This window comes from Enterococcus pseudoavium NBRC 100491 (genome assembly GCF_001544295.1).
Classification (GTDB): Bacteria; Bacillota; Bacilli; order Lactobacillales; family Enterococcaceae; genus Enterococcus_A; species Enterococcus_A pseudoavium.
In genome coordinates, this window is record NZ_BCQF01000020.1 from 1 (window position 1) to 51,475 (window position 51,475).

Below are 51,475 nucleotides of genomic sequence, written 5' to 3' on the forward strand. Positions count from 1 at the left end.
AGGTTTAAGGAAAAACGTGGGCTAGCTATGAGTATTGCGATGGCAGGGATCGGTCTAGGTGGAACGATCTTTTCTTAAGTCATAACTATGTTTTTGAATAATTATGGTTGGCGAACAACGTATCAGTTAATGGCGGGAATCGCGTTAATATGTGCATTACCAATCGTATTATTTGTTTTTAAAAGCTCCCCTGAAGAAAAGGGACTGGTTGCTTTTGGTACTGACATTGCGCCTGTGAATCAATCAGAAGGCGCGATTGAGGAAAGTAAAAATTCTTCAATCACAGTCAAAGAATCCTACAGTAAACTTTTTTTCTTATTAGCAATGATGGGGATGTTCTTAAATGGTCTAATCAACACCGGTGCACTATCCAACTTCCCGGCAGCTATCCAAGAGATGCATGATCCAGCAACTTCTGCTAATATCATTTCCATCTACTCATTTGTCGGAATCTTCGGGAAGTTGATTTTAGGATGGGTAAATGATCGATTTGGTATCGTTGCCAGCAGTATTTTCGGTTGTGGCTCATTTCTGCTGGCGTTTATTTTGATGCTGTTCGGGGATCGTTTGGCGATTATGTATTTGATGGCTTTTGCATTTGGTCTTGGAACGCCAATCGGAACTGTTTCTCCACCACTGATTACTGCCGGCGTTTTTGGACAAAAGAATTATCCTGAGGCATATGGTTTAGTTAGTAGTGTGGGAACAATCGGTACAGCATTAGGTTCTGTTTTTGTAGCGAGCATTTTAGATGCCTCGGGCTCGTATCAGACAGCTTGGTTATTTATGATCGTCTTTACGGGATTAACCTTGTTTGGTTGGGTGGGTTCTTATGTCACTTCCCGGAAATATTTTAATGGTAATATGGAACTTTCCGAGACGATTGATTAGAAAATTAGTTTGCAATATGGAATCAAAAAAAAGTTTTACCAAATAAAGGAGGAATTTAATTTGAATTTGAAGGAACAGCTTTTTGCGGAACTTCGTAAAAAAGAGGAGAGAATGATTGAGATTCGTCGCTATTTGCACGAACACCCTGAATTGTCTTTTCATGAGACAGAAACGGCAAAATACATTGTTGATTTTTATAAGAATAAAGACTTAGATGTGACGGTGGAAAGTCATATCAATGGAGAAAATGGAGTCATTGTAACGATTGATTCAGGAAAACCGGGAAAAACATTGGCCATTCGTGCTGATTTTGATGCTTTACCCATCGAGGAAGCAACTGATTTGCCGTTTGCTTCCAAAAATGAAGGTGTCATGCATTCTTGCGGTCACGATGCCCATACTGCTTATATGCTAGTTTTAGCGGAAACGTTAGCGGAGATGAAAGAGCAGCTTCATGGGAAAATCAAAGTTTTCCATCAGCCGGCTGAAGAAACACCTCCCGGAGGAGCTATCGGAATGATCAAGGCAGGCTGTCTAGAAGGGGTAGATAATGTTGCCGGAATTCATGTAATGAGCACCTTCCCTTTCGGCAAAGTATTTTATCGTGAAGGTGAAGTCCAAACAGCACGTTCTTTCTTCAAGCTGACGATCAAAGGCAAGGGCGGTCACGGTTCTTCTCCTCATGAAGCCAATGATGCAATTGTTGCGGGAAGTTATTTTGTGACCATGCTTCAAACGGTGATCAGCCGTCGAATCAATCCTTTTGATATGGGTGTGGTTACGATTGGTTCCTTTGATGCAAAAGGGCAGTTTAATATTATTAAGGATCAGGTAGTATTAGAAGGTGACATTCGTTCTATGAGTGCTAAGGCGCGGGAAGTCATTGACGGAGAAATAAAGAAAGTCTGCAAAGGTGTGGAAGCGGCCTTCAGTGTTACGTGTGAATTGGATTATACGACAGATTATCCGGTCTTGTACAATGATCCGGCATTCACTCGACAAGTAGCTGAAATTTTGAAAAATACAAAATTGGATCGTGTAGAATCGGTTGAGATAACCGCACCGATTCCACCCTCCGAAGATTTTTCTTATTTCGCAGAAAAGGTGCCAAGTACTTTCATTTATGTTGGAGCTGAAGTGGAAGACAAAGCCGTCTATCCACATCACCACCCTAAATTTGACATCAATGAAAAAACACTTTTGATCTGTGCCGAGGTTATGGGAAGTATCGTAGTCGATTATTTGAATCAAGCTTAGTTTATTGAGTTACTGGAGCCGCGGACAGCTATTTGTCTGCGGCTTTTTTGTATATCTGTATAAAATTGAGTAATTGGATCAATTTTGGAATTATTCAATTTTTATTTTTTACTGGAATCAGCACTTCAAATATCTGATCTTCAGGATTTTGAGAAGTTGTTTCATCCTGCCATAGTAATTCCCAAATATCCCCATTTAATTCTAGGTCATTTTCCTTCAGATATTTTCTAAAACGATTGTTGAAAGTATTGATATGATGGATCTCATCTTTGATAAATCCTGAGACATAGTAACCAGCTGGACGCTTGATCACACGTTGTTGGTTATAAATGGCTAATCTTTCTTCAGGTATTTTAACTAGAGAACGATAGGGGGCCGCATGGAAATTTGCTTCATAAAAAGCAGAACCGTCGACTAAAAAGCCGATAGGATAGCCGCTGAATAGATCAATACTTTCGACAGATGAATAGAAGCGTCCGTAAATTTGAACGGAATCAATGTCATCGTAATTTTCAATTATATCTGAAATTACAAAAGATTCAGCTTCACGATAGGAATACGTAATAGACTCTAAATTGAAATGCTTTAAAGTAGTATAGCGTTCAATATAACCATCCAAGGAACTACGAATGCCCTTCAATTTATTTATTTGCTCATCGACTTTTTGTCTTTGACGCATGAATCCTTCCAATACATAATCCACGTTACGGTTATGCAAGAATGTTTGAATTTCATCTAAGGGAACATCGAGATTTTTTAGTATCAGAATCACGTCTAATTCAAAATATTGATCGATTCCGTAATAACGGTAGCCGTTTTCACCGATTTTGGCCGGTTTAAATAAATCGATTTGGTCATAATAGATCAAGGTGCGGCGGCTGATACCGGCATATTTTGCCATCTCACTAATTGTCAAAAATTTTTTCATTAAAATCACCATTTCCCGCTTGACCGTAACGTTACGTTACACTTTATCCTAACATAGGAAAAGGAGGGGGAAAAGATGAAATTATTCAAAATGTTTTTCAAGGACTATCAAAGAATGTTCGTATTGATCTTCATCTTAATGATCGTACAGGCAGTTGGAACGTTAATGATTCCCTACTATGTTGCTAAAATTATTGATGAAGGTATTTTAACTCAGGATCAAGGAGCCATTTGGCGAAATGGTGCTTTTATGCTAGGAGTTGCAGTTCTAACAGGTGTCATTTCAATTATTGCCAGTTATTATTCGGCCATTTTAGCCGGTCGATTTGGCTATTTTTTGCGAAAACGCTTAGTTGATAAAACGCAAAAATTATCTATAGCTGATATGGATGATTTTGGAACGCCGACGTTACTTGCTCGGACGACTAGTGATATTACTAATATCCAACAAATTTTAATGATGGTCTTTCAAATGATTCTTCCTGCGCCTTTAATTTGTTTAGCTTCAATTATTTTAACCGGTGCGATTTCATGGCGTCTTATTTGGATTCCGCTAGTCACCATTCTGTTGTTTTCACTTGTAGCACTACTTGTGATCAAGAAGGCCATGCCATTAGCTGATGTAATGCAACAACGAATGGATAAAATGATGCAGCTTTTAAGAGAATTTTACAGTGGTGTTCGAGTTATTCGGGCATTCAATAAAACGAGCTTTGAAAAAAAACGGACGGATAACACCTTCAGCAGTTACGCCGATGTGATGATTCGAGTGAATAAATTATTTGCTGTATTGAATCCGACGGTGAATTTAGTCATGGGACTAGGCCTGACCGTAGTATTAGTCTTTGGTGGCGCGCTAGTGCTTCAAGGAAATGTAGCAATCGGTAGTTTAACGGCTATTAGCGAATACACGATCTTAAGTCTTTGGTTTTTAACGATGGCTGCGATGGTTATTGTAATGATCCCAAAAGCCATGGCATCATTGGAACGAATTGGTGAAGTCTTAGAGAAAGAAGAAGAAATTGAAGATGGTGCCAAATTGTCTTTTGAGTTGAATGAAAAGGAACCAATTGTAGTATTTGATCATATTGATTTTGCTTATAGTGGTGCAGAGGAGGCGGTTTTATCCGATCTTCATTTTGAAATACCTAGAGGAGTAACAGCGATTGTTGGTGGTACTGGATCAGGAAAAAGTACGATTGCCAAAGCTCTTTTACGTCTGCGGGATACGACAGAAGGAGAGATTCGTTTCTTAGGCGAGCCGATTCAAAATGTTACTCAAGAGGTGTTACGAGAACAAATCAGTTATGTTCCTCAGAAAGCTTTTTTATTTAGTGGAACAATCAGAGATAATTTTCTCTTCGGCAATCCTCAAGCAACAGAAGAGGAAATAGAACAAGCAGCAAAGGTGGCGCAAGCTGAAGCATTTATTTCGAATTTACCTGATCAGTATGATGCTTTTGTCGCACAAAAGGGCAATAACTTTTCTGGGGGGCAAAAACAGCGTTTAAGTATTGCGCGGGCCTTGATCAAACCTGCTAAGCTGTATTTTTTTGACGATAGTTTTTCAGCTTTAGATTATCAAACAGATGCGAAATTACGAAAAGCACTAAAACATTATTTGACGGATGCGGCAATCGTGATCGTTGCTCAACGGCTTTCAACGATTAAGGATGCAGATCAGATCATTGTGTTGGAAGAAGGTAAGATCGTGGGGAAGGGGACTCACGAACAGTTACTCAGAACTTGCCGTGTTTACCAAGAGTTCGCTAAGTCACAAGGAATGGAGGGGGAAAAGCATGAGCATCAAGCAAGTTGATGAAAAAGAAGTAATGACAGAAAAACCAAAGGAATTCAAAAAGACCGGTATACGTTTGTTTAAACTGCTGCTGGAGCAAAAAAGACGTTTCTTCATTATTATTGCTTCAGCCGTGTGTTTTGCTACTTTGATGACGATCGCTCCTTTGATTCTAGGCTGGGGATTAGATGCAATAATTACTTTGATTCGGACAAACCAAGTAACTTCAGCACATCTTTTTACGGCATTGCTGCGTCCAGTGATCTTTCTCCTCCTAGTTTGGGGCGGAGTCTCCCTATTTTCATTGTTGCAGGAGTATACGATGGCAAGTATCGCTGAAACGTTAACTTTGCGTCTAAGGAAAAGCTTGACCGAGAAGTTAAATCGTTTGCCAATGAAGTTCTTTGATGACTATCAAACAGGGGATATCTTAACAAGAACTACCTTGGATTTAGACAAAGTATCAGAAGTTTTGCAAGTCGGATTAATGCAGATGATTTCAGCTGTTTTATCGATTGTTATGGGATTAGGTTTGATGATTTATTTGAGTCCAATACTAACGTTAGGGATTGTGGGGATCCTATTACTCAGTCTCTTTTTAACCAATTACTTGGCTCATAAAAATCAGGAGTATTTTTCCGAAAATCAAGCAGCTTTAGGGGCTGTAGGAACCAAAGCTGAAGAAAACTATTCGGGCAATCTGGTGATCAAAGCTTACAATCGTCAAAAAGAGACTGCTGAAGAGCTAGACAAATTGAATGAAGCTCAATTTCAAGCTTTTAAAAAAGCCCAATTTGTCAGCTTTACAATCAATCCCCTAATCCGCTTAATTAACCAGTTGGGCTTTGTGACCAGTGCGGTTGTCGGCGGGATCATGGTTATCAATGGGCAATTGTCAATCGGGTTGGTTCAGGCCTATTTACAATATGTCAACCAAGTCTCTGAACCGATTACGCAGGTTTCTTATGTAATCAATAGTTTACAAAGTGCGTTTGCTGCATTAGAACGGATCTTTGAAATTTTAGATCAAGCAGAAGAAGTAGAAGATCACTTGAATGTCTCAGTTCCTGAGAAACTTCGAGGGGAAGTTTCTTTTAAGCATGTTGCTTTTGGGTATACACCTGAGAATTTATTGATGGAAGATGTTAATTTTAAAGTAAAACCCAAACAGACGGTCGCGATTGTTGGTCCGACTGGCGCGGGTAAAACAACAATGATCAATTTATTGATACGCTTTTACGAATTAAACGGTCGCCAAATTGAAGTGGACGGTAAGAATATCAGTCATTTCTCGCGGTCTGCAATTCGTCAAAAGTTCGGTATGGTATTGCAAGATACGTGGTTGTTCGAAGGAAGTGTAGCCGCTAATATCGCTTATGGTAGACCGGATGCGACAAGAAAGGAAATTATTCAAGCTGCAAAAGATGCCCAATGTCATCATTTTATTCGCACCTTGCCAAATGGTTATGACACGATCATTTCTTCAGATGACAGTCAAATTTCACAAGGCCAGCAACAATTGCTGACAATTGCCCGGGTGATCTTAGCAAATCCGCAATTGTTGATTCTAGACGAAGCTACTTCCAGTGTGGATACTCGAACTGAAGAAGTGATTCAAAAAGCAATGGATCGTCTCACTACCCAACGCACAAGCTTCGTCATCGCCCATCGTCTTTCAACAATTAAAAACGCTGATCTAATTTTAGTGATGAAAGATGGTGCAATTATTGAACAAGGAAGTCATCGTAGTTTAATGGAAAAAGGCGATTTTTACGCAAAGCTTTATAACAGTCAATTTGCTAGTTAAGTTCGACAAACTTGTCGAGCTTTTTTTTATAATGAAATCATATTGGCCGGAAAGGTTCGAGTGATTTTTAAAAATAAAGTTAATTGACAGCGGGCAACAATATTTATTTAAAATCTTAAATAGCAGAAAATAAATAGAAAAATATAATTAGAGAATATTCTAAAAATTCATTGACTTTTAATCTTGTGAACTGTATAGTATAAAAAAATGATTAAGATAGCATTAGAAAAAGGAGCCGATTTTTATGCGCAAGAGTAAATACAATAATTTTAATGGCATCGTCTTATTAATTATTGAGTCCAGGACTTAGAACGCGGAAGAAGTTACAACCGTTAGTTTGAGTCCTATTTGCGTTAGAAATGGGATTCTTGCAAGAGCATCCCATTCATGAATGGGATGCTCTTTTTTCGAAGGTAGGGAGATGGACATATGAGAAGTGATCAGATAAAAAAAGGAATCGATGCAGCACCGGCTAGAAGTTTGTTATATGCGACGGGTCAAGTAAAAAATATCCAAGATATGGACAAACCTTTTATTGCGATTTGTAATTCGTATATTGATATTGTACCGGGACATGTCCATTTACGTGAATTAGCAGATGTGGCGAAGGAAGCTATCCGAGAAGCAGGTGGAATTCCTTTTGAGTTCAACACCATCGGGGTCGATGATGGAATCGCAATGGGGCACATTGGGATGCGCTATTCTTTGCCCAGTCGGGAATTGATCGCCGATGCAGCAGAAACGGTCATCAATGCTCATTGGTTCGATGGGGTATTTTATATTCCTAACTGTGACAAGATTACACCAGGAATGATTATGGCCGCTGTTCGGACAAATGTTCCTTCAATCTTTTGTTCAGGCGGTCCGATGAAAGCCGGGATCGATCCACGGGGACATCAAACGACATTGTCCTCGATGTTTGAAGCAGTGGGGGCTTTTAAAGAAGGGAAAATGACTAACGAAGACTTTTTATTTATGGAACAAAATGCCTGTCCAACTTGTGGATCCTGTGCCGGTATGTTCACAGCGAATTCGATGAACTGTCTGCTAGAAATTTTAGGTTTGGCTCTACCGGGAAATGGTACAGTTTTAGCTGTTTCAGAGGAACGGCGGGAATTGGTAAGAGCATCGGCAAAACATTTGATGGAATTAGTGAAAAAACAAATCAAACCGCGAGATATCGTGACCAAAGAAGCGATTGATGATGCTTTTGCTTTAGACATGGCGATGGGGGGATCAACCAATACGGTCTTGCATACACTTGCGATTGCCAATGAAGCTGAGATTGACTACGATCAATCGGAAATTAATGAGATCGCCAAACGAGTTCCGTATCTTTCTAAAATTGCTCCGTCTTCGAGCTATTCAATGCATGATGTACACGAAGCTGGGGGAGTACCCGCAATCATTAATGAGCTAGTCTCGATTGATGGCGCGATCCATTCAGATCGAATCACGGTGACAGGAAAGACACTACGAGAAAATGTTGCGACAGCTACAATTATGAACGAAGAAGTAATCCATCCGAAAACGGCACCTTACAGTCCAGTTGGAGGCTTGTCGATCCTCTATGGAAATATTGCACCTGAAGGTAGTGTCATCAAAGTCGGTGGAGTTGATCCTAGTATTAAAGTCTTTAAAGGAAATGCCATCTGTTTTGCTTCACACGATGAAGCAGTCGAAGCGATTGATAATCATACCGTAACTAAAGGTCATGTAGTGGTAATTCGTTATGAAGGACCTAAAGGCGGACCGGGAATGCCAGAAATGCTGGCACCAACTTCGAGTATCGTAGGACGAGGATTAGGTAAAGATGTAGCTTTGATAACCGATGGCCGGTTTTCAGGAGCCACTCGAGGAATCGCAGTTGGTCATATCTCACCGGAAGCGGCGGCTGGCGGACCGATTGCCTTAGTTGAGGATGGTGACGAGATTACGATTGATTTGACGAATCGTACATTAAACGTCAATGTGTCGGCAGATGAATTAATGAAGCGACGAGAAAACCTAATGAAATTTCAGCCGAAAGTAAAAAAAGGCTGGTTAGCTCGTTACTCAGCAATGGTGACCTCAGCACACACCGGTGGGGTCATGAAATTACCAGAAGAGTAGGTGAACGGGGGTGGAAGAAATGAAGCAAAAAGTGGAAGCAGAAAAGTTGCAAAATGGAGCAGAACTATTAATCAAATGTTTAGAGAAACAAGGCGTCGAAATGATTTTCGGCTATCCCGGCGGTTCCGTTTTACCATTATATGATGCACTTTATGATGGTGCGATCCCTAATATACTTACAAGACATGAGCAAGGCGCGGTCCACGCAGCGGAAGGTTATGCCAAAGCAACTGGTAAACCAGGAGTAGTTTTGGTTACAAGTGGACCAGGCGCAACAAATGTCGTAACTGGAATTGCTGATGCAATGATTGATTCCGTTCCGTTAGTTGTTATTACAGGTCAAGTAACCACACCAGGGATTGGTAAAGATGCCTTTCAAGAGGCGGATATGTTGGGAATCACGGTTCCTATTACTAAAAATAATTATCAGGTTCGTGATATCAAAGAGCTTCCTCGGATTATTAATGAAGCTTTTCATATAGCAACTACCGGACGAATGGGTCCAGTTTTAATTGATTTGCCAAAAGATATGACGGTTTTAACCGCTAATCCGAAAATCGATGATCCGGTGCATTTAGAAAGTTATCAGCCAACCGTTACCCCGTCCATTCTACAAGTTGAACGTCTGATGAACTTACTGCAAGAAGCGGAAAAACCACTAATTTTGGCAGGTGGTGGGATTGTCGCAGCGGGAGGAGAAAAAGAACTACGGAAATTTGTCGAAAAATATCAAATTCCAACTGTTTGTACGTTATTAGGTTTGGGGCTGTTGCCACATGACGACCCTAATTTTCTTGGTATGGGTGGAATGCACGGGACGTATGCAGCGAATATTGCAATGATGGAAACGGATTGTTTGATTAATATCGGCAGCCGGTTTGATGATCGCTTGGCGTGTTCACCAGCAGACTTTGCCCCCGATGCAAAAGTTGTTCATATCGATGTCGATCCAGTCGAAATTGGTAAGATAATCCCAGTGGATATTCCGATTGTTGGCGATGCCAAAGTTGCTTTGAATCAAATGCTTTCGATTGAAATTGAACCGCCTGAATGTGAAGAATGGCGCCTGCTTTGCAAAAAACGTCAGACGGCGCATCCTTTCCAATATCAAAAAACAGCGAATGTGATCAAGCCTCAGGCGGTCATTGAGCTAATTGGACAAATCACAGAAGGAAAAGCACGTGTTGTAACCGATGTTGGCCAGCACCAAATGTGGACAGCCCAGTTTTATCCATTTACTTTTCCTAAACAGCTGATTACGAGCGGTGGTCTCGGCACAATGGGCTTTGGAATTCCGGCGGGCGTGGGAGTTAAATTGGCGAAACCCAAAGAGCCGGTTGTTGTTTTCGTTGGCGATGGAGGCTTTCAAATGACCAATCAAGAGTTAGCCATCTTGAATCAATACAACTTGGATATCAAGTTTATCTTACTAAATAATCAATCATTGGGCATGGTACGCCAATGGCAGGAAACCTTCTTTAATGAACGTCGTTCGCAGTCTGTTTTTGAAGAGCAGCCGAATTTTATGAAAATGGCCGAAGCCTACGGGATTGCAGGTAAGAAAATTACCGATCCAGAAAGCCTTGAAGCGCAATTGCAAGAAGCTTTTGCTGAGCCCGGACCAATTTTAATCGAAGTGATGATCTGCAATCGTGAACATGTACTGCCGATGATTCCGGCTGGAATGCCGAATGACCAAATGTTGGGAGTTGATTAGATGAGGCGAATGATTACAGCGATGGTTCGCGATCAAGCGGGGGTGCTGAGCCGTATTACGAGTGTCTTGAATCGGCGCCAAGTAAACATGGACAGTGTTTCAGTTGGTCGCACAGAAAAAGCCGGTGAGTCACGTATGACAATTATTATTCAAGCAGACTCCTTGGCTGAAGTGGAGCAGGTAACTAAGCAGTTAAATAAACAAATCGATGTCGTAAAAGTTTCTGATGTGACAGATGAGCCACATTTGGAAAGAGAGTTGGCGTTAATCAAAGTCAACGCACCAGCAACGACCCGTTCGGAAATTCAAGCAATGATTGAACCTTTCCGGGCTGATGTGGTGGATGTTGGATTGAAAACAATTGTTGTGCAAGTTGCTGGCTCCACCGAAAAAGTCAATGCCTGTATAGATGTCTTACGACCGTATGGGATCAAGCAATTAGCTCGAACCGGGGTGACCGGATTTAGTAGAGGTTAAACGCGAAATTAGTAATTAATTTTGCTATTAATATAGTTTATAAATTGGAGGAGAAATTATGGTTAAAGTTTATTATGATGATGCAGTAGCGAAGGATGCTTTAGAAGGAAAAACAATTGCTGTCGTGGGCTATGGTTCACAAGGACACGCCCATGCACAAAATCTACGTGACACGGGTCATCAAGTCGTGATCGGCGTTCGTGAAGGAAAATCCGCTGAAGCTGCCCGTGAAGATGGCTTTGAAGTATTGCCAGTAGCTGAGGCAACCAAAAAAGCGCAAGTAGTCATGATTTTGGCTCCAGATGAAATCCAAGGGGATCTATATGCAAATGAAATTGTTGAAAATTTAACTGATGGCGATGCGTTAGTCTTTGCTCATGGCTTCAATATTCATTTTGATGTGATCAACCCACCCAAAAATGTGGATGTCTTTTTAGTAGCTCCTAAAGGTCCCGGTCATTTAGTTCGTCGGACCTTTACAGAAGGGTTTGCAGTCCCCGCTTTATTTGCGGTTTATCAAGATGCAACAGGAACTGCTCAAGAGTTGGCATTGTCTTATGCGAAAGGGATCGGTGCTACACGAGTAGGTGTCTTGGAGACCACCTTTAAAGAAGAAACGGAAACGGATTTATTCGGTGAACAAGCTGTCCTTTGCGGTGGCTTGACTAGTATGATTGAAGCAGGTTTTGAAACATTAGTAGAAGCCGGTTACCAACCTGAATTAGCTTACTTTGAAGTTTGTCATGAAATGAAATTGATTGTTGATTTGATTTATGAAGGTGGTTTTGCCAAAATGCGTCATTCAATCTCTAATACGGCTGAATACGGAGATTATGTTTCTGGCCCGCGTGTGATTACTGATCAAGCAAAAGCTGGGATGAAAGATGTTTTAACGGATATCCAAAACGGAAAATTTGCTAAAGGGTTCATTGAAGACAATAAGAATGGTTTCCCTGAGTTCAAGAAGATGCGTGCTGAAAGTGCCGGTCATCAAATTGAAGAAGTCGGTGGCGAATTACGCAAAATGATGCCATTTGTAAATCGCAAAGACTAGTGGAGGTGCAGCGATGGAATTGATCAAAGATACTGAGGTTCGCAGTGCCTATCAGCTATTGAAAAATGCTGTCAATCATACGCCATTGCAATATGATCGTTATTTGTCTGAAAAATATCAGGCAACTGTCTTATTAAAACGCGAGGACTTACAAAAAGTTCGTTCATTTAAATTGCGGGGAGCTTATTATGCGATTAAGAAATTGCCAGAGACAGAATTGAGAAAAGGTGTAGTTTGTGCGAGTGCCGGAAATCATGCACAGGGAGTTGCCTATACTTGTCATGAATTGAAAGCAAAGGCAGCGATCTTTATGCCAACTACTACACCACAACAAAAAGTTTCTCAAGTAAAATTTTTCGGTGGTGAGTTTGCGGATATTCATTTAGTCGGTGATACCTTTGACGCTTCTGCTGCGGCCGCGAGAAAATACTGTGAAGAAAACGGTATGACCTTTATTGATCCTTTTAACGACAAAAATATCATTGCAGGCCAAGGAACATTAGCTTTAGAAATGATGACCGATGCAGAAAGTGAAGGCTATAAACCAGATTTTGTAGTCACTGCAATTGGCGGTGGCGGGTTAATCAGTGGAGTTTCTTCCTATGTAAAAAATACTTCACCAACTACTAAAATAATTGGTGTCGAACCTAAGGGTGCGGCTTCGATGCAAGCAGCGTTTGAGGCAGGACAGCCAACCAAATTGTTTGAGATCGATAAGTTTGTTGACGGTGCGGCAGTTCAATGTGTGGGAGAGATCACCTACTCGCATAGCAAAGAGTATGTAGATGAATTGATGTCTGTCGATGAAGGTTTGATCTGTTCCACGATTCTAGATTTATATGGCAAACAAGCGATCGTGGTTGAACCAGCTGGAGCACTGAGCGTGGCCGCGTTAGATTTAATGAAGGACCAAATTAAAGGGAAAACGGTAATTTGCGTCATCAGCGGCGGTAACAATGATATTAATCGAATGGCTGAGATTGAGGAACGTTCTTTGATCTATGAAGGTCTAAAACATTATTTTGTAGTAAATTTCCCGCAACGTCCAGGGGCACTGAAAGAGTTTGTTTCGGAAGTTTTGGGGGAAGGCGACGACATTACGCGTTTCGAGTACACTAAAAAAGGAAATCGCGGGACTGGACCAGTCGTCATTGGCATCTTGCTAAAGCAGCCAGAAACGTTACCAGCATTACTGCAAAGATTAAATGAATTTGATTCGACCTACATTGAGCTAAGTCAAAACAAAACATTATATAATCTGTTAGTTTAAAAATAGCCCCAAAGTTCAGCTAAATGGAACTTTGGGGCTATTTTGGCTTCTTATAAGAATTAGAGCGTTAATTGATGATCTGAATTGAAATAATTTTTATAGGCAGTATAGCCGCCGATGATTGAACCGAGACTTGTCGCTGATAGTAACATAAAAGTGACCATGATTTGATACTTAATTGCGTAGACTGGATCTAATCCAGCGAAGATCAAGCCGGACATCATCCCTGGTAAGCTGACTAAACCAACCGTTTTAGCAGAATCTATGGTTGGTTGCATCGCGGTCTTGATACTTTGCTGTAAGATCGGTTTGGAAGCCAGCTTAATCGAAGCGCCTAAAGCTAGCTTCTCAAGTGTTTGCTGGCGCAGATCATGAAATTGTGTATTGAGCGCTCGATAACATAAGCCTAAAGCAACCATAGAATTACTAGCAATCATTCCTGTAATCGGAACAATTTGTGAGGGAATAAATTTAATTGCTCCAGACAAAATCAAGACACCCAATGTTACATAAGTGCTGATAAAGATCGCCGCTAATGAATGAAGATAGCTCTTTTGCTGGGCAGGGTTTCTTTTATGGGCATTCCAAGCAGCGTTAAAGACAATAAAGAGACTCATCGCTAGTGTCAATAAAGTATTATTGACTTGAAAAATGTATTTCAGTAAGTAACCGACAATCACTAATTGAATGATTGCTCGGATCACGCTGTACCAAATATCTTTAGAGAGCTGTAATTTTTCCTTGTAGCTGATTGCGACCGCAATTAGAACTAATGCAAATGCGGCGACAAGAGATAGATTGTTTACGGCTAATTGATTCATTGAATGAGTCTTCCCCCTTGGATAAGTAGTAAATTTTCTGCAGACTTAAGTTCTGATTCATCATGGGTTACTTGTAAAATGGTACAACCCCTTTGTTGAATTTGTTTCAGTAAACGTTGAATAATAGCTTTTGTTCGTTCATCAAGTCCTGCGGTTACTTCATCTAATAGTAAAACTTGTGGTAGAAACAGAATATTCCGAACTAAAGCAACTCGTTGGCGTTCACCACCGGATAACTCAGTAATCTTTTTAGTCAGATAATCAGCGGGTAGATCAACTAATTGAAGTTGCTGGATCATGTATGCTTGATCTGGAACTTGCTCGCGAATCAAGTAAGGAAAAATTAAATTGTCTTTTACGGTTTCGCCAAAAAGCGTGGGCTGTTGAAAACAATAAGAAACTTGTTGGCGATAAGTCGTATAATCGTAGGAATTTTGATCTTTACCGTCAAAAAAAATCGTACCACTGGTTGGTGTTAATAATGAAGCAATTAAGCGCAGCAAGGTGCTTTTTCCACTACCAGATGGCCCTGAAATTGTTAAAAAATCCCCTGACTCTACACTTAGCGTAATTTTATCTAAAATCAAGCGTTGCTCGGCTTGATAACTGACCGCCTTTAATTCTAATACCGTCATATCAACGATCCTCCTTTTTAAAGTCGTAAGGGACGACGATCAAAAGTTGCGGCAAGGTTTGGATGATTAACTGTTTGATTTTTAGTTCAGGGTAAGAAACAAAGTCACCAGCTTCACCAAAGCGTTCTAAAAAGTATGCTTGAATCTGTTTTTCCTCCCACTGTCTGGCTGGGAAATGCCAGTAGTGATCATTTTCTTTTACAAAGACAAAGCCGATATTTAATGCTTTATTTATTTCGATGGGTAAATTTTTTAATTCTTTCTGCAAATCTTTCATAAATACCTCCATAATTTTCTAGTTGAAAAATTCATCATAGTCCGAATGATCATTCGGAGTCATTTGTTTACGGTAAATTATTTAGTTCACATTATACGCTAATTTTAAGTCTAATTAAATTTCGAACGTTCTTTTATCGTGAAAAAATAGTCTTTTTTCATCTTTCATGAAAATAGGACAAATTATTTGGAGTTTGACCAATTCTGATGTATTATGACCTCAGACGGTTACTTACAAAAAGTAAAAGTGTAAATCTTTTTCATTTTGTTAAAAATGTTTTACACTATATCCGTAAGAATTTTTATACTTTTTAGGAGGTTTGTTTATTATGGCAAAAGAACATTATGATAGAAGTAAACCACACGTTAATATTGGTACCATTGGTCACGTCGATCACGGTAAAACAACATTAACGGCAGCAATCACTACGGTATTAGGTAAAAAAGGTCTAGCAAACCCTCAAGACTATGCTAGTATCGATGCTGCACCAGAAGAACGTGAACGCGGAATTACAATCAATACTGCCCACGTTGAATATGAAACTGAAAAACGTCATTATGCTCATATTGATGCACCAGGACACGCGGACTATGTAAAGAACATGATTACTGGTGCTGCACAAATGGATGGTGCAATTTTAGTAGTATCTGCTACTGATGGCCCAATGCCACAAACACGTGAACATATCTTGTTATCACGTCAAGTAGGGGTTAAACACTTAATCGTCTTCTTGAACAAAGTTGATTTAGTTGATGATGAAGAATTGATCGATTTAGTTGAAATGGAAGTTCGGGAATTGCTTTCTGAATATGGTTTCCCAGGCGATGATATTCCAGTACTTAAAGGTTCTGCTTTGAAAGCTTTAGAAGGCGATCCTGAACAAGAACAAGTAATCCTTGACTTGATGGATACGGTTGATGAATACATCCCAACGCCTGAACGTGATACTGACAAACCATTCTTGTTACCAGTCGAAGATGTCTTCTCAATCACAGGACGTGGTACGGTTGCATCTGGTCGTATCGATCGTGGGGAAGTTAAAGTCGGTGATGAAGTTGAAATCATCGGGATCAAACCTGAAGTGCAAAAAGCTGTCGTAACTGGACTAGAAATGTTCCGTAAGACATTGGATTACGGTGAAGCTGGCGATAACGTTGGGGTTCTATTACGTGGGATTACTCGTGATGAAATCGAACGTGGACAAGTATTAGCTAAACCAGGTTCAATCACTCCACATACGAAATTCAGTGCAGAAGTTTATGTATTGACGAAAGAAGAAGGTGGCCGTCATACGCCATTCTTCAATAACTATCGTCCTCAATTCTACTTCCGTACAACTGACGTTACTGGGAATATTATGTTGCCAGAAGGCACCGAAATGGTAATGCCTGGTGATAATGTAACTATCGAAGTTGAGTTGATTCACCCAATCGCGGTTGAACAAGGGACAACGTTCTCTATTCGTGAAGGTGGACGGACTGTTGGTTCAGGTATCGTCACTGAAATTGAAAAATAATTGTCTGTTAAAAGGTCCGCAGCGTTAATTGCTGCGGACCTTTTTTGTCTTCTTGCAACTACTTCTTTGACTTGGTATGATGGATAAAAAAGGTGAGCTGATGGAAAAAGTTTTTGCAAGTCCGATGACCTATCGTCAAGGAGAAAATGTGTTGTGGAATCATTTGACTGATATTTTAGCTTTTGGTCAAAAAGGAGTCGTAGTAACCGATCGTTTTGTTTATCAAATGATTGGCGAACGATTAGTGAATGAATTAACAAAACTAGGCGGAGAAATTACTGTTTGGCTGATAGAAGAAGAGCGGAAGGAAAGAGACTTTGATTATGTAGTGGCACTTGGTGGTGGTCGCGGGATTGATTTAGGAAAAGCTTGGGCTTTTGAAACAAAAAGTCGTTGTATTGTTGTGCCAACCGCGGCGTCAACAGATGCGCCAACATCGCGAATATCTGTGGAGTATCAGAATGGTCATTTTGAAAAATATAGTTATTATTCGCAAAATCCTGATCTGGTCTTAGTTGATACCGGAATTTTAATTCAGAGTCCAGTCCAATTTTTGATTGCCGGAATTGCCGATGGCTTATCAACTTTTGTGGAGGCGCGAACCGTCCAAACAAATGCCGGGGTGAATACGTTAGGTGCTAGACCGACTTTGGCGGCGCAAGCGATTGCTGAAAAATGTCGTGATGTCTTAATTGAATTTGCAGAGATGGCAGTTGAGGCAAATCAACAACAGAAAATTACGTCGGCTTTTGAAGCAGTTGTTGAAGCTAATATTTTGTTGAGTGGGATTGGTTTTGAGTCAGGTGGTTTGAGTATTGCCCACGCGTTGCACAATGGGATGGTTAGCTTGTGGGGCAATAAGCTTAAAGCTAGTCACGGTCAGATTATCGCTTTGACGACCTTGCAACAGTTGCAGATAGAAGGGCGCGAAGCGGAATTTTTGCGGTATCGTGAATTGTTTGAAAAGCTAGGGTTGCCTTGTATCTACGAATCGTTAAATCTTTTTCCGACAATGGAAGAATTAGAAAAAGTAACTGAACTGGCATTTTCAGCGGCTGATGGGATTATTCGTAGTCAATCGCCAGCTACGCCAGTAGAGGTTTATCAAAGCTTATTAAGTTTCAGAAAAACCCGTGAAATCTAAAGAGATTTCACGGGTTTTGTGTTAGACATTTAGAACTTTATTTAAGAAATCTTGTGTTCGTGGGTTGTGGGGATTATTGAAGACTTGTTCTGGTGTACCATCTTCTAGAATTTTTCCACCATCGGTGAAGATCACACGATCGGCAACTTCTTTAGCGAAGCCCATTTCGTGAGTAACGATCACCATCGTCATGCCTTGCAACGCCAAGTCTTTCATAACTTTCAGTACATCGCCGACCATTTCGGGATCGAGCGCTGAAGTGGGTTCATCGAACAGCATGACATCCGGGTTCATTGCCAACGCTCGAGCGATAGCAACCCGCTGTTTTTGTCCACCTGACAGGCTGTCTGGATAGTCATTTTTCTTTTCAGCAAGTCCAACTTGATTCAATAATTCAACAGCTCGTTTTTCAGCAGATTCTTTTGATTCACCTTTCAGATCAAGGGGTGCTAAAGTAATATTTTCCATCACAGTCAGGTGCGGGAACAAATTAAAGTGTTGGAATACCATGCCGATATGTTGACGAATCAAGTTAATATCGGTGTGCTTATCCGTCAAATCTTGGCCATCAATAATAATCTCTCCCGAGGTCGGTTCTTCAAGTCGATTCATACAACGGAGGAAAGTACTTTTCCCTGAACCGGATGGCCCGATGATGCAGACAACTTCGCCTTCACTGATACTAATATTTAAATCGTTTAAGACAGTATTGTCATCGAATTTTTTTACTAAGTGATTTACGACGATTTTTTTATCAATTTTGTTTTCCATCTATTTCACCTTCTTATCTAAACGGTTTGCTAATTTGGTTAAGATCGTAATCAAGACTAAATACATAATCGCAATGATTAAGTACACGTAAGAACTTTGGGTTGTCCGAGCCACGATGATCTTCCCGGTTTGCAATAACTCAACCACGCCGATCGCAGAAATGATCGTTGTATCTTTCAAACTGATAACGAATTGGTTAATGAAAGAAGGAATCATGATCTTGATAGCTTGCGGTAGAATGATTTTTTGCATCGTTCGGTTATAGGAGAGTCCCAAACTGCGGGAAGCTTCCATTTGACCAACGGGCACGGCATTGATCCCACCACGAACAATCTCAGCAATGTAGGCACTCGCATTCAAAGTCAATGTTATGATTCCGGCGGCAAAATCGGGAATCTTAATCCCGGTAATCCCTGGTAATCCAAAGAAGATGAAGAAAGCTAGAACCATCATCGGAATCCCGCGAATAATATCGATGTAGATCCCAGCCAGGGTACGTAATCCGCGGACTGGTGAGACCCGGAAGAGGCCGAAAATAACCCCTAATACTAAGGCTAATGCGAATGAGACTAACGCTAACACGATCGTTTTCCATAATCCGTCTAATAATGATTTATAGTTGTTTTTCAATAAACCAGTAATAGTGGACTCGTCAACGGCATCTTTTTTATCTTCTTGCCCGTCCCCAATATATTTATCGAGAATCTGATCGTATTCGCCTGTTCGTTTTAACTCTTTCAATCCTTCAGTAAACATTTCACGTAGTTCAGGGTTTTGGCCTTTTTTGACAGCAAAACCATATTCGCCGCCAACTTCTCGTTTAATCGGTGTCTTTAAGTCTTGACCTTGTTTCACTGCGTAACCGATAACTGGATAATCATCCATCATTGCATCGATTGAACCAACTTTTAGTGCGTCGTACAATTGATCAGCAGCATCAAAGTTTTTGATGGTATAACCGTACTCATTTTTGTGGGCTTCTAAGAAATCAGCGCTTTCCGTTCCTACTTTGGCGCCCACTGTTTTATCTTTCAAATCTTTATAAGACTTGATATCCTGATCATCTTTGGCAACGGCTAACTGAATTCCGCTTTGGAAATAGGGATCTGAAAAATCATAATTAGCTTTGCGCTCGTCTGTAATCGTCATGCCGGCAATCATCCCGTCAGCCTGTCCCGATTCTAAGGCTTGCATCGCAGAAGAGAAACCAATAAATTTCGTTTCCAATTTAAAACCTTGCAATTCGGCTGCTCGATTTAATAAATCAACATCGATTCCTTTGTATTCACCATCACTGTCTTTGTACTCAAAAGGGGCAAAAGCGGAATCGCTAGCAATTACGTAGACGTCCTTTTTAGGTTCGATTTTTTTCATTTCTTCTGAAGGAGCCGCTGTGTTTGAACCAGTTGAAATGTATTTGTTGACAATTTTATCGTAAGAACCATCTTTCTTTAAATCTTTTAGTCCTTGATTGAATTTTTTCAGTAATTCTTTGTTTTCACCTTTTTTTACTGCAAAGCCGTATGAGCTACCAGCTTCAGGATCACCAACTAATTTGAAGGGTTGACCGTTGGTTACCGCATAGCCTATGACTGGATAGTCATCAAAAATCGCCACAGAATTTCCGTTAGTCAAAGCATTATACAGTGCATCGGCTGCTTCGTATAGCTTAATTTCGTAGCCATATTTTTCTTTATTTTTTTCTAAGAAGGTTGCACTTTCTGTTCCGATTTTTGCAGAAACAGTTTTACCTTTGAGATCCTCGTAATCTTTGATGTCCTTGTTATCATTTTTGACTGCCATTTGAATCCCGCTGTCAAAATAAGGCTCAGAAAAATCAAAGGTTTTCTTGCGTTCGTCAGTGATGCTCATACCAGCGATCATGCCATCCAATTGATCGGACTGCACCCCTTGAATTGAACTGTCGAAGCCTAATGGTCGCAAATCTACTTTAAAGTTTTGATCTTTGGCGATCTGATTGAGCAGATCTACGTCGATCCCAATATATTCGCCATCTGAATCCTGAAACTCGAAAGGAGCAAAAGTTAAGTCCGTTCCGATTTTATATGTTTTCTCCGCGGCATTTGTCTTAGTAGCAAACCCTAGTGTGAAGAGACTTGCCATTAGAAAAACAACAAAGGGAATTAATTTGTTTTTTCTCATAATATTCCTCCTAATTACTTATCATTTGTTTATTATATGTTAGTTTAAGGATAAAACACAAGGGGCTTCATTGTCCAATATAAAAAAAGCTAGAAACTCTTAACAGATAATGTAAGAAAATGTGACATACGCTTCTTTAGAATCTTTTAAAGTGAAGAACTAAAAATGGCGAAAATATGTTCGGTATGCTATAATTTTTAGGTAGAAAAGTTACGTTTATTTAATTGAAAAGGGGGATTTTTGTGTGATTGAAAGAGTAACAGATAATCTGTTTGACCTTCATTCAAAATATCAGCCTGCTGGCGACCAGCCTAAGGCCATTGCGCAATTAACCGAAGGGGTCGTCGATGGAAAAAAAGCTCAAATACTTTTAGGGGCAACGGGTACGGGGAAAACCTACACGATTTCTAATGTTATTAAGGAAGTGAACAAACCCACCTTGATCATCGCCCATAACAAAACGTTAGCGGGACAATTATACGGTGAGTTTAAAGAATTCTTTCCTAACAATGCGGTAGAGTATTTTGTCAGCTACTATGATTATTACCAACCGGAGGCTTATGTTCCTTCCAGTGATACGTATATCGAGAAAGACTCCAGTATCAATGACGAAATCGATAAACTTCGTCATTCGGCTACCAGCTCTCTCTTGGAAAGAAATGATGTGATTGTGGTTGCCTCTGTTTCGTGTATTTTTGGTTTAGGTTCGCCCAAAGAATATATGGAACAGGTGGTTTCTTTGCGAGTTGGGATGGAAATGGATCGCAATCAATTATTACGGAGTTTGATTGATATCCAGTTTGAACGAAATGATATCGATTTTCAACGTGGTCGTTTTCGTGTGCGGGGGGATGTTGTTGAGATCTTTCCAGCATCACGAGATGAACGAGCGTTGCGAGTGGAATTCTTTGGTGATGAAATTGAGCGGATTCGGGAAGTCGATGCTTTGACGGGGGAAATTACGGGTGAAACTGAGCACGTAGCGATTTTCCCGGCGACGCACTTTTTAACCAACGAAGATCATATGGAAGTCGCTATCAGTAATATTCAAAAGGAACTTGCGGATCGTTTAGAAAGCTTGCGTAGTGAAAATAAATTGTTAGAGGCCCAACGTTTGGAACAACGGACCAATTATGACATCGAGATGCTGCGGGAAATGGGATACACCTCAGGGATCGAAAACTATTCGCGCCACATGGATGGCAGAAAAGAAGGGGAACCACCTTATACTTTGATGGATTTCTTTCCAGATGATTTCTTGCTAGTTATTGATGAGTCCCATGTAACGATGCCACAAGTCCGGGGAATGTACAATGGTGACCGGGCTCGCAAACAAATGTTAGTGGACTATGGTTTTCGTTTGCCTTCAGCGTTAGATAACCGTCCTTTACGGTTAGAAGAATTTGAAGAACGGGTCAATCAGATCGTCTACGTTTCAGCGACACCGGGACCTTACGAGCATGAGCAGACCGATACGGTGGTCGAACAGATCATTCGACCAACTGGTTTATTAGATCCAGTTGTTGAAGTGCGGCCAATTATGGGGCAAATCGATGATTTGGTCGGCGAAATCAATGAACGTTCAGAACGTAATGAACGGGTCTTTGTTACGACCTTGACGAAAAAGATGTCAGAAGATTTAACTGATTATTTCAAAGAGTTAGGGATCAAGGTCAAATACTTACACAGTGATATTAAAACATTGGAACGAACCGAAATCATTCGTGATTTGCGTTTAGGCAAGTTCGATGTTCTAGTTGGGATCAACTTGCTTCGTGAAGGGATCGATGTTCCGGAAGTTTCGTTAGTCGCCATTTTGGATGCTGATAAAGAAGGGTTCTTACGGAGTGAGCGTTCCTTGGTTCAAACAATTGGGCGGGCCGCGCGAAATTCTGAAGGGAAAGTTATCATGTATGCTGATAAGATCACCGACTCTATGCAACGAGCGATGGACGAGACTTCACGGCGACGCAGTACGCAACAGCAATACAATGAAGATCACGGGATTGAGCCTAAGACGATTATTAAGGAAATTCGTGATTTGATCTCGATCAGTAAAGTGGCCGAGGAGACGGGAACTTATGATACAACGTCCTTTGAAGAGTTGTCGAAAGCCGAGCGTAAAGAGTTGATTGCGAAACTAGAAGACGAAATGCGGGAAGCGGCTAAGACACTTGATTTTGAGACCGCCGCAACTTTGCGTGATACCATTTTAGAAATGAAAGCAGCAGAGTAGTTTAATAGGACACTTCCGGCTGGAAGTGTCCTATTAAAAGGTTGTATACTTATGATGATGCATAAATAGCAACTCTACTTTGCAGGAGTTGCTATTTCATAAAACTGATGCAACGTGCTTTTTGGCAGAAGAATAGATAAAAAAGAACTCACGTTTCCTTTTGGAAAATATTATACGAAATAGGAGAAATTACATGGCGAATGATAAGATTGTGATTCATGGAGCGCGAGCTCATAATTTGAAAAACGTGGACGTCACGATTCCTCGTGACAAAATGGTCGTGGTTACTGGTTTGTCAGGTTCCGGGAAAAGTTCGTTGGCTTTCGATACGCTTTATGCGGAAGGGCAACGTCGGTATGTGGAAAGCTTATCGGCTTATGCTCGGCAGTTTCTCGGACAAATGGATAAGCCGGATGTTGATAGCATCGATGGGTTGAGTCCGGCCATTTCGATTGATCAAAAGACGACAAGTAAGAATCCTCGTTCAACTGTAGGAACTGTTACAGAGATCAATGATTATTTGCGCTTGCTGTTTGCACGGGTTGGACATCCAATTTGTCCTAATGATCATATCGAGATTAGCTCGCAATCCGTAGAACAAATGGTCGACAAAGTACTGGAATTGCCGGAACGAACCAAGATTCAGATTTTGGCGCCAGTGGTAGCAAAGAAAAAGGGTCAGCATAAAAAAGTGTTTGAAATGATCCAGCGTGAAGGTTATGTCCGGATGCGGGTGGATGGTGAGTTATATGATGTGACTGAAGCACCGGAGTTAAGTAAAAGTAAAAAGCATGATATCGAAATCATCGTTGACCGGATCGTTGTAAAAGAAGGGATTCGCTCGCGACTGTTTGATTCGTTTGAAGCTGCGTTACGCTTAGCGGAAGGCTATGCGATCGTTGATGTGATTGGTGAAAAAGAAATGCTCTTTAGTGAGCATTATGCTTGTCCATATTGCGGTTTCACTGTAGGGGAGCTAGAACCGCGTCTCTTTTCATTTAACGCTCCTTTTGGTGCCTGTCATGATTGTGATGGCTTGGGAATCAAATTGGAAGTTGATTTAGACTTGGTAATCCCGGATCAAAGCAAGACGTTACGGGAAGGCGCCTTGGTGCCTTGGAATCCGATTAGTTCGCAGTATTATCCGCAAATGTTGGAACAAGCGTGTCTGAGTTTTGGGATTGATATGGATACACCGTTTGAAGAATTGCCTAAAGAACATCAGGAAATTGTTTTGAATGGTTCAAATGGTGAAAATTTCCATTTCCACTATGAAAATGACTTTGGTGGCGTGCGTGACGTAGAAGTCCCCTTTGAAGGAATCATCAACAATATCAATCGACGCTACGCAGAAACCAATAGCGATTTTACGCGCGATCAAATGCGCTTATACATGACTGAGCTGACTTGCCAAACTTGTCATGGGTATCGGTTGAATCCGCAAGCTTTATCGGTTCAAATCAATGGCGAAAATATTGGTGACGTCAGTGAAACATCGATTAATGGAACTTTAGAATTTTTTGAAGCAGTCGCTTTAAGTGAACAAGAAAAAATGATCGCTAAACCGATTTTAAAAGAAATCAAAGATCGATTGACGTTCTTGCGGAATGTGGGGTTAGACTATTTGACGCTTAGCCGTGCGGCCGGTACTTTATCTGGTGGGGAAGCGCAACGAATTCGTTTAGCCACTCAAATTGGGTCAAATTTATCTGGTGTGCTATATATTTTGGACGAACCATCAATCGGTCTGCATCAACGAGACAACGACCGTTTGATTGATTCATTGAAGAAAATGCGCGATTTAGGGAATACCTTGATTGTTGTCGAACACGATGAAGATACGATGCGAGCAGCGGATTATTTGATTGATGTGGGGCCTGGTGCGGGAGACCAAGGTGGTCAGATCGTTGCGGCTGGCACCCCAGAAGAAGTGGAGAAAAATCCAAATTCCTTAACCGGTCAATACCTATCTGGAAAACGTGAGATTGCGGTTCCTAAAGAACGGCGCAAAGGAAACGGCAAAAAGATCAAAGTAACAGGGGCAGCAGAAAATAATTTAAAAAATATTGATGTTGAATTTCCTTTAGGTAAATTTGTCGCAGTGACTGGTGTTTCCGGTTCTGGAAAATCAACCTTAGTTAACCAAATTTTGAAAAAAGCGTTGGCTCAGAAGTTGAATCGAAATTCCAACAAGCCAGGGAAATTCAAAAAAATCACCGGATATAATACGATCGAAAAATTAGTCGATATCGATCAAAGTCCGATTGGTCGTACACCGCGAAGCAATCCAGCGACTTATACAAGTGTCTTTGATGATATTCGTGATTTGTTTGCCCAAACAAATGAAGCAAAGATTCGTGGCTATAAAAAAGGGCGTTTCAGTTTCAACGTCAAAGGGGGACGTTGTGAAGCCTGTCGTGGCGATGGAATCATCAAAATCGAGATGCATTTCTTACCAGATGTTTATGTGCCTTGTGAGGTATGTCATGGGAAACGGTACAATTCAGAAACATTGGAAGTCCATTATAAAGGTAAGAACATTGCTGATATTTTAGAGATGACCGTCGAAGATGCCGTGGAATTCTTTAAACACATTCCTAAAATTCATCGCAAACTACAAACAATCGTTGATGTTGGGTTGGGCTATGTCACGATGGGGCAACCAGCGACAACCTTGTCTGGCGGTGAAGCCCAACGGATGAAACTTGCCAGCGAGTTGCATAAAAATTCTAATGGTAAGAACTTTTATATTTTAGATGAGCCAACAACCGGGTTACACACGGATGATATCGCGCGCTTATTAAAAGTTTTAGAACGCTTTGTCGATGCAGGCAATACCGTTTTAGTCATCGAACATAATTTGGATGTTATTAAGTCAGCTGACTATGTGATCGACCTAGGACCAGAAGGTGGCGATGGTGGCGGAACGATTTTAGCCACTGGGACACCAGAAGAAATTGCAGAAGTCCCCGAGAGTTATACCGGACATTATTTGAAACGTGTTCTCAAAAAATAAATAACTGCGAAAGCTTGATGCAAGTAAAGGATTCTCCTTTGCTTGCATTTTTCTTTATGGTATGATTATCAAGGATTTAGAATGAGAAGGTGTAGAAAATTATGACTAAAAAACAAAAATTTGTACCGATTCTATTAGGAAGCGACATTAATGTTTATGGAATGGCCCGTTCCTTCCATGAAGCATATGGCATCGTTTCTGAGGCTTACGCTGGTTTACAGTTGGCCCCAACAAAATATAGTAAAATTGTCAATGTTCATGTTGTACCAGGTTTTGATAAAGATCCTGTGTTCATGGAGCAAATGCGTAAATTAGCTGCAACTACCTACAATGATCCTGAAACTAAATATTTGGTTATTGCCTGTGGTGATGGCTATGCTGAATTGGTTTCCCAGCATAAAGAAGAGTTATCACAATGGTTTATTTGTCCTTATATTGAGTTTGAGCTATTACAGCGTTTGATTAGTAAAGTGAGCTTCTATGAAATTTGCGAAAAATATGAATTGCCGTATCCTAATACTTTTATTATCCGGGAAGATCTGTTAGAGGCTGGTAAATTAAAACAAGATTTACCTTTTGAGTTTCCAGTGGCACTCAAACCTGCGAATAGTGTGGAATGGTTATCGATCGATTTTGAAGGTCGTAAAAAGGCCTTTATTTTAGATACACGAGATGAATTTGACACAATCATCGAACGAATCTATCAAGCGGGTTATACAAGTGAGATGATTGCTCAGGATTTCATTCCGGGTGATGACAGTAATATGCGGGTCTTAAATGCCTATGTCGATCAAAACCATCAAGTTCGAATGATGTGTCTAGGGCATCCGCTCTTAGAAGATCCTTCACCGGAGGCAGTCGGCAACTATGTCGCAATTTTACCAGAGTATAACGAAAAAATTTATCAAACCATCAAAAGCTTTTTAGAAAGAATCAATTATACTGGTTTTGCCAACTTTGATATGAAATATGATCCTCGTGATGGCGAATACAAATTATTTGAGATTAATTTACGTCAAGGTCGCAGCAGTTTCTTTGTCACTTTAAATGGCTTTAATCTAGCACAATATGTCACAGAAGATCGTGTTTTTGATAAGCCCTTCACTGAAACAGTTTATGGTAAAGCGGAGCCAGCAACGTCCATGTTATGGATGGGTGTGCCTAAGAGTGTTTTCGAAAAATTTGCACGGAACAATGATGACAAGCAAAAAGCTTTAGATTTGATTAAAAAGAATCAATGGGGGACCACGGTCTTTTACAAAAAAGATATGTCCTTGATGCGCTGGATCTTAATGAAATATATGTTTAGTAAATATAAAGGACGATTTGATCTATTCTTTAAAGAGAAAGAAGGATAAGGATGGAAAATTTCTTTAGTATTCTTGGCGGGATGGGGACGATGGCGACAGAAAGTTTTATTCGAATCTTGAATAAACGGACGCAGGCCCACAATGACCAAGAATATTTGAACTATGTGATGTTCAATCATGCCACAGTTCCTGACCGAACGGCCTATATCTTAGACCATGAAGCAGATAATCCCTTGCCTTTTCTATTAGACGATATTGAGAAGCAAAACTTATTGCAACCGGATTTTATCGTGTTGACCTGTAATACAGCACATTACTTTTTTGAGCAACTTCAGGCGGCAACGAAGATTCCGCTTTTGCATATGCCGCGAGAGGCGGTCAATGAAGTCACACGCCACCATCAAGTGGGGGAGAAAATCGCTGTTTTGGCAACGGAAGGTACGATGACTGCGAAGGTCTATCAAAAGGCATTGCAAGCAAAAGGTTTTGATGTCTTGCTTCCTGATCAAGCATTGCAGGAGAAGGTAAATTATTTAATTTATCATGAAGTAAAAGAAAATGATTTTATTAATAGTGAGCTGTATTTAGAAATTCTTTCAGACGTCTTTGAAAAATATGGCTGTCAAAATGCGATTTTAGGGTGTACAGAGTTGTCTTTAGTGCATGAGTTGACCCCAGCGGTTCCTTATCCAGTGATTGATGCTCAATCCATTCTGGCTGATCGTACGATTGAATTAGCATTGAAAAACAGATCTTCCAAATAGGGAGATCTTTTTTTGTCTACTCTAGTCGCTATTTTTAACACACGTCAGGACATGACATAAATGATTAAACGTTAGAAAAAGCTAAAGAATGATAAATAAGTAGTAAAGACACGCCAGGAGTGTTATAATTTTTGCGAAGGCAAAAGATTTTGCCTTTTTTTAGCGTGAAGTATCGATTTGATTAAGTGGTATAAATATTTTTGTCAAAAAAATATTTGTAGCTCTAGCTTAAATCAGAAGAGCGTTGTGTTTAAAGAAACCAACCAAGTAACTAAGAATAAGGTATACGATTTAAAATAAGAATCATTGAAAATGATTTTCCTAATTATGAGAAAGGAGTGACACACATGACTGAGAGTTTACGTTTAGTTGTCATTACCGGAATGAGTGGTGCAGGAAAGACGGTTGCCATTCAAAGTTTTGAAGATATGGGGTATTTTTGTGTAGATAATATGCCACCTGGGCTAATTCCTAAATTTTGGGAGTTGATTCGCGAATCAGGTAAAGTAACAAAGATTGCTTTGGTCGTCGATTTGCGTTCGCGGTCATTTTTTGAAGATATTCAAAAAATGCTGCTTGAAATTGAGAACACAGGTTTCATTGATACCAGTATTTTATTTTTAGATTGTTCAGACGAGGAATTGGTTTCTCGCTATAAAGAAACACGCCGGGCTCATCCCCTTGCAATGGATGGGATGATTACGGAAGGGATTCGTAAGGAACGAGCGATTTTAGATGATCTAAAAAATCGTGCCACTCTGATGATTGATACGACAGATTTGACCCCGCGTCAATTAAGAGAAAAAATCAATCAATCCTTTAAACAAAAAGATGATGTTGGTTTTCATGTAGAAGTGGTATCTTTTGGTTTTAAATATGGCTTGCCAATTGATGCGGATATCGTGATGGATGTGCGATTCTTGCCTAATCCTCATTATATTCCAGAATTACGCCCACAAACGGGTTTAGATAAACCGGTCTATGATTATGTCATGTCGTTTCCCGAAACAGAAAGCTTTTATACCAACTTTGTCCGTTTGTTGATGGATATTTTACCGGGCTATATAAAAGAAGGGAAAAGTTCACTTACCGTGGCCATTGGCTGTACGGGTGGGCAGCATCGCTCCGTCGCATTGACTGAACGAGTTGGCAAAGCGCTTAAAGCCTCTGACTACAAAGTAAATATTACCCACCGTGACAAGGACAAACGCAAAGAGACGGTGAATCGCTCATGAAAATGAAAACTTATCGGATCCGCAAACCTAAAATCGTTGTGATTGGCGGGGGAACGGGTCTGCCAGTTATCTTAAAAAGTTTGCGTAATCAAAGTGCTGATATTACGGCAGTTGTGACTGTCGCAGATGATGGTGGTAGTAGTGGTGAACTACGGGATTCCATTGATATGGCACCACCAGGCGATTTAAGAAATGTGTTGGCGGCTTTATCCGATATGCCAAAGTTGTATGAAGATCTCTTTCAATATCGCTTTCATAAAGACGATAAATTTTTGGCTAATCATACAATTGGCAACATTTTAATCGCGGCTTTGTCAGAAATGCGCAACAGTACCTATGAAGCAATTCAACTGTTGTCCAAGATGTTACACGTGGAGGGCCACATTTATCCATCTTCGGAAACACCGCTTGTTTTACATGCTGATTTTACGGATGGAACTAGTGCCGTTGGCGAATCTAAAATTGCTTTGGATCGTAAAACGATTGAAAAAGTTTATGTTACCGAAAAAAATGGCGATACCGCCGTCCATGCTGCCCGCAAAGTAGTCAGCGCGATTCAGGAAGCCGATATGGTGGTCTTGGGACCGGGTTCGTTGTTTACGAGTATTTTGCCGAATCTCGTAATTGAAGAGTTAGGCGAAGCGGTTCGGACGACTCCTGCTGAAGTGGTTTATATTTGTAACATTATGACGCAAAAGGGTGAAACTGAACACTTTAGTGATGCAGACCATATTCGCGTGCTACATAAACATTTAGCTAGTAAATTTATCGATACGGTCTTGGTTAATACTGAAAAAATCCCTGAAGGCTATATGGACCCTGAAGTTTATGATGAATATTTAGTTCAAGTCACCCATGATTTTAACGGTTTACGGGAAGAAGGCTGTCGTGTCGTGTCCACCGATTTCTTGAAACTAAGAGACGGCGGGGTCTTCCACGATGGCGATAAAGTGGTGGATGAATTGTTCCGAATTGTATTTGGAGCTAAAATTTAAAAAAATATCCTATGTCGTTTTAACATAGAGTCAGGAGAATGGATTTTTCATTTTGAAAAATTCATTCTTTCGTATGAAGAGGAGGGCTCGTCATGTCTTTTGCAGCAGAAGTAAAAAAAGAATTAACGGGTCTGACAGTCCAAAAGAATCTTGCGCAAGCTGAGCTCGCTGCTTTGATCCGAATGAACGGTTCGCTTAGTTTGAGTAATCATCAATTTGTTTTAAATGTCCAGACAGAAAATGCGGCGATTGCTCGCCGGATTTTTACGTTACTAAAAGAACATTATGGTGTGCGCAGTGAATTATTGGTGCGTCGGAAAATGAAATTAAAAAAGAATAATGTCTACATCGTTAGGCTGAAACAAGAAACCCAGAAAATTTTGCTTGATTTAGATATTATGGATGGGTTGATGTTCCAAGCTCATATCTCTAATGAAATTAAAAAATCAGATGAGCAGACACGGGCTTATTTACGAGGAGCCTTTTTAGCATCGGGTTCAGTTAATAATCCGGAAACTAGTCGCTATCATTTGGAGATTTCATCGATTTATGAAGAACACAATCAAGATATTTGCGATTTATTGAATCAATTCGAGCTTAATGCGCGAACGTTGGAACGGCGCAATGGGTTTATCACCTATTTAAAAGGGGCCGAGAAAATTGCTGATTTTTTAACGTTGATTGGTGCAACGAATTCGATGTTAAAATTTGAAGATGTACGAATCGTCCGTGATATGCGTAATTCTGTCAATCGTTTAGTGAATTGTGAGACCGCCAATATGAATAAAACGATCGATGCGGCTTCAAAACAAATTGAAAATATTCATTTTATTGAGGCGACCGTCGGACTGCAGTCTCTACCGGAAAAATTACAAGAAATTGCCGAGTTAAGAATTCAAAATCCGGAAATCAGCTTGAAAGAACTCGGGGAGATGATTCCATCCGGTGCGATTTCTAAATCAGGGATTAACCATCGCATTCGGAAAATTAATGATTTTGCTGAGAATTTACGAAAAAAGACCGTTTGATTTCAAACGGTCTTTCGTTTACTCTGCAATATAGTTTTTTAATGTCACTTCATCAATCGATTCATCAAAAATATGGTCACCTAAAATAATGGTAGGTACAAATTGGATGTTGGCTTGTTCGGCTTCGTTGCGAATTTCTCGACGTAAACTTTCGTTGTCTTGTTGGCTGAAGTGTAACGTCTTTTCAGCGTATTGAGCAACAGCTTCTAATTCTAGATCTTTCCAAGTTTCCTGAGTTGCAAAAGCCTGCTGAATTTGAATTAAGGCCTTTTTAGGATCGTCACTGATATATTCGTGCATAACATTTCCTCGCTGTAAGCTGACCTTGTCTTTATCCAACAATTTAATGATTCGTTGAAGTTGTCCTTGAGCGACTGCTTGATTCAAAGTATCATTTGTTTCTTCAAACCATTGCTTGCAATAAGGACAGCGTAAATTGATAAATTCAACGATCCGCTTGGAAGCAGTATTAGATCCGATTTTAATGCCATTGAAGTCGTTGACTAGAGCTGGGTTGATCACCGTAATATCCATGAGAAAACACGTCCTTTCATTTATTAGTGTACAAGAGTTTCAAAAGAAAACAAACTTTTTTCTTTCAGAGAGTATAAGAAGTCCGATGCTTTGTTTAAAATTATTACAGATTAGTTTATAATAAAAGCGTTATACTAAAGAAGATAGACATGCGCAGCCGTTTTTTTAGTTTTAAGTAGCATAAAAACCGAAATCCGCTCGGAAGATCGACGGAGGTAGGTTGGGGTTCGGCTGTTAAGCAAATGTGACGATAAATAAGGAGGAGAAATATGCGTAAGACGAAAACAATGGACGGAAATACAGCTGCGGCTTATATTTCGTACGCCTTTACTGAATTAGCAGCGATCTTTCCGATCACTCCTAGTTCTACAATGGCTGAGCTAGTTGATCAATGGGCTTCGCAAGGCAAGAAAAATATCTTTGGTCAGCCGGTCTCCATCACGGAAATGCAATCGGAAGCCGGAGCTGCCGGCGTTGTTCATGGGGCTTTGAAAACGGGCGCTTTAACGACTACTTATACAGCATCTCAGGGATTATTATTGATGATTCCTAATATGTATAAGATTGCTGGGGAATTATTGCCAGGCGTCTTTCATGTGGCAAGTCGGGCAATTACCACAAATGCACTGAATATTTTTGGTGATCATGGCGATGTGATGGCCGCTCGTCAAACCGGTTTTGCGATGCTTCAGGAAAGCAGTGTTCAAGAAGTGATGGATTTATCAGCGGTGGCGCATTTAGCTGCTATTGAGGGTAGTCTGCCTTTCATGAACTTTTTTGATGGCTTTCGAACAAGTCACGAGATTCAAAAAGTCGAAGTATTGGATTATGAAGAGTTAGCTCCTTTAATCAACCAGGAAAAATTAAAAGCTTTCCGTAAACGCAGTATGAATCCGAATCATCCAACGATTAGCGGAACAAATCAAAATCCTGATATTCATTTTCAACAACGAGAAACCATCAACCAGTATTACGATGAATTGCCAGCAATCGTTCAAAAGTATATGGGAGAAATTAATCAATTACGCGGAACAAACTACGATCTAGTCAATTATTACGGTGCAGAGGACGCCGAAGAAGTGATTGTAGCGATGGGTTCAGTCGCTCCGACGATTGAACAAACCGTCGATTATTTGAATGCGAATGGTCGTAAGGTCGGCTTTTTGAATATTCATTTGTATCGTCCGTTCCCAACAGAAAACTTTTTAGAAAAACTACCAAGTACTGTCAAAGGGATTGCTGTTTTAGATCGTTCGAAAGAACCTGGTGCCGATGGAGAACCGTTATTGTTAGACGTTCAAGGTGTGATGTATGAAGCAGCTGTTCGTCCGAAAATTATTGGTGGTCGTTTTGGGTTAGGTTCAAAAGACGTTACCCCAGATCAAATCGTGGCGGTCTATGATGAACTGTTAAAAGATAAAAAAGCAGCCAAAAAACGGTTTACTATCGGGATCGTCGATGACGTGACGAATTTGTCCTTAGAGAAAAAAGCAACCCTTGATTTGACCAATCCTAAGACTTTCCAAGCAAAATTTTGGGGCTTTGGTTCAGACGGGACAGTCGGGGCTAATAAATCAGCAATCAAAATTATCGGTGACCATACCGATAAATATGCTCAAGGCTATTTTTATTATGATTCAAAAAAATCGGGTGGCTTAACTGTGTCTCATTTACGTTTTGGGGATACTCCGATTCGCTCGACGTATTTAGTTGAAAGTGCCGATTTTATTGCTTGTCATACACCAGCCTATATTCATACCTATGACTTGTTGAAAGGTTTGAAGCCAGGCGGGATTTTCTTAATGAATACCATGTGGAATGACGAGCAGCTGGATAAATTATTACCGGCCAAAATGAAACGCTACATTGCTGAAAACAAGATTAAATTTTATACGATCAATGCGGCAAAATTAGCGATGGAAGTTGGATTAGGTCAACGGATTAATACAGTGATGGAAACAGCTTTCTTTAGTTTGACGGGGATTATTCCGTTTGATGAAGTCTTGGATATTTTAAAAGAAGAGGCAGATAAAAGTTATCGTCGTAAATCTGTCGAAATTGTTGAGAAAAATATTGCTGCAATTGACCAAACGGTGGAATTATTGCATCACGTAAACGTTCCAGCAACTTGGCAAACAGTTGAGATTCCTGAAAAAATTCGGAAGACGCCGGTTTCCCAATATGTGGAACAAATTCTTGAGCCAGTCAACTCAATGCAAGGCAATGATTTGACGGTCAACGACTTAGTTGCTAATGGGATGACTGATGGAACGATGCCAACTGGCACGGCAAAATTTGAAAAACGGGGTGTCGCATTAGAGGTTCCTCACTGGATCAGTGAACGCTGTACGATGTGTAATGAATGTTCCTTTGTCTGTCCTCATGCAGCGATTCGTCCATTTTTAGCAGATGATGAGGAATTGGAAGAAGCACCTGAAGGTTATATCGTTCGGGAAATGCGCGGAGTAGACGGCTTGAAATACCGCATCCAAGTTTCAGTAGAAGATTGTACGGGTTGTGGCTTGTGTGTTGAGGCTTGTCCAGCAAAAGGGAAAGCTTTAGTGATGAAGCCTTACGAAGAAGAAAAGGAACAAGCCATCAATTGGGCCTTTTCAATGACCTTAAAACAAAAAGCCAACCCAGCCAAAACCAATTCAGTGATCGGTTCGCAGTTTAATAAACCATTGCTTGAATTTTCTGGCGCTTGCTCGGGCTGTGGCGAAACCCCTTATGTCAAATTGATGACGCAAATGTTTGGTGATCGAATGATGATCGCCAATGCGACTGGCTGTTCGTCAATTTGGGGTGCAGCGGCACCAGTAAGTCCTTATACAACAAATGAACAAGGACAAGGTCCGGCTTGGTCGAATTCACTTTTTGAAGATAACGCTGAGTTTGGTTACGGGATGTTCCTAGCGAATCAAACGCGTCGTAAAGAGTTGGCAGATAAAATGAATGATGTGTTGAATCAAGTATCTGACGAATTGCGTGAGTTGATGGAAGACTGGATGGACCATATGTTCGAATCCGAAGGGACGCATCAACGGGCGACAAAATTAACTGCAGCGCTTGAGGCAGAAGGGTTAACAGATCCTAAACTCGCTGACATTTATGAAAATCGTGACTTGTTTGTGAAGACAAGTCAATGGATGTTTGGTGGCGATGGCTGGGCTTATGATATCGGTTATGGCGGTATCGACCATATTTTAGCCAGCGGAGCAGATGTTAATATTTTAGTTATGGATAATGAAGTGTATTCTAATACTGGTGGTCAAACCTCGAAGGCTACTCCGGCTGCAGCTATTGCAAAATTCTCGGCTGGCGGAAAGTATCAATCGAAGAAAGATTTAGGCATGATGGCGATGACTTATGGTAATGTTTACGTCGCGCAGATTGCTTCAGGTGCCAATCAAATGCAAACTATAAAAGCATTAGAAGAAGCGGAAAAATTCCCTGGACCTTCTTTGATTATTGCCTATACTCCATGCATCAACCATGGTTTACGAGGTGGTATGAGTCAAACACTGCGTGAAGCAAAAGAAGCCGTTGAATCTGGCTACTGGTCATTGTATCGTTATAATCCAGCTCAAAGAGAAAAAGGAAAAAATCCAATGACTTTGGATTATAAGAAGCCAAACTTTAATGAGATGATTGGTTTTATGAAACAACAAACCCGTTTTTCTGCTTTGGAAAGAATTCAACCAGATGATGCACAACGCTTATACCAAAAAACGGTCAATGACGCTGAAACCCGTTTTTATAACTACGCCCGGTTAGCTGGTCAGGAAGAAAAAATCCGAGCAAAATTAACCGGTGCTGATCCAGCTGAAGTGAAAACTGCTAAGCCAAAGCGTGAACGGCAAGCAGATCCAGAGGCTGAAGCACGGCGAGCAGCCCGTCGCGCCGCGCGAGCTGAAAAACGCAATAAGTAATAACGGAATTTGCGTTCCATCAACCTATTAGCAATTTATTTAGCAGGTTGCGGAATAAAATGAAATAAAAAAGAAGAGTCTTGGCTTGCTGAGGCTCTTCTTAAATTTTATGTCAGACCTGTACCATTGTGGTATAATTGTAGAGAATTTTGGATAGAAAGAGAGGTAATCTATGCCTAATCGTCTAATTGAATTATTCAAACCGGAATATTGGCTTAGCTTTTTTTCTGAGAATCTTTCAACCTGGGATATTATTGTCAACTTGTTAGATATATTCGTTGTCTGGTTTTTGATTTATCGATTGTTTGAATTGGTTCGTGGAACAAAAGCGGTTCAACTACTTAAAGGTGTGGCCGTTTTCATTGGGATTAGAATTCTTGCTGAATTGATTGGCTTGCACACGCTATCGTGGTTAATGAACCAAATCATTACTTATGGTGTGATCGCAGCAATCATTATTTTCCAACCAGAGGTTCGCCGTGGCTTGGAACATTTGGGTCGCAGTTCATTCTTTAAAGCAACCAAAAAAGAAGAACGTGAAGACGAACGAATGATCTTAGCATTTGACAAAGCGATTCAGTACATGTCAAAAAGGAAAATCGGTGCTCTAGTAACGATCCAGCGTTTCACTGGTTTAGAAGAATACATTGAAACAGGAATTGATTTGGATGCGGACATCACCGGAGAGCTGTTGATCAATATTTTTATTCCGAATACACCGTTACATGATGGTGCCGTAATTGTTAAAAACGGGAAGATCGCAGTTGCTTCTGCTTATCTACCATTGTCAGACAGTATGTTGATTCCGAAAGAATTCGGTACTCGCCATCGAGCGGCAGTAGGAATCAGTGAAGTAAGCGATGCGCTGACCTTTATTGTTTCAGAAGAAACAGGCGGTGTAAGTATCACGCTGAATAATGATTTTCTACATGATCTGTCACAAGAAGAGTACTTGGCTGTGATGCGTCGAGAGTTATTACCAGATGAGAAAAAAGCTGGGAAAAAGAGTCTCTTGCAAACTTTTTTTGAAGGTTTGACTAAAGGAGGCCAAAAATGAGGATTAAATTTAAGAAAAGTAATTTGCCATACATGCTGATTTCTTTGCTATTTAGTTTAATTCTATTTTTCAACGTAAATAGTCAAAATTTCAGCCGATTGGTTTCTTCTGATACGAGTTACGAAGAAGTAATTCAAAATGTACCAATCAATGTTGTCTATGACTCTGATGAATATTTTGTTCATGGTTTTTCATCAAATGTCTCGGTTAAACTGAGTGGAGCCAATCGAATTCAGCTGAATCGGGAAATTGATCCGGATACACGAAATTTTAGCGTTGTAGCTGATTTGACAAATTTATCCAGTGGAACGCATGAAGTGCGCTTAAAAACCAAAAATCTAGCTAGCTCACTTTTTGCAACAATCGAACCGGATAAAGTTTCAATAACTATGGAAAAAAAAGTTAAAAAAGAATTTGAGGTTTCACCGATTTTAAGTAGTGCAACCAGCAGTAATGGGTTGAAGATTGGAGAAATGTCTGCTAAGCCAGGAAAAGTTGAGATCACAACTGGAGAAGATACGATGAAGGAAATCGATCGTGTCGTTGCATCCGTGGATATCAGTAAACTAAAAGCGGACCAAGAAAGTATTTTAGCACCTGTCCAGGCTCTGAATGCCAATGGTGAAGCATTACCGATTCAGTCGGATCCACAAAATGTGACGGTTAATTTTGAAATTCAAACCCCAAGCAAGGAAGTTGCACTTTATCCGATTCAAGAAGGTGAATTGCCTGAAGCGGTGGAGAGTGTCAAAATTGACTTGAACCGTTCTAAAGCAACAATTACTGGCGGACAGTCAGTGCTTGATCAAATAGATAGCATCGGTATCCCAGTGGATGTGAGCCAAATCCAGGGAACGGTAAAAAAACTGATCGATGTGCCTGTCTCGGGAGAATATCAAGTTAATCCTAAAACGGTGAGTGCGCAAGTAACACCGATATTTAAGAAATCACAAGAGTCACAAACAAATAGTACAAACAACGTTAGCTCGTCAACGACTGAGGACACTGGAAATTCAAGTGAAACTACAAAAGCCTCCGAAACAGAAACAAGTCAAACAACAGAGACTGTTGAAGAGTCCTCAGTCCAATCAACGAACTAGCTGAAGAGATGAAGAAGGGAATTATAATTAATGGGTAAATATTTTGGAACAGATGGCGTACGCGGAATCGCAAACAAGGAGCTAACACCGGAACTAGCTTTTAAATTGGGCCGTTGTGGCGGCTATGTCTTGAGTCAGCATCATGAAAGTGCTGAGCGTCCAAGAGTTTTAGTGGGGCGTGATACTCGAATTTCGGGTGAATTATTGGAAACAGCGTTGATCTCAGGTCTATTATCTGTAGGAATCGAAGTGTTTCAATTAGGTGTTATCTCAACTCCTGGAGTGGCCTATTTAACGAGATTACAAAAAGCTTCAGCGGGTGTGATGATTTCCGCTTCTCACAATCCAGCGGAAGACAACGGAATCAAGTTTTTCGGTGGCGACGGGTTTAAATTGGTAGACGAACAAGAAGCTGAAATCGAAGCGTTACTGGATGCAGAAGAAGATACGCTCCCTCGTCCATCAGCGGAAGGTTTAGGAACATTGGATGAATTCCATGAAGGATTATTGAAATACTCACAATTCCTTGTTCAAACGATTTCCGGTGATCTATCGGGCTTAACAGTCTGTGTCGATGCGGCAAATGGAGCAACTTCAACGAGTGTCAATCGTCTATTTGCTGATTTAGAGACCGATTTTTATACTATGGGAACATCACCGAACGGCTTAAATATCAATGCTGGGGTAGGATCAACTCATCCAGAAGCATTGGCAGAAATGGTCGTTGAAAAGGGTGCTGATGTGGGTCTAGCCTTTGATGGGGATGGCGATCGTGTCATCGCTGTGGATGAGTTAGGAAATATCATTGATGGCGATCGGATTATGTTTATTTGTGCTAAGTATTTAGCAGAACGTAAACGATTGAAAAAAGACACAGTAGTTACTACTGTTATGAGTAATTTGGGATTCCATAAAGCAATTGAAGAAATTGGCTTGAAGGATGTCATTACGCAAGTCGGTGACCGTTATGTCGTTGAGGAAATGCGCAAAAATGATTACAATCTTGGCGGTGAGCAATCAGGGCATGTATTGTTCTTAGATTACAATACGACTGGTGACGGTATGCTGACGGGAGTTCAATTGTTGAACATTATGAAGCAAACAGGTAAAAAACTTTCTGAACTGGCGGGAGAAGTAACTATTTACCCGCAAAAATTAGTTAATATTCGTGTTAGTGATAAATATGGTGCGATGGACGTTCCGGCAATCAAGCAAGCAATTGAAGAAGCCGAAGCTGAAATGAATGGCGATGGTCGGATTCTAGTTCGTCCTTCAGGGACTGAACCTTTGCTACGTGTGATGGCAGAAGCTGCAACAGATGAAAAAGTAAATTACTACGTTGATAAGATCGCTTCGGTTGTACGTGCCGAAATCGGTTTAGATTAATTTAAAAAAGCTCGGTCTGAAAAGACCGAGCTTTTTTAGCGGAAAGATCTAAAAAAGGGTTGAGCATGCTCAACCCTTTTATTTATTCTACAGTAACTGATTTTGCTAAGTTACGTGGCTTATCAACATCATAACCCCGTAACAAGGTAGCGTAGTAGGCGATCAATTGTCCAGGAATAACGGAAACTAACGGACGTAAGAATTGATGAACGACTGGTAAGATAATTTGGTCGCCCTCTTTACTTAGTTCTTCTGAGGCAATCACTAGTGTATGCGCTCCGCGGCTTTCTACTTCACGAAGGTTACCGCGCGTATGAGGAGCGGTAACTGCTTCAGTGATGATTCCGATGACTGGAGTTCCTTCTTCAACTAAAGCGATTGTTCCGTGTTTTAATTCACCCGCGGCAAAGCCTTCAGCTTGGATATACGAGATTTCTTTTAATTTTAAAGCGACTTCCATTGAAACGTAGTAGTCTTCAGAACGTCCGATATAAAAGGCGTTGCGCGTTGTTGCTAAATAATCGGCTGCAATTTCTTCAATCATGGCTTTTTCTGCAATCATAACATCCATTGCATTAGCAGCAATTCCTAATTCTTTTGTTAAATCGAATTCTTTGGCTGCTGCAATATTCTTAGCTTCGCCAACAGCTTTAGCCAAAACAGTTAAAGCGGCAATTTGAGCCGTATAGGCTTTGGTTGAGGCAACCGCGATTTCAGGACCTGCATGTAGCAACATTGTATAGCTGGCTTCCCGAGATAATGTCGAACCAGCTACGTTGGTCACTGTAAGAGCAGGGTGACCTAATTCGTTCGTCTTGACTAATACTTGACGACTGTCGGCAGTTTCACCACTCTGCGTTAAATAAATGAAGAAAGGTTTTTCTGAAAGTAAAGGCATGTTGTAGCCGAATTCGCTAGACAAATGAATCTCAACCGGAATTCCGGCTAGTCCTTCAATGATTTGTTTGCTGGCCCAACCAGCGTTATTGCTAGTACCGCAAGCCACGATGTAAATCCGATCACTGTTCAATAAACTTTGTAACAACTCATCTTCAATCACAACGGTTCCTGTTTCATCGGTGTATTCACTGATGATCCGACGCATTGTAGCGGGTTGTTCATCAATTTCTTTTAACATATAGTAAGGGTAAGTACCTTTTTCCATATCTGAAAGGTCGATTTTTGCTTCGTAAGGGGCACGTTGAATTTCATTGCCGGCTGGATCTTCGATTTCAATGTGGTCTTTAGTCACGATGACCATTTCTCCGTCATTGATTTCAACGAATTGATTCGTTTGCTGTAACATGGCTAAGGCATCACTACAGATGACGTTAAAGCCGTCGCCTAAACCGATTAGTAATGGACTTTTGTTTTTTCCAACGTAGATGGTTTCCCGATCATTTTTATCGATTAAGCCAAAAGCGTAAGAGCCGCGGATTTCTTTTAATGCTTTTTTGAAGGCAGCTTTTGTTGAAAGTCCTTGATTTGCAAAATATTCGATTAAATGAACAGCGATCTCTGTATCGGTCTCTCCGTAAAAAGTATCATCAGCTAAATATTGTTGTTTTAGTTCATCATAGTTTTCGATAACGCCGTTGTGAACTAAGACAAAGCGTTGACTTTGTGACGTATGGGGATGCGCATTTTCTTCGCTTGGTTCGCCGTGAGTGGCCCAACGCGTATGGCCAATCCCGATCGTTCCTTGAACTTCTTCACCAATCTTAGCGGCTAAGTCTTTAATTCGGCCTTGCGATTTAACTAAATACTCTTGCTTTTCATCGGCTACAAAGATACCAGCGGAGTCATACCCGCGATATTCTAATTTTTCTAAGCCGTTTACTAAAACTTCTGTTGCTTTTGGATTTCCTACGATTCCTACAATTCCACACATAATGTCTTTCCTACTTTCCTATTAGTGTCATTACATGTTTCCGAGCTGTCTGACTATTTTTTTGTTCTTTTATCAAGTTTTTGTAATAGTCTGTAGAGCACAGCCGCCCTGAAGTCACCCGCCGAATTACTCGATCAACTTCTTCCTCGTCACCTTTGAAAAAGGTCTGGCGCTATCTTATTGGTACATTTAAGATTTTTTTGTTTTATTATCGGAAACAATGATTAATATAATATAAAGATTGCTCCGAGTCAAATCTTTTTTTATTTTTATAAAATTGGTATATATGTAATTTGTGGAAGGAGAAAGCTGAGTTCAATCAATCTCTGCAATTCATTTAAGAATAAGGTAAAATGGTGAGGTACGTTTCTATAGTGTTTAAAAACGTTAGATTTTTATTATGTGAGAAAGCGTTGCTGAGTTAATAGTTAAATTCTGGTGACGGGCTTCACAAAAATAATTGAGGGGGAAATAAAATGAATCAACCAGAAAATCTTACCATTGGAGAGTTGCGGAAATTTTTGACGCAGCTTACTGATAATCCGGAAATCACGGACGATACAAAAATCTTTTTGGATACTGGCTGGGACAGCATTCAAGAAATCAATCCTGATGCATTGAGTATCGAGGAGGCCCAAGCCTTTGAGATAGAAGATCCTTTGACGCATGAACTTTTCGGTGGCTATTCGCTATTAGAAAAAGCCGAAAAGATGCAGGGAGCAGGACCAATTGAAAAAGTTTTGATTATTCGTAATTTATACTAAAAAGAAGTAGGAGGAAGCGAATGAATAAAAGACGTTGGGTTGCGGTGGGAATCGCGGTAGTATTGCTACTATTTTCTGTTCTTTCATCGATGATCAGCCGCAATAATGAGAATGAAAACAAGCAAGAGCTGAGTCAAGTCAATGAATTATTATATGGCAGTGATGAACCGCAAGAAAAAATTGAAACAAATGGTTCGAGTGATAAAAAGATTGTAAAATTGAGTGTCGAAGGGACAATTGTCGATGACGGCACAAGCGGGTTATTTTCAACGGGCGGCTATAATCATGCATCATTCATGAAACAACTAGCTAAGATCAAAAAAGATAGCCAAGTCAAAGGGATTTTATTGGAAATTAATTCTCCAGGTGGTTCAGTCTATGAGACGGCGGAAATTACTCGTGCTCTAAAAGATTTACAAAAAGAGCAGAAAATTCCGATATACGCTTCGCTGGAGAACCAAGCTGCAAGCGGTGGCTACTATATTGCTGCGAATTCCGACAAAATTTTTGCTACCGAAGACACGATGACCGGTTCGATCGGAGTGATCATGTCGAGCATGAATTATTCTGGTTTAATGGAGAAATTGGGAATAACAGATACAACGATTAAGAGTGGAGCTTTAAAGGATATCGGTTCTAGCTCGCGACCACAAACAAAAGCAGATAAAGAAGTTTTACAAGCCTTTGTTGATAGTATGTATGGTCGATTTGTCAAAACGGTAGCGCAAGGTCGTAAGATGGATGAAACCAAAGTTCGTCAATTAGCAGATGGCCGAATCTATGATGGTGTTCAAGCAGTTGAAAATGGATTGGTGGACGAGTTGGGTTATCCCGATCAAGCATTGGCGGCGTTGAAAAAAGAGGCCGGATTAAAGGATGCTACGGTTGTTTCTTACACAGCTGGAGCAACTAATTTTATCAATACTTGGTTTGGTAATAGTTTAGCCGAATTGCAAGGAATCAAGCCTTCGCAAGAAGAGTTGGTTCGGAATATCGTGGAGAGCGTCGGAACCCCGCAAGCCCCTAAAGCGATGTATCTTTATGGAGGTGAGTAGCGATGATGACAGAGACGAAACCAGCAGTCGGTCCCGTTTCAAAATTACTTGAAAAGCCACAGCAACAGCCTGAATTCCATTATTATCCTGAATATTTTTATACTGGTTTTTGGATTCGCTGCTTTGCGTATTTAGTAGATTTATTGTGTATTGCAGCGATTACAGGGATTTTACTGGGATTACCAGCTAATTTATTCAACCTCTCCAAAAGCCGTGAGTTAACAAGTGTTTATGGTCTTTCGGCACTAGGAATCTATTTGGCCTATTTCATCCTGTTGACCAAGCTAAATCAAGGCCAAACAATTGGCAAGATGATTTTTGGGATTCGCGTAATTTGTTTTAAAGAGGAAGAACTGAGTTGGCAAACGGTTTTGATTCGTGAAGGAGCATGCCGCTTTATTTTACGGGGAGCCTTTTTTATGTTCGGTTACTTGGTCACTATTTTCACCCCTAATAAGCAGCATATCGGTGATTATTTTTCTGATACGAGTGTGGTAACCTTAAATTTATTGGCGGCTAGAGAGGGCGATGCAGAAGCATGAAACCAATTGAATTTCCTAATAACGCTAACTATTATTTAGCATTAGCAGAAGAAGCTTTTTCTGAAGGGAATCAGCAACAAGCATTAGAAAATTACAAACAGGCCTATCAGTTAGACCCCTCGGCTAAGTTGAACCGCTTAATCGCAAGTCTAGCAATCGAGCAGGGCGATTTTTCTGGGGCTGCAACTTATGCGGAGGAGGCGGCTGACAGTTACCTCGAAACATTGGAGAACATGGAGTTATACTTACAAATTCAGCTCTATGGACAACGCTTTTTTACGGCTCGGGAATTTCTATGGCGAGCACAAAAAGTTAAGCTGCTTACGGAAGAGCAAAAAAATCGTTGGGAAATGCGGATTGCAGATCAAGAAGCGTTTTATCAAAAACAACAGCAAGCACAAATTAATCAGCTTGAGACTGAGTTAGCTATGCTGCCGCTATTAGAACCGATGGAACAGCTGGTGCTAGTTCGAAAAATCAGAGAGTTGCCCGCAAATCAGTTGAGAGCACGGGCAGAAAAGTTGATGGTTGATCCTAACGTGGCCCCCTTGGTTCGTAGCTATTTATTTGAAAGCCTGGCACAGTTAGGTTTTAATGAAAAAGTTCGCTATTTAACCATTCAGGCAGAGATTATTGAGTTATCACCAGCTAGTGCCGGTTTCGATGATCGCCTGTTGCTAGCGATCGAAGAAGCTTTAACGCTACGACTGCGGGATCAAGATCCCATTTTATTGAGCAATTTATTGGAACAAGTAAAAGTCGAGTTGGCATTTTTATATCCACTTCAAAGTTCATTTATGGACCCAGAAGCCTGGACAGCTAGTTATCTAGCGGAATATCTTGACATACCAGAGCCACTAAATGACAAAATTGAAACGATTCGCGAGAAAATTAAACAACTGATGTTCGCTTATCATTAAAAAATGCCGAGAGTAAAAGCTTTATATTTACATTTCACAATCAGTAGTGTAATATTTAATGGTATGCAAAATGCAAGTATATTAGTATTCGGAGGGAATAAATTTGACTGCAAATTTTGAAAAAACAGGCACCAATGATGGTGTGTTAACATTCTCAATTGAACAAGTTGAGATTCAAAAAGGATTAACAAATGCATTCAACAAAGTGAAAAAAAATCTAAACGTACCTGGCTTCCGTAAAGGTAAAGTATCACGCCAAGTATTTAATCGTATGTATGGAGAAGAAGCGTTATACGAAGATGCTTTGAATGATGTTTTGCCAGCTGCTTATGAAGCTGCGGTTAAAGAAGCTGGAATCGATCCTGTTTCTCAACCAAAAATTGATGTAGACAGCATGGAAAAAGGCGAAGCTTGGGTAATCAAAGCAGAAGTTACTGTAAAACCTGAAGTAAAATTAGGTGACTACAAAGAACTAGAAGTTCCTAAGCAAGACGTTGAAGTAACCGATGCAGACGTTGATGCTCGTGTGAAATCAGAACAAGAATCACAAGCAGAATTAGTAATCAAAGAAGATGAAGCTGCTGAAAATGGTGACACAACGGTTATTGACTTTGAAGGTTTCGTCGGTGACGAAGCATTTGAAGGCGGCAAAGGTGAAAACTATTCACTTGAATTAGGTTCTGGCTCATTCATTCCTGGTTTTGAAGAACAATTAGTTGGTCATAAAGCTGGTGAAAACTTAGACGTAACTGTAACTTTCCCTGAGGATTACCAAGCAGAAGACTTAGCTGGTAAAGAAGCAGTCTTCAAAGTAACTATCCATGAAGTAAAAGCAAAAGAATTACCAGAATTAGATGATGATTTTGCCAAAGACGTTGACGAAGAAGTAAATTCTTTAGACGAATTAAAAGCAAAATATCGTGACGAATTGACAAAACAAAAAGAAGAAGGCGCGAAAGAAGCGAAAGACGAAGCTGCCATCAAGCAAGCTGTTGAAAACGCTGAAATCGTAGAACTTCCACACGTAATGGTGCATGATGAAGTTCATCGTTCAATGGATGAATTTTTAAATAATATGCAACGTCAAGGAATCTCACCAGAAATGTATTATCAATTAACAGGTTCAACTGAAGAAGATCTTCATACTCAATTTGAAGGCGAAGCTGAAAATCGCGTGAAGACGAACTTAGTCATGGAAGCCATCGTTGAAGCTGAAAAAATTGAAGCTTCTGAAGAAGATATTGCTAAAGAAATCAAAGAATTGGCTGAAATGTACCAAATGCCTGAAGAACAAATTCGTCGTGTCCTAACAGAAGACATGTTAGAACATGATATTAAAATGAAAAAAGCTGTTGAACTTGTAACTGGAACAGCTGTTGAAAAATAAGTAACTGACTTTTTATTAGCAGATTGCTAATAGTGACTTTTTAAGTATGCGGCACGGAATATTGTGCCGCATACTTTTTTGTTTGGCCTGTTATGAGTTAAAAACGGGAAACAATCAACTCTTTATTTTCTGTTTTTTTATAGAACTTTTAGATGAATACCTTCAAAATAAGTGTCAGGTTTGATAAAATTAAATTATTAATAAATAAAACGAATGCTTGGATGAGTCATTTATAAGTTATTCTTTTGAGGAGAAGTCAATGAAGAAAAAAATTTGGGGATTATGTTTTTTAACTGTTTTAAGTTTAAGTTTTTCAGCAGTCGTTTCTGCAGAGGAGAATTCCACGGAAACTAGTGAAGAGACAGCGCAGACAGTTGCTGCGACTGTCTCCACCGAAACCAATCTTTCAACGGAAGAGCCAGCTCAAAGTGTACTAAGTAGTCAAACAACTGAAGCAACAAGAGAAAGTATGGAAGATAATCAAACGACGAGTTCTGAATCAGCAGAGCCGGCTGTTCCTGAAACACAGATTGAAACACCTGAAGGGACGATGAATTTACCTAAAGGGCGCTCGGATCTTTACCCAACGATCCAATTATATTCAGCAGTGCCAGCGAGTTCGGTCACAAACACTAATACGCCAAGTAAGAATTTTATAGATATTTCGTCTCATAATGGCAATATATCTGTGGCGAATTTCCAAAAAATCAAAAGTTATGGTGTCACAGGAGTCGTGGTGAAATTGACTGAAGCCACAAGTTATACCAATCCTTACGCTCAAGTACAAATTAATAATGCCAAAGCGGCGGGCTTGAAAGTCTCCGCGTATCATTACAGCTGGTTCATTAACGATGCTCAAGCGGTTGCTGAAGCTAATTATTTTGCCGCAGCTGCCAAAAGATTTGGTTTGAGTACTAGTGCAGTAATGGTTAACGATATTGAAGAACCACAAATTGCTGGCAAAGGAAATCATACAAATAATTCTAAAGCCTTTGAGAACCGCTTAAAAGCGTTGGGCTATGAAAATGTCCGTCATTATATTGGTTTAAACTGGCTGGACTCTAAAAATCCACTCATTAATGCTAGTACGATTGGCAATAAAAATATTTGGGTAGCGGCCTATCCATATTATCCAAAAGAGAATTTGTACTTGCAATATGGTGCTTGGCAGTGGTCAGCGCAGCTAACTTTCCCGGGGATTAACGGTAATTTTGATATTAATGCAGATTATACTGGAACATTCAGCAGTCAATCTACACCAACGCCGCCGGCTAATACTGTTCAAATGTATCGTTTATATAATCGGAATAGTGGGGAGCACTTTTATACCCAAAATGCTGTTGAAAAAAATAATTTAATAGCAAAAGGGTGGAATTATGAAGGTGTCGCTTGGAACGGACCAACTTCGGGAAGCCCGGTGTACCGTTTGTACAATCGCAACGCGGGGGATCATCATTACACGTTACATGCTTATGAAAAGGATAACTTAATCAAAAAAGGCTGGCGCTATGAAGGGATCTCCTGGTACTCGGGCGGATCAAATGTTTTGCAACGTCTGTATAATCCAAATGCCAAAGCCGGATCCCATCACTATACGTTGAATGTGAATGAAAAAAATAATTTAGTATCAAAAGGCTGGAAATATGAAGGTGTCGCTTGGTATGCTAAATAGTCAAAAGCTCTCGTTTTTCGAGGGCTTTTTTCTTTAGAATTCCTTTTAAAATGCTTGCGGTTTCTTTGTCTTTTAGTTGCTTTATGGTATTATAGATAAAGACTGCAATCGTGGAAACACTTGTAGAGAATGAAACAAGAGGTGACAGCCATGTATGAAAGCACAGGCGCAGGTGAAACAGTCCGCTGTTCATTTTGCGGAAAGACTCAAGAAGAAGTAAAAAAAGTTGTTGCAGGTCCAGGAGTATACATTTGTAATGAATGTATTGACCTTTGTAAAGAAATTATCGACGAAGAGTTTCATGAAGAAGCGATTCGTGAATTTATTGATGTGCCAAAACCCAAAGAATTGCTGGATGTCTTAAATCAATATGTCATCGGCCAAGATCGGGCGAAGCGAGCTTTATCCGTTGCTGTTTACAACCACTACAAACGTGTCAATACCGAAAACGAGGATCTGGATGAAGTCGAGTTGCAAAAAAGTAATATTTGTTTAATTGGACCAACGGGTTCAGGCAAGACCTTTTTAGCGCAAACCTTGGCTCGAACCTTAAATGTGCCTTTTGCGATCGCAGATGCCACTAGTTTAACTGAAGCAGGTTATGTCGGTGAAGACGTTGAAAATATTTTATTAAAATTATTGCAGGCGGCTGACTACAATGTAGAACGGGCAGAAAAAGGGATCATCTATATCGATGAAATCGACAAGATCACCCGCAAGAGTGAAAATGTTTCGATTACCCGCGATGTTTCAGGTGAAGGGGTCCAACAGGCCTTACTGAAAATTTTAGAGGGAACCGTGGCAAGCGTACCACCCCAAGGTGGACGGAAACATCCTCATCAAGAATTTATTCAAATCGACACGACCAATATTTTGTTTATCGTTGGCGGTGCCTTTGATGGCATCGAAACGATCGTGAAGAACCGTTTAGGTGAAAAGACGATCGGCTTTGGCACGAATAACAAAAAGATCGATGATGATGCAAGTATCATGCAACAAATCATTCCCGAAGATTTATTGAAATTTGGTTTAATTCCTGAATTTATTGGACGTTTGCCGGTTACGACTGCGTTAGAGAAATTGACAACGGAAGATTTGGTCCGGATTTTGACGGAACCTAAAAATGCGTTGGTTAAACAATATCAAAAATTACTTTCCTATGACGATACAGAATTGTCTTTTGACAGTGATGCGCTTAATGCGATTGCAGACAAAGCAATTGCTCGTAATACGGGAGCACGAGGCTTGCGTTCGATTATTGAAGATGTCATGATGGATGTTATGTTTGATATTCCTTCCGATGAGACGATTGAAAAAGTTATCGTTACGAAAGATTCTGTCGAAGGAATCGGAAAACCAATTATCAAATATCACAACGATAAGAAAAAAGCAGGTTAACAAGGTGTAGGTTGTGGCAGAAGTGGTCAGTTTCAAGAAATGAGAGGGAGTCTTCGAAAATTGTTACTCAGATTTTTGTGGAATTTCGACTTGTTTCTGAAGAGGCTACTTGTGCCGTGCCGTTTATTTGGAAAAAGGGGCTGTGATAAGGCTTTTGTCACAGGCCCTTTTTGAAAGGCGTGAAAGAATGAAAGTGCATAATGCAGAGATCGTGATCAGTGCGGTCTCACCAAAACAATATCCGGAAACCGATTTGCCAGAGATTGCTCTAGCAGGTCGTTCGAATGTCGGAAAGTCCTCATTTATCAATACGTTGATTGATCGCAAAAATTTAGCGCGTACGTCAGGAAAACCCGGGAAGACTCAGACTCTGAACTTTTATTTAATTGAGGATGCCTTACATTTTGTTGATGTTCCTGGTTATGGTTATGCGAAGGTTTCTAAAACCGAACGGGCAAAGTGGGGCGAAATGATCGAGACTTACATTACAAGCCGCAAACAATTGCGGGCTGTGGTCTCCTTAGTGGATGTTCGTCACGATCCTAGTAAAGAGGATATTCAAATGTATGAATTTTTGAAATACTATAATATCCCGGTGATTGTGGTTGCTACAAAGGCAGACAAGATTCCTCGTGGAAAATGGAATAAGCACACAAGTGCGATCAAGAAAAAATTGGATTTTGATCCAAATGATACCTTCATTCTTTTCTCATCTGAAACAAAGCAGGGGAAAGAGGAAGCGTGGCAAGCAATTGAAGCCGCAATCGAAAAGGATCAGGCAAATTAAGCCTGATCCTTTTTTTTATCTATTTTTTCAGTTTTAGGTTTTAAGAATTTTTCAATTTCCTCATTCTTTTGAACTTTCTTTTCAGGATCAACTACAAATGACTCAAACAATTTGTCCAAATCATCCGTTTTTTCAAATTTTAGGCCCATGAGAACACCTCCATCTTTATTTTTAACATAAATTATTATAGGATGCAATTTCTTAAAAGTTACCAATCAATTTCATAGGGTTTTTATAATATTTAAGCTATAATTATAATAGAAGGATGAGAAAGGGGAAAGCGATGGAAAAAGAGCAGCGATTATATAGCGTTAGCCAGCTTTATGGTTTAAACCCGGTCGATATTCAATCAAAGATCAATGATTGGCTCGTGATGAGCCGTCTGTTGCTGGAACCGGATAAGATGTCAATCAATGGAAAAGAGCAAGAATTCGAACTAAATCAGCTGCGTCAGATGATTGAAGGTTTTGGTACGAAAGAAGATGTTTGGTTTCGCTTAAGTAATGAAGCAGAAGAAGCAACGGTCCATCTAATGGGAGATACTTTATTTGAGAAATGGATCATTCAAAAGTCAAATTTCCATTATTGGGAAGCGGTCTACCTGGATTATCTCAAAAATCGTCTAATTGAACATGGCTTCTTTGCTTATATTCGTTCTTATGAGGAATATTTGTACCATAATACCAGCGAACTCGATAAACGACGCTCCTTTGAAACGGCAGAGGAAACGCATGCTTTGCCAAAAATGAAGGGACTAAACGGTGACGTGGTTGTGGATTGTAATTCTTTTCCCGGTTATGACGTGTTCTACAAAGGCGTTTGTTTAACGGCTTGTTGGTGGTTGTTTTTGGGAGAGCCATATAAAAAATTATTTGCAAAACAGCTGTTACTAGAAATTCAGCAAGTTGAGCGGGTGGCAGAGCTAGGTTCCGGCGTCTTCTTTGAACTTTATAAAGATCCTTTCCAATGGAAAGAAGTCGCAAATTTAGGATTCCAACAATTGTTTCGTGATCAGTTAGGAATCCCACAACTAGCCTATACAAATGGGGTTGGTTTGCTGAAACAACCTTATATTGAATTTGCTTTTGATGACACGGTGATTCAAACGGTTCAATATCAGAATGAACAATTTCAGCCGACTGAGAAAAATTATGCTTCTTATTTCGTGACGCGGACCTATGATTCTTTAACGGATCAGTATCGTGTCAACCGGATGAAAGGTGGACTGAATGCACTGGCCTATTTTCCTTGGATTGATGAGGAAAGCGAACGAATGATGAATTATCATATTTTATACCCCGAGTTAACGTTAGACAAAGGTCTGGCAGCTTTCGAGTATTATATTCGAGATTCACTTGAGTTTGAGATTCAAGATCAGCGCTATAAAGATTACACAGCTGTTCTACAATTATTTATCCCTAAAAAAGCTTTCTTAGACTTTCCCTTAGAAGAATTGAAATCAGTTTTGAAGGATATGACGATTCACCAAGTCAGTCGTAAAAATGATTCTTTGACCTTTTCACTGGAAAAAGAATCACAGCATTTGATTGTTTCGTTTATTGATCAAAAGAAAGTATCAGCTAAGAACCAATTAGATATACTTGAAATCTAAAAAGGAGAGGATAACTATGGATCGGAGATATATCAAAATTATGGGGATTTGTGTCGTGATTGTGGGCTTTATCTTTGCATTGCCGCTTGCGGTGCTGGAAATCCCTCTATCAATTGGTGTTTTCTTTATTGGAATGATTTTATTTGCCGTGAAACCGAAACCTCAACCAGTCAGGGTTCGTAGAAAAGATCGTTGGATGTAGCATGTCTAAATAGCT

41 protein-coding genes are annotated in these 51,475 nt (G+C 40.2%); 32 read left to right on the forward strand and 9 right to left on the reverse strand.

Annotated elements, in window-relative coordinates; genetic code table 11:
* The first annotated feature begins 87 nt into the window (after positions 1–87).
* Positions 88–891, forward strand: coding sequence for an MFS transporter (locus EP1_RS09700; RefSeq protein WP_067626894.1), 804 nt, complete (start codon positions 88–90; stop codon positions 889–891).
* A gap of 111 nt (positions 892–1,002) precedes the next feature.
* Positions 1,003–2,148: an amidohydrolase gene (locus EP1_RS09705; RefSeq protein ID WP_217994565.1), complete on the forward strand. Its 1,146-nt coding sequence runs from the start codon at positions 1,003–1,005 to the stop codon at positions 2,146–2,148.
* A gap of 94 nt (positions 2,149–2,242) precedes the next feature.
* Here the strand turns inward: EP1_RS09705 and EP1_RS09710 are convergent, their stop codons facing one another.
* Complete coding sequence (locus EP1_RS09710) at positions 2,243–3,076, reverse strand: MerR family DNA-binding transcriptional regulator (RefSeq protein ID WP_067626974.1); 834 nt, start codon at positions 3,074–3,076, stop codon at positions 2,243–2,245.
* Between the two features lie 75 nt (positions 3,077–3,151).
* Here EP1_RS09710 and EP1_RS09715 point away from each other — a divergent pair, with 75 nt between their 5' ends.
* From EP1_RS09715 to ilvA, 7 genes are all read left to right on the forward strand, one after another.
* On the forward strand, positions 3,152–4,894 hold the full coding sequence (locus tag EP1_RS09715; RefSeq protein ID WP_067626896.1) for an ABC transporter ATP-binding protein: 1,743 nt from the start codon (positions 3,152–3,154) through the stop codon (positions 4,892–4,894).
* Positions 4,875–6,680 (forward strand): ABC transporter ATP-binding protein, encoded by a 1,806-nt coding sequence (locus EP1_RS09720; protein WP_067626897.1) that lies wholly within the window; start codon positions 4,875–4,877, stop codon positions 6,678–6,680. The genes EP1_RS09715 and EP1_RS09720 overlap by 20 nt, the downstream gene beginning before the upstream one ends.
* 429 nt (positions 6,681–7,109) lie before the next feature.
* On the forward strand, positions 7,110–8,792 hold the full coding sequence (ilvD, locus tag EP1_RS09725; RefSeq protein ID WP_067626898.1) for a dihydroxy-acid dehydratase: 1,683 nt from the start codon (positions 7,110–7,112) through the stop codon (positions 8,790–8,792).
* Positions 8,793–8,811: 19 nt separating this feature from the next.
* Positions 8,812–10,509 (forward strand): biosynthetic-type acetolactate synthase large subunit, encoded by a 1,698-nt coding sequence (ilvB, locus tag EP1_RS09730; RefSeq protein ID WP_067626976.1) that lies wholly within the window; start codon positions 8,812–8,814, stop codon positions 10,507–10,509.
* Entirely contained in the window at positions 10,510–10,986 is a 477-nt protein-coding gene (gene ilvN / locus EP1_RS09735) for an acetolactate synthase small subunit (RefSeq protein ID WP_067626899.1), read from the forward strand. It begins immediately after the preceding gene.
* A 58-nt stretch (positions 10,987–11,044) separates the two neighbouring features.
* Entirely contained in the window at positions 11,045–12,040 is a 996-nt protein-coding gene (gene ilvC, locus EP1_RS09740; RefSeq protein WP_067626901.1) for a ketol-acid reductoisomerase, read from the forward strand.
* A 13-nt stretch (positions 12,041–12,053) separates the two neighbouring features.
* On the forward strand, positions 12,054–13,310 hold the full coding sequence (ilvA, locus tag EP1_RS09745; protein ID WP_067626903.1) for a threonine ammonia-lyase IlvA: 1,257 nt from the start codon (positions 12,054–12,056) through the stop codon (positions 13,308–13,310).
* 59 nt (positions 13,311–13,369) lie between these two features.
* On the opposite strand, the gene EP1_RS09750 is transcribed toward ilvA, so the two are convergent.
* Genes EP1_RS09750 through EP1_RS09760 form a run of 3 tightly spaced genes read right to left on the reverse strand, consistent with a single transcriptional unit; the run spans position 13,370 to position 15,043 of the window.
* Positions 13,370–14,131: an ABC transporter permease gene (locus EP1_RS09750; RefSeq protein ID WP_067626905.1), complete on the reverse strand. Its 762-nt coding sequence runs from the start codon at positions 14,129–14,131 to the stop codon at positions 13,370–13,372.
* The gene (locus EP1_RS09755) at positions 14,128–14,766 is read right to left on the reverse strand and encodes an ABC transporter ATP-binding protein (RefSeq protein WP_067626907.1); all 639 of its coding nucleotides are present in this window, start codon (positions 14,764–14,766) and stop codon (positions 14,128–14,130) included. The genes EP1_RS09750 and EP1_RS09755 overlap by 4 nt, the downstream gene beginning before the upstream one ends.
* A gap of 1 nt (position 14,767) precedes the next feature.
* Positions 14,768–15,043 carry a hypothetical protein gene (locus EP1_RS09760; RefSeq protein WP_067626910.1) on the reverse strand — a complete coding sequence of 92 codons (276 nt, stop codon included), beginning with the start codon at positions 15,041–15,043 and terminating at the stop codon, positions 14,768–14,770.
* Between the two features lie 328 nt (positions 15,044–15,371).
* On the opposite strand from EP1_RS09760, the gene tuf reads away from it, so the two are divergent.
* Entirely contained in the window at positions 15,372–16,559 is a 1,188-nt protein-coding gene (gene tuf / locus EP1_RS09765) for an elongation factor Tu (protein WP_067626913.1), read from the forward strand.
* Between the two features lie 100 nt (positions 16,560–16,659).
* Complete coding sequence (locus EP1_RS09770) at positions 16,660–17,703, forward strand: glycerol dehydrogenase (RefSeq protein WP_067626915.1); 1,044 nt, start codon at positions 16,660–16,662, stop codon at positions 17,701–17,703.
* Between the two features lie 21 nt (positions 17,704–17,724).
* On the opposite strand, the gene EP1_RS09775 is transcribed toward EP1_RS09770, so the two are convergent.
* Together EP1_RS09775 and EP1_RS09780 are read right to left on the reverse strand one after the other, a co-directional pair.
* Positions 17,725–18,462 carry an amino acid ABC transporter ATP-binding protein gene (locus EP1_RS09775; RefSeq protein ID WP_067626979.1) on the reverse strand — a complete coding sequence of 246 codons (738 nt, stop codon included), beginning with the start codon at positions 18,460–18,462 and terminating at the stop codon, positions 17,725–17,727.
* A 12-nt stretch (positions 18,463–18,474) separates the two neighbouring features.
* A complete protein-coding gene (locus tag EP1_RS09780) occupies positions 18,475–20,637 on the reverse strand; it encodes an amino acid ABC transporter substrate-binding protein/permease (protein WP_067626917.1) in 2,163 nt (720 codons plus the stop codon).
* A 244-nt stretch (positions 20,638–20,881) separates the two neighbouring features.
* On the opposite strand from EP1_RS09780, the gene uvrB reads away from it, so the two are divergent.
* The 7 genes from uvrB to whiA all read left to right on the forward strand — a co-directional run bounded on the left by uvrB (position 20,882) and on the right by whiA (position 31,221).
* On the forward strand, positions 20,882–22,873 hold the full coding sequence (uvrB, locus tag EP1_RS09785; protein WP_067626919.1) for an excinuclease ABC subunit UvrB: 1,992 nt from the start codon (positions 20,882–20,884) through the stop codon (positions 22,871–22,873).
* 193 nt (positions 22,874–23,066) lie between these two features.
* Complete coding sequence (gene uvrA / locus EP1_RS09790) at positions 23,067–25,889, forward strand: excinuclease ABC subunit UvrA (RefSeq protein ID WP_067626921.1); 2,823 nt, start codon at positions 23,067–23,069, stop codon at positions 25,887–25,889.
* 101 nt (positions 25,890–25,990) lie between these two features.
* A complete protein-coding gene (locus tag EP1_RS09795; RefSeq protein WP_067626924.1) occupies positions 25,991–27,247 on the forward strand; it encodes a carboxylate--amine ligase in 1,257 nt (418 codons plus the stop codon).
* 2 nt (positions 27,248–27,249) lie between these two features.
* On the forward strand, positions 27,250–27,963 hold the full coding sequence (locus tag EP1_RS09800; RefSeq protein WP_067626926.1) for an amino acid racemase: 714 nt from the start codon (positions 27,250–27,252) through the stop codon (positions 27,961–27,963).
* Positions 27,964–28,310: 347 nt separating this feature from the next.
* Entirely contained in the window at positions 28,311–29,198 is an 888-nt protein-coding gene (rapZ, locus tag EP1_RS09805; protein ID WP_067626928.1) for an RNase adapter RapZ, read from the forward strand.
* Positions 29,195–30,193, forward strand: a complete 999-nt coding sequence (locus EP1_RS09810; protein ID WP_067626931.1) for a gluconeogenesis factor YvcK family protein — start codon at positions 29,195–29,197, stop codon at positions 30,191–30,193. Before rapZ ends, EP1_RS09810 begins: the two co-directional genes overlap by 4 nt.
* 92 nt (positions 30,194–30,285) lie before the next feature.
* Positions 30,286–31,221, forward strand: a complete 936-nt coding sequence (gene whiA / locus EP1_RS09815; protein ID WP_067626933.1) for a DNA-binding protein WhiA — start codon at positions 30,286–30,288, stop codon at positions 31,219–31,221.
* Between the two features lie 18 nt (positions 31,222–31,239).
* Here whiA and EP1_RS09820 read toward each other — a convergent pair whose 3' ends face one another.
* Complete coding sequence (locus EP1_RS09820; RefSeq protein WP_067626935.1) at positions 31,240–31,755, reverse strand: thioredoxin domain-containing protein; 516 nt, start codon at positions 31,753–31,755, stop codon at positions 31,240–31,242.
* Positions 31,756–32,024: 269 nt separating this feature from the next.
* Between EP1_RS09820 and nifJ the strand changes: the two genes are divergently transcribed.
* The 4 genes from nifJ (at position 32,025) to glmM (ending at position 39,230) form a co-directional block, all read left to right on the forward strand.
* On the forward strand, positions 32,025–35,687 hold the full coding sequence (nifJ, locus tag EP1_RS09825; RefSeq protein ID WP_067626938.1) for a pyruvate:ferredoxin (flavodoxin) oxidoreductase: 3,663 nt from the start codon (positions 32,025–32,027) through the stop codon (positions 35,685–35,687).
* 172 nt (positions 35,688–35,859) lie between these two features.
* Positions 35,860–36,744 carry a diadenylate cyclase CdaA gene (gene cdaA / locus EP1_RS09830; RefSeq protein WP_067626940.1) on the forward strand — a complete coding sequence of 295 codons (885 nt, stop codon included), beginning with the start codon at positions 35,860–35,862 and terminating at the stop codon, positions 36,742–36,744.
* A complete protein-coding gene (locus EP1_RS09835) occupies positions 36,741–37,844 on the forward strand; it encodes a CdaR family protein (protein WP_067626942.1) in 1,104 nt (367 codons plus the stop codon). Before cdaA ends, EP1_RS09835 begins: the two co-directional genes overlap by 4 nt.
* A gap of 30 nt (positions 37,845–37,874) precedes the next feature.
* On the forward strand, positions 37,875–39,230 hold the full coding sequence (gene glmM / locus EP1_RS09840; RefSeq protein WP_067626944.1) for a phosphoglucosamine mutase: 1,356 nt from the start codon (positions 37,875–37,877) through the stop codon (positions 39,228–39,230).
* An 82-nt stretch (positions 39,231–39,312) separates the two neighbouring features.
* On the opposite strand, the gene glmS is transcribed toward glmM, so the two are convergent.
* Positions 39,313–41,121, reverse strand: coding sequence for a glutamine--fructose-6-phosphate transaminase (isomerizing) (gene glmS / locus EP1_RS09845; protein ID WP_067626947.1), 1,809 nt, complete (start codon positions 41,119–41,121; stop codon positions 39,313–39,315).
* A 476-nt stretch (positions 41,122–41,597) separates the two neighbouring features.
* On the opposite strand from glmS, the gene EP1_RS09850 reads away from it, so the two are divergent.
* The 8 genes from EP1_RS09850 (at position 41,598) to yihA (ending at position 49,646) form a co-directional block, all read left to right on the forward strand.
* Positions 41,598–41,885 (forward strand): hypothetical protein, encoded by a 288-nt coding sequence (locus tag EP1_RS09850; RefSeq protein ID WP_067626949.1) that lies wholly within the window; start codon positions 41,598–41,600, stop codon positions 41,883–41,885.
* A 20-nt stretch (positions 41,886–41,905) separates the two neighbouring features.
* Positions 41,906–42,940, forward strand: coding sequence for a signal peptide peptidase SppA (gene sppA / locus EP1_RS09855; protein WP_067626951.1), 1,035 nt, complete (start codon positions 41,906–41,908; stop codon positions 42,938–42,940).
* Between the two features lie 2 nt (positions 42,941–42,942).
* Positions 42,943–43,482 carry an RDD family protein gene (locus EP1_RS09860; protein ID WP_067626954.1) on the forward strand — a complete coding sequence of 180 codons (540 nt, stop codon included), beginning with the start codon at positions 42,943–42,945 and terminating at the stop codon, positions 43,480–43,482.
* Positions 43,479–44,402 (forward strand): tetratricopeptide repeat protein, encoded by a 924-nt coding sequence (locus EP1_RS09865; protein WP_067626956.1) that lies wholly within the window; start codon positions 43,479–43,481, stop codon positions 44,400–44,402. Before EP1_RS09860 ends, EP1_RS09865 begins: the two co-directional genes overlap by 4 nt.
* 103 nt (positions 44,403–44,505) lie before the next feature.
* A complete protein-coding gene (gene tig / locus EP1_RS09870; protein ID WP_067626958.1) occupies positions 44,506–45,789 on the forward strand; it encodes a trigger factor in 1,284 nt (427 codons plus the stop codon).
* 259 nt (positions 45,790–46,048) lie between these two features.
* A complete protein-coding gene (locus EP1_RS09875) occupies positions 46,049–47,461 on the forward strand; it encodes a GH25 family lysozyme (protein WP_067626960.1) in 1,413 nt (470 codons plus the stop codon).
* A 150-nt stretch (positions 47,462–47,611) separates the two neighbouring features.
* Entirely contained in the window at positions 47,612–48,859 is a 1,248-nt protein-coding gene (gene clpX, locus EP1_RS09880) for an ATP-dependent Clp protease ATP-binding subunit ClpX (protein ID WP_067626963.1), read from the forward strand.
* A gap of 187 nt (positions 48,860–49,046) precedes the next feature.
* Entirely contained in the window at positions 49,047–49,646 is a 600-nt protein-coding gene (yihA, locus tag EP1_RS09885; protein WP_067626965.1) for a ribosome biogenesis GTP-binding protein YihA/YsxC, read from the forward strand.
* Here yihA and EP1_RS13540 read toward each other — a convergent pair.
* A complete protein-coding gene (locus EP1_RS13540) occupies positions 49,643–49,795 on the reverse strand; it encodes an SPJ_0845 family protein (RefSeq protein ID WP_167540751.1) in 153 nt (50 codons plus the stop codon). The two genes, yihA and EP1_RS13540, sit on opposite strands and share 4 nt — an antisense overlap.
* A gap of 134 nt (positions 49,796–49,929) precedes the next feature.
* Between EP1_RS13540 and EP1_RS09890 the strand changes: the two genes are divergently transcribed.
* Positions 49,930–51,258, forward strand: a complete 1,329-nt coding sequence (locus EP1_RS09890) for a beta clamp domain-containing protein (RefSeq protein WP_067626967.1) — start codon at positions 49,930–49,932, stop codon at positions 51,256–51,258.
* 16 nt (positions 51,259–51,274) lie between these two features.
* Positions 51,275–51,460, forward strand: a complete 186-nt coding sequence (locus tag EP1_RS09895; protein WP_067626969.1) for a hypothetical protein — start codon at positions 51,275–51,277, stop codon at positions 51,458–51,460.
* The last annotated feature ends 15 nt before the right edge of the window (positions 51,461–51,475 follow it).

Excerpts from the sequence above, each read along its gene's own strand:
- EP1_RS09895 (WP_067626969.1), top strand. The coding sequence starts at position 51,275 with ATGGATCGGAGATATATCAAAATTATGGGGATTTGTGTCGTGATTGTG.
- clpX (WP_067626963.1), top strand. The coding sequence starts at position 47,612 with ATGTATGAAAGCACAGGCGCAGGTGAAACAGTCCGCTGTTCATTTTGC.
- EP1_RS09800 (WP_067626926.1), top strand. The coding sequence starts at position 27,250 with ATGGAAAATTTCTTTAGTATTCTTGGCGGGATGGGGACGATGGCGACA.
- EP1_RS09780 (WP_067626917.1), bottom strand. The coding sequence starts at position 20,637 with ATGAGAAAAAACAAATTAATTCCCTTTGTTGTTTTTCTAATGGCAAGT.
- ilvB (WP_067626976.1), top strand. The coding sequence starts at position 8,812 with ATGAAGCAAAAAGTGGAAGCAGAAAAGTTGCAAAATGGAGCAGAACTA.
- uvrA (WP_067626921.1), top strand. The coding sequence starts at position 23,067 with ATGGCGAATGATAAGATTGTGATTCATGGAGCGCGAGCTCATAATTTG.
- ilvD (WP_067626898.1), top strand. The coding sequence starts at position 7,110 with ATGAGAAGTGATCAGATAAAAAAAGGAATCGATGCAGCACCGGCTAGA.
- EP1_RS09860 (WP_067626954.1), top strand. The coding sequence starts at position 42,943 with ATGATGACAGAGACGAAACCAGCAGTCGGTCCCGTTTCAAAATTACTT.
- EP1_RS09810 (WP_067626931.1), top strand. The coding sequence starts at position 29,195 with ATGAAAATGAAAACTTATCGGATCCGCAAACCTAAAATCGTTGTGATT.
- tuf (WP_067626913.1), top strand. The coding sequence starts at position 15,372 with ATGGCAAAAGAACATTATGATAGAAGTAAACCACACGTTAATATTGGT.
- EP1_RS13540 (WP_167540751.1), bottom strand. The coding sequence starts at position 49,795 with ATGGGCCTAAAATTTGAAAAAACGGATGATTTGGACAAATTGTTTGAG.
- EP1_RS09715 (WP_067626896.1), top strand. The coding sequence starts at position 3,152 with ATGAAATTATTCAAAATGTTTTTCAAGGACTATCAAAGAATGTTCGTA.
- sppA (WP_067626951.1), top strand. The coding sequence starts at position 41,906 with ATGAATAAAAGACGTTGGGTTGCGGTGGGAATCGCGGTAGTATTGCTA.
- ilvN (WP_067626899.1), top strand. The coding sequence starts at position 10,510 with ATGAGGCGAATGATTACAGCGATGGTTCGCGATCAAGCGGGGGTGCTG.
- EP1_RS09760 (WP_067626910.1), bottom strand. The coding sequence starts at position 15,043 with ATGAAAGATTTGCAGAAAGAATTAAAAAATTTACCCATCGAAATAAAT.
- ilvC (WP_067626901.1), top strand. The coding sequence starts at position 11,045 with ATGGTTAAAGTTTATTATGATGATGCAGTAGCGAAGGATGCTTTAGAA.
- EP1_RS09705 (WP_217994565.1), top strand. The coding sequence starts at position 1,003 with ATGATTGAGATTCGTCGCTATTTGCACGAACACCCTGAATTGTCTTTT.
- glmS (WP_067626947.1), bottom strand. The coding sequence starts at position 41,121 with ATGTGTGGAATTGTAGGAATCGTAGGAAATCCAAAAGCAACAGAAGTT.
- rapZ (WP_067626928.1), top strand. The coding sequence starts at position 28,311 with ATGACTGAGAGTTTACGTTTAGTTGTCATTACCGGAATGAGTGGTGCA.
- EP1_RS09865 (WP_067626956.1), top strand. The coding sequence starts at position 43,479 with ATGAAACCAATTGAATTTCCTAATAACGCTAACTATTATTTAGCATTA.
- EP1_RS09710 (WP_067626974.1), bottom strand. The coding sequence starts at position 3,076 with ATGAAAAAATTTTTGACAATTAGTGAGATGGCAAAATATGCCGGTATC.
- EP1_RS09720 (WP_067626897.1), top strand. The coding sequence starts at position 4,875 with ATGAGCATCAAGCAAGTTGATGAAAAAGAAGTAATGACAGAAAAACCA.
- EP1_RS09700 (WP_067626894.1), top strand. The coding sequence starts at position 88 with ATGTTTTTGAATAATTATGGTTGGCGAACAACGTATCAGTTAATGGCG.
- EP1_RS09875 (WP_067626960.1), top strand. The coding sequence starts at position 46,049 with ATGAAGAAAAAAATTTGGGGATTATGTTTTTTAACTGTTTTAAGTTTA.
- nifJ (WP_067626938.1), top strand. The coding sequence starts at position 32,025 with ATGCGTAAGACGAAAACAATGGACGGAAATACAGCTGCGGCTTATATT.
- EP1_RS09820 (WP_067626935.1), bottom strand. The coding sequence starts at position 31,755 with ATGGATATTACGGTGATCAACCCAGCTCTAGTCAACGACTTCAATGGC.
- EP1_RS09890 (WP_067626967.1), top strand. The coding sequence starts at position 49,930 with ATGGAAAAAGAGCAGCGATTATATAGCGTTAGCCAGCTTTATGGTTTA.
- cdaA (WP_067626940.1), top strand. The coding sequence starts at position 35,860 with ATGCCTAATCGTCTAATTGAATTATTCAAACCGGAATATTGGCTTAGC.
- EP1_RS09850 (WP_067626949.1), top strand. The coding sequence starts at position 41,598 with ATGAATCAACCAGAAAATCTTACCATTGGAGAGTTGCGGAAATTTTTG.
- EP1_RS09795 (WP_067626924.1), top strand. The coding sequence starts at position 25,991 with ATGACTAAAAAACAAAAATTTGTACCGATTCTATTAGGAAGCGACATT.
- glmM (WP_067626944.1), top strand. The coding sequence starts at position 37,875 with ATGGGTAAATATTTTGGAACAGATGGCGTACGCGGAATCGCAAACAAG.
- EP1_RS09750 (WP_067626905.1), bottom strand. The coding sequence starts at position 14,131 with ATGAATCAATTAGCCGTAAACAATCTATCTCTTGTCGCCGCATTTGCA.
- EP1_RS09835 (WP_067626942.1), top strand. The coding sequence starts at position 36,741 with ATGAGGATTAAATTTAAGAAAAGTAATTTGCCATACATGCTGATTTCT.
- whiA (WP_067626933.1), top strand. The coding sequence starts at position 30,286 with ATGTCTTTTGCAGCAGAAGTAAAAAAAGAATTAACGGGTCTGACAGTC.
- EP1_RS09755 (WP_067626907.1), bottom strand. The coding sequence starts at position 14,766 with ATGACGGTATTAGAATTAAAGGCGGTCAGTTATCAAGCCGAGCAACGC.
- ilvA (WP_067626903.1), top strand. The coding sequence starts at position 12,054 with ATGGAATTGATCAAAGATACTGAGGTTCGCAGTGCCTATCAGCTATTG.
- EP1_RS09770 (WP_067626915.1), top strand. The coding sequence starts at position 16,660 with ATGGAAAAAGTTTTTGCAAGTCCGATGACCTATCGTCAAGGAGAAAAT.
- yihA (WP_067626965.1), top strand. The coding sequence starts at position 49,047 with ATGAAAGTGCATAATGCAGAGATCGTGATCAGTGCGGTCTCACCAAAA.